Origin of the sequence: Vibrio sp. ZOR0018, from assembly GCF_963865925.1 — a bacterium.
Taxonomy (GTDB): Bacteria; Pseudomonadota; Gammaproteobacteria; order Enterobacterales; family Vibrionaceae; genus Vibrio; species Vibrio anguillarum.
Window position 1 is genome coordinate 1 of the sequence record NZ_CAWMCN010000107.1, and the last position, 57,671, is coordinate 57,671.

The 57,671-nt window shown below is 44.7% G+C and carries 47 protein-coding genes and 2 pseudogenes (1 of these 49 running past the window's edge); 18 read left to right on the top strand and 31 right to left on the bottom strand.

The annotated features are described in order from the left end of the window. From AACR75_RS08095 to AACR75_RS08135, 9 genes and pseudogenes are all read right to left on the bottom strand, one after another. Positions 1–3,494 (bottom strand): DUF6531 domain-containing protein (locus AACR75_RS08095; RefSeq protein ID WP_047687695.1); only part of this gene is annotated, 3,494 nt, incomplete at its 3' end. Then, on the bottom strand, positions 3,491–4,402 hold the full coding sequence (locus AACR75_RS08100; RefSeq protein ID WP_047687697.1) for a DUF4123 domain-containing protein: 912 nt from the start codon (positions 4,400–4,402) through the stop codon (positions 3,491–3,493). The genes AACR75_RS08100 and AACR75_RS08095, both read right to left, overlap by 4 nt. Beyond that, positions 4,399–5,361: a DUF4123 domain-containing protein gene (locus tag AACR75_RS08105; protein WP_047687699.1), complete on the bottom strand. Its 963-nt coding sequence runs from the start codon at positions 5,359–5,361 to the stop codon at positions 4,399–4,401. The genes AACR75_RS08100 and AACR75_RS08105 overlap by 4 nt, the downstream gene beginning before the upstream one ends. Before the next feature lie 26 nt (positions 5,362–5,387). Continuing rightward, positions 5,388–6,227 (bottom strand): ankyrin repeat domain-containing protein, encoded by an 840-nt coding sequence (locus AACR75_RS08110; RefSeq protein WP_081989611.1) that lies wholly within the window; start codon positions 6,225–6,227, stop codon positions 5,388–5,390. Positions 6,228–6,242: 15 nt separating this feature from the next. After that, positions 6,243–7,091 (bottom strand): ankyrin repeat domain-containing protein, encoded by an 849-nt coding sequence (locus AACR75_RS08115; protein WP_045609219.1) that lies wholly within the window; start codon positions 7,089–7,091, stop codon positions 6,243–6,245. A 1,326-nt stretch (positions 7,092–8,417) separates the two neighbouring features. Next, a pseudogene (locus AACR75_RS08120) lies at positions 8,418–8,714 on the bottom strand (PAAR domain-containing protein); the annotation flags it as partial. Positions 8,715–8,716: 2 nt separating this feature from the next. Beyond that, on the bottom strand, positions 8,717–10,780 hold the full coding sequence (locus tag AACR75_RS08125) for a type VI secretion system Vgr family protein (protein ID WP_047687704.1): 2,064 nt from the start codon (positions 10,778–10,780) through the stop codon (positions 8,717–8,719). A 90-nt stretch (positions 10,781–10,870) separates the two neighbouring features. Next, positions 10,871–11,389 (bottom strand): type VI secretion system effector Hcp-2, encoded by a 519-nt coding sequence (hcp-2, locus tag AACR75_RS08130; protein WP_001142950.1) that lies wholly within the window; start codon positions 11,387–11,389, stop codon positions 10,871–10,873. 233 nt (positions 11,390–11,622) lie between these two features. Then, a pseudogene (locus tag AACR75_RS08135) lies at positions 11,623–12,426 on the bottom strand (ATPase); the annotation flags it as partial. Positions 12,427–12,702: 276 nt separating this feature from the next. Here AACR75_RS08135 and AACR75_RS08140 point away from each other — a divergent pair. Both AACR75_RS08140 and AACR75_RS08145 read left to right on the top strand, forming a co-directional pair. Then, on the top strand, positions 12,703–13,056 hold the full coding sequence (locus tag AACR75_RS08140; protein WP_047687706.1) for a hypothetical protein: 354 nt from the start codon (positions 12,703–12,705) through the stop codon (positions 13,054–13,056). A gap of 326 nt (positions 13,057–13,382) precedes the next feature. After that, on the top strand, positions 13,383–13,937 hold the full coding sequence (locus AACR75_RS08145) for a hypothetical protein (RefSeq protein WP_047687708.1): 555 nt from the start codon (positions 13,383–13,385) through the stop codon (positions 13,935–13,937). A 335-nt stretch (positions 13,938–14,272) separates the two neighbouring features. Here AACR75_RS08145 and tdh read toward each other — a convergent pair whose 3' ends face one another. Next, positions 14,273–15,304 carry an L-threonine 3-dehydrogenase gene (gene tdh, locus AACR75_RS08150; RefSeq protein WP_019281861.1) on the bottom strand — a complete coding sequence of 344 codons (1,032 nt, stop codon included), beginning with the start codon at positions 15,302–15,304 and terminating at the stop codon, positions 14,273–14,275. Next, positions 15,301–16,497, bottom strand: coding sequence for a glycine C-acetyltransferase (locus AACR75_RS08155; protein ID WP_047687710.1), 1,197 nt, complete (start codon positions 16,495–16,497; stop codon positions 15,301–15,303). The genes tdh and AACR75_RS08155 overlap by 4 nt, the downstream gene beginning before the upstream one ends. 175 nt (positions 16,498–16,672) lie before the next feature. Here AACR75_RS08155 and AACR75_RS08160 point away from each other — a divergent pair, with 175 nt between their 5' ends. Then, positions 16,673–17,596, top strand: a complete 924-nt coding sequence (locus tag AACR75_RS08160; RefSeq protein ID WP_013868013.1) for a LysR family transcriptional regulator — start codon at positions 16,673–16,675, stop codon at positions 17,594–17,596. 9 nt (positions 17,597–17,605) lie between these two features. Next, complete coding sequence (gene gloA2 / locus AACR75_RS08165) at positions 17,606–17,989, top strand: SMU1112c/YaeR family gloxylase I-like metalloprotein (protein WP_017046047.1); 384 nt, start codon at positions 17,606–17,608, stop codon at positions 17,987–17,989. A gap of 29 nt (positions 17,990–18,018) precedes the next feature. On the opposite strand, the gene AACR75_RS08170 is transcribed toward gloA2, so the two are convergent. Next, entirely contained in the window at positions 18,019–18,384 is a 366-nt protein-coding gene (locus tag AACR75_RS08170; RefSeq protein WP_026028259.1) for a hypothetical protein, read from the bottom strand. Between the two features lie 344 nt (positions 18,385–18,728). Between AACR75_RS08170 and uhpT the strand changes: the two genes are divergently transcribed. From uhpT to AACR75_RS08190, 4 genes are all read left to right on the top strand, one after another. Beyond that, positions 18,729–20,123: a hexose-6-phosphate:phosphate antiporter gene (gene uhpT, locus AACR75_RS08175; RefSeq protein ID WP_017048964.1), complete on the top strand. Its 1,395-nt coding sequence runs from the start codon at positions 18,729–18,731 to the stop codon at positions 20,121–20,123. A 195-nt stretch (positions 20,124–20,318) separates the two neighbouring features. Then, positions 20,319–20,924 (top strand): transcriptional regulator UhpA, encoded by a 606-nt coding sequence (uhpA, locus tag AACR75_RS08180; RefSeq protein ID WP_026028260.1) that lies wholly within the window; start codon positions 20,319–20,321, stop codon positions 20,922–20,924. Beyond that, a complete protein-coding gene (gene uhpB / locus AACR75_RS08185; RefSeq protein WP_047687713.1) occupies positions 20,924–22,459 on the top strand; it encodes a signal transduction histidine-protein kinase/phosphatase UhpB in 1,536 nt (511 codons plus the stop codon). Before uhpA ends, uhpB begins: the two co-directional genes overlap by 1 nt. Before the next feature lie 24 nt (positions 22,460–22,483). Then, positions 22,484–23,818 carry an MFS transporter gene (locus tag AACR75_RS08190; protein ID WP_047687715.1) on the top strand — a complete coding sequence of 445 codons (1,335 nt, stop codon included), beginning with the start codon at positions 22,484–22,486 and terminating at the stop codon, positions 23,816–23,818. 46 nt (positions 23,819–23,864) lie between these two features. Here the strand turns inward: AACR75_RS08190 and AACR75_RS08195 are convergent, their stop codons facing one another. Both AACR75_RS08195 and AACR75_RS08200 read right to left on the bottom strand, forming a co-directional pair. Then, entirely contained in the window at positions 23,865–24,251 is a 387-nt protein-coding gene (locus AACR75_RS08195) for a cytochrome b562 (protein WP_013868020.1), read from the bottom strand. A gap of 98 nt (positions 24,252–24,349) precedes the next feature. After that, positions 24,350–25,093, bottom strand: a complete 744-nt coding sequence (locus tag AACR75_RS08200) for a phosphatase (RefSeq protein ID WP_013868021.1) — start codon at positions 25,091–25,093, stop codon at positions 24,350–24,352. Between the two features lie 189 nt (positions 25,094–25,282). On the opposite strand from AACR75_RS08200, the gene AACR75_RS08205 reads away from it, so the two are divergent. Beyond that, a complete protein-coding gene (locus AACR75_RS08205; RefSeq protein ID WP_047687718.1) occupies positions 25,283–28,159 on the top strand; it encodes an HD domain-containing phosphohydrolase in 2,877 nt (958 codons plus the stop codon). Here the strand turns inward: AACR75_RS08205 and trmY are convergent. From trmY to AACR75_RS08240, 7 genes are all read right to left on the bottom strand, one after another. Further along, positions 28,156–28,755 (bottom strand): tRNA (pseudouridine(54)-N(1))-methyltransferase TrmY, encoded by a 600-nt coding sequence (gene trmY / locus AACR75_RS08210; RefSeq protein ID WP_013868023.1) that lies wholly within the window; start codon positions 28,753–28,755, stop codon positions 28,156–28,158. The genes AACR75_RS08205 and trmY overlap by 4 nt on opposite strands. Before the next feature lie 79 nt (positions 28,756–28,834). Beyond that, on the bottom strand, positions 28,835–30,067 hold the full coding sequence (arsJ, locus tag AACR75_RS08215) for an organoarsenical effux MFS transporter ArsJ (protein WP_047687720.1): 1,233 nt from the start codon (positions 30,065–30,067) through the stop codon (positions 28,835–28,837). Positions 30,068–30,109: 42 nt separating this feature from the next. Further along, a complete protein-coding gene (locus AACR75_RS08220) occupies positions 30,110–30,607 on the bottom strand; it encodes a cyclin-dependent kinase inhibitor 3 family protein (protein ID WP_047687722.1) in 498 nt (165 codons plus the stop codon). Positions 30,608–30,619: 12 nt separating this feature from the next. Further along, positions 30,620–31,621 carry an ArsJ-associated glyceraldehyde-3-phosphate dehydrogenase gene (locus AACR75_RS08225; RefSeq protein ID WP_047687724.1) on the bottom strand — a complete coding sequence of 334 codons (1,002 nt, stop codon included), beginning with the start codon at positions 31,619–31,621 and terminating at the stop codon, positions 30,620–30,622. Between the two features lie 21 nt (positions 31,622–31,642). Continuing rightward, entirely contained in the window at positions 31,643–31,984 is a 342-nt protein-coding gene (locus AACR75_RS08230; RefSeq protein WP_017043720.1) for a metalloregulator ArsR/SmtB family transcription factor, read from the bottom strand. Positions 31,985–32,335: 351 nt separating this feature from the next. Continuing rightward, positions 32,336–33,394 (bottom strand): ACR3 family arsenite efflux transporter, encoded by a 1,059-nt coding sequence (arsB, locus tag AACR75_RS08235; RefSeq protein WP_017048957.1) that lies wholly within the window; start codon positions 33,392–33,394, stop codon positions 32,336–32,338. Positions 33,395–33,477: 83 nt separating this feature from the next. Then, the gene (locus AACR75_RS08240) at positions 33,478–33,807 is read right to left on the bottom strand and encodes a metalloregulator ArsR/SmtB family transcription factor (RefSeq protein WP_047687726.1); all 330 of its coding nucleotides are present in this window, start codon (positions 33,805–33,807) and stop codon (positions 33,478–33,480) included. A gap of 293 nt (positions 33,808–34,100) precedes the next feature. On the opposite strand from AACR75_RS08240, the gene AACR75_RS08245 reads away from it, so the two are divergent. From AACR75_RS08245 to luxN, 4 genes are all read left to right on the top strand, one after another. Next, positions 34,101–35,591, top strand: coding sequence for a SulP family inorganic anion transporter (locus AACR75_RS08245; protein WP_013868030.1), 1,491 nt, complete (start codon positions 34,101–34,103; stop codon positions 35,589–35,591). Between the two features lie 10 nt (positions 35,592–35,601). Further along, the gene (locus AACR75_RS08250; RefSeq protein WP_047687728.1) at positions 35,602–36,450 is read left to right on the top strand and encodes a universal stress protein; all 849 of its coding nucleotides are present in this window, start codon (positions 35,602–35,604) and stop codon (positions 36,448–36,450) included. Positions 36,451–36,712: 262 nt separating this feature from the next. Beyond that, positions 36,713–37,915 carry an acyl-homoserine-lactone synthase VanM gene (gene vanM, locus AACR75_RS08255; RefSeq protein WP_047687730.1) on the top strand — a complete coding sequence of 401 codons (1,203 nt, stop codon included), beginning with the start codon at positions 36,713–36,715 and terminating at the stop codon, positions 37,913–37,915. Next, positions 37,908–40,487 (top strand): quorum-sensing autoinducer 1 sensor kinase/phosphatase LuxN, encoded by a 2,580-nt coding sequence (gene luxN, locus AACR75_RS08260; protein ID WP_047687732.1) that lies wholly within the window; start codon positions 37,908–37,910, stop codon positions 40,485–40,487. Before vanM ends, luxN begins: the two co-directional genes overlap by 8 nt. Positions 40,488–40,948: 461 nt before the next feature. On the opposite strand, the gene AACR75_RS08265 is transcribed toward luxN, so the two are convergent. Continuing rightward, entirely contained in the window at positions 40,949–41,992 is a 1,044-nt protein-coding gene (locus AACR75_RS08265) for a GMP reductase (RefSeq protein WP_013868034.1), read from the bottom strand. A 565-nt stretch (positions 41,993–42,557) separates the two neighbouring features. Here AACR75_RS08265 and AACR75_RS08270 point away from each other — a divergent pair. Continuing rightward, positions 42,558–43,559 carry a 2-hydroxyacid dehydrogenase gene (locus AACR75_RS08270; RefSeq protein ID WP_017050322.1) on the top strand — a complete coding sequence of 334 codons (1,002 nt, stop codon included), beginning with the start codon at positions 42,558–42,560 and terminating at the stop codon, positions 43,557–43,559. A gap of 75 nt (positions 43,560–43,634) precedes the next feature. Here the strand turns inward: AACR75_RS08270 and AACR75_RS08275 are convergent, their stop codons facing one another. From AACR75_RS08275 to AACR75_RS08290, 4 genes are all read right to left on the bottom strand, one after another. Beyond that, the gene (locus AACR75_RS08275; RefSeq protein WP_017047143.1) at positions 43,635–44,075 is read right to left on the bottom strand and encodes a PAS domain-containing protein; all 441 of its coding nucleotides are present in this window, start codon (positions 44,073–44,075) and stop codon (positions 43,635–43,637) included. A 2-nt stretch (positions 44,076–44,077) separates the two neighbouring features. Continuing rightward, positions 44,078–45,082: a response regulator gene (locus tag AACR75_RS08280; protein ID WP_013868037.1), complete on the bottom strand. Its 1,005-nt coding sequence runs from the start codon at positions 45,080–45,082 to the stop codon at positions 44,078–44,080. Between the two features lie 164 nt (positions 45,083–45,246). Next, the gene (locus AACR75_RS08285; RefSeq protein ID WP_017050321.1) at positions 45,247–45,486 is read right to left on the bottom strand and encodes a hypothetical protein; all 240 of its coding nucleotides are present in this window, start codon (positions 45,484–45,486) and stop codon (positions 45,247–45,249) included. A gap of 209 nt (positions 45,487–45,695) precedes the next feature. Continuing rightward, positions 45,696–46,058, bottom strand: coding sequence for a hypothetical protein (locus tag AACR75_RS08290; RefSeq protein WP_026028668.1), 363 nt, complete (start codon positions 46,056–46,058; stop codon positions 45,696–45,698). A gap of 795 nt (positions 46,059–46,853) precedes the next feature. Between AACR75_RS08290 and AACR75_RS08295 the strand changes: the two genes are divergently transcribed. After that, positions 46,854–47,063 carry a cold-shock protein gene (locus tag AACR75_RS08295; RefSeq protein WP_010318975.1) on the top strand — a complete coding sequence of 70 codons (210 nt, stop codon included), beginning with the start codon at positions 46,854–46,856 and terminating at the stop codon, positions 47,061–47,063. A gap of 70 nt (positions 47,064–47,133) precedes the next feature. Next, on the top strand, positions 47,134–47,679 hold the full coding sequence (locus AACR75_RS08300; RefSeq protein ID WP_013868041.1) for a YaeQ family protein: 546 nt from the start codon (positions 47,134–47,136) through the stop codon (positions 47,677–47,679). Between the two features lie 177 nt (positions 47,680–47,856). Here AACR75_RS08300 and hmpA read toward each other — a convergent pair whose 3' ends face one another. After that, positions 47,857–49,044, bottom strand: a complete 1,188-nt coding sequence (hmpA, locus tag AACR75_RS08305) for an NO-inducible flavohemoprotein (protein ID WP_017046013.1) — start codon at positions 49,042–49,044, stop codon at positions 47,857–47,859. Between the two features lie 196 nt (positions 49,045–49,240). On the opposite strand from hmpA, the gene norR reads away from it, so the two are divergent. Further along, complete coding sequence (gene norR / locus AACR75_RS08310) at positions 49,241–50,827, top strand: nitric oxide reductase transcriptional regulator NorR (protein ID WP_026027850.1); 1,587 nt, start codon at positions 49,241–49,243, stop codon at positions 50,825–50,827. Between the two features lie 93 nt (positions 50,828–50,920). Here norR and AACR75_RS08315 read toward each other — a convergent pair whose 3' ends face one another. From AACR75_RS08315 to AACR75_RS08330, 4 genes are all read right to left on the bottom strand, one after another. Beyond that, complete coding sequence (locus tag AACR75_RS08315; protein WP_017047149.1) at positions 50,921–51,799, bottom strand: mechanosensitive ion channel family protein; 879 nt, start codon at positions 51,797–51,799, stop codon at positions 50,921–50,923. Positions 51,800–52,009: 210 nt separating this feature from the next. Then, entirely contained in the window at positions 52,010–53,242 is a 1,233-nt protein-coding gene (gene pepT / locus AACR75_RS08320) for a peptidase T (protein ID WP_047687735.1), read from the bottom strand. 198 nt (positions 53,243–53,440) lie between these two features. Beyond that, a complete protein-coding gene (locus AACR75_RS08325; RefSeq protein WP_047687737.1) occupies positions 53,441–54,649 on the bottom strand; it encodes a NupC/NupG family nucleoside CNT transporter in 1,209 nt (402 codons plus the stop codon). A gap of 587 nt (positions 54,650–55,236) precedes the next feature. Continuing rightward, positions 55,237–57,054, bottom strand: coding sequence for a hybrid-cluster NAD(P)-dependent oxidoreductase (locus AACR75_RS08330; RefSeq protein WP_047687738.1), 1,818 nt, complete (start codon positions 57,052–57,054; stop codon positions 55,237–55,239). Positions 57,055–57,262: 208 nt separating this feature from the next. Between AACR75_RS08330 and pyrC the strand changes: the two genes are divergently transcribed. Continuing rightward, on the top strand, positions 57,263–57,671 hold the 5' portion of the coding sequence (gene pyrC, locus AACR75_RS08335; protein WP_047687739.1) for a dihydroorotase. 620 nt of this gene lie beyond the right edge of the window; 409 of the gene's 1,029 nt are visible here — the first part of the coding sequence; its start codon is at positions 57,263–57,265; its stop codon lies beyond the right edge, outside the window.

Genomic DNA, 57,671 nt, shown 5'->3' on the forward strand with positions numbered 1-57,671 from the left:
GCATCGTTAATGCCTACGAGCCTGTCTAGGGCATCGTACTGATACTGGCGTAAGCTATCACCATTTCTACCAAGCTGTTGCTCTAGCAGTAACCCTGTTTCACTCCATTGGTGGTGAAGGCTAAACCCCTGCTCTGTAGCGCGAGTTTGCTCATGTCCACTCGGGTGATACGCAAATTGCAGCGGGGTATGCTCGCCTACAGACAGTTGCTGTAATTGGTGCTTCGTCCATTGATATTGTCGCGCGGTTTTGCTGCCTGATGAACCAATACGGCGGCCATGTTCGTCGTATTCATGAACGAGCGAGGTGCCGTTGAGGTTTTCTTCAAGGAGCAATCCTGATGGACTGTAAGCAAAGGAGACCCACGCATCACCATTTTCGGTGTAGGTTAAGCGAGAGGCGGCGTCGTACTCATACCAAGCTTTACCCAATTGTTGCTCGTTGTGGTCAAGCGTCACCGTATCGAGTAGTTTTCCTGAAGGGTCGTAACTGTGGCAATGTTGTACACCATCCGGTTTGATGTGACGATTCAGTCGACCTGCTGCATCGTACTGATAGTGGTCGACACGGGCATCATAGTGGTGCTCCGCACAAACTCGTCCACCTTGATCAAACTCATAGAACCATTTTTCACCCTGTCGATTGGTGACACCAGCAAATTCTGCCTCAGCGTTGTAATGATAGTGTGTGGTTGCCCCAAAAGGGTCCGTAACCTGCCTCAGCTTATCAAATGCTCCGTAATTAAAGTGCTGACTATGCCCAAGCGCATCCGTCACTTTAATTAAATTACCTTCTATATCGTATTCAAAATGCGCTTGCGTTCCATCTTCATACTGAATTCGACAAGGTTGCTTGCTGTTCTTCTCGTAAACCCATTCTCGCACTTGCTTATTGTCAGTCACGCGCTTTATCAAGCGCCCCTGCCCGTCGTAAAACAAGTCCATACCGTAACCGACAGGTGGCTCAACCCGAGCCAACAAGCCATTGCTATAGTACGAGTAATGGGTTATTGAACCGTCAGGCCCTGTCACGCTTGCACGTTGGCCAAACTCGGTATAGGTCATTTGGGTTTTACGGTTTTCTGGGTCGGTAATGGATGTCACATCACCAAACGGATTGTGCTCATAAAACCAAACTGCACCCATCGGGTTTGTATAACTTACCAGCCAACCTTGTTCGTTGTATTTATAGTGGTGCTCAGCGCCATTAGGTTCAATGACTCGGGTTACGTTACCCCAATTGTCATAGGTGTACTCTACCGTTTCTCCTAATGCATTTGTCTTGCTAAGCAGAAACTCGTCATGCCAAACACTTGTCGTTTGATTACCGAACTCATCCACAAATAAAAAGGGGCGATTACGTTCGTCCAAGTGCACTGCTTGAGTGCCACCAAATGGGTTACGGTAATAATGGATATGATTGTCATCATCGTAGTGCAGTTTGTCGTTCCAGTACCGACCAGAACAGCGCGTCGCAATGGCTCGGCCCTTATCGTCATAATCATGCTCTACCCAAGTTTGAGAAAGATCATTCCAGCGCGTTAAGTAACCTTCTTTACTGTATTGGTAGTCAAAGCTGCGCCCTGCTTCCGCACGGACAGATGTTAAGAATCCTTTTTTGTCATAACTGTACTGTGCGAGTCTATAAACTGGCGTTTTATCCGCTTTACAAAGCGTTAAAGTGTGGATTCGTCTTTTTTTAGTTTCAACTTGAACTAATCGACCATCACAAAGTACTATCCATTTCAGTGTGCCCCGGTCGTACAAAAACTGCGTCGCGTTTCCATAGGCGTCTTGTTGTTTTGTAAGACGTAAGGTTGTACCTACTGCATGTTCAAAATGATATTCCAGCCCGCTCTTATTTTTTAGGATCAACTCTCCACGCTCACCGCGATGTAAGCACCACTGTGGCATTAACTCCGAACGAGTCGGTGAACCTTGATAAGGTGCGTCAAAAAAGGCTATCGAGTAATCTTTATCAATAAATTTAACGGTAGAGCCTTCAGTCGTTAGGCTTATATCCCAATTACTGCGCCAAAGTTTACCAAGTAAACCGGTCTCTCGTTCTCCCGAAGATTGATAGTAGCGATTATGAACAAGCGATAGCCGAGATGAAACAACAAAATCCTCTCTAGTCTCGTAAGCTTTACCCGTCAATAAATCAACTGGCTCGCCGACCCCGCATGTCTCGTTAGTTTTTTTCCCGCCACTCCCAACACACGTCTCTGAATTTCCATCCCCTTTCTCAGATTGGTTTCTGTATGGGTCGGCCTTACCTGCGTTGGCATTTTGTGGGGTAACCGCGGTATTTTTTTTTGTCGTGGTACCGGGAATACGCGTGGAGACGAGCTTTGTAAACTCATCGATTTTGCCGCGCATCCAGTCAATGGACTCTTTGATCTTACTCTTTAGGTCTTTCAAGGCCTTAATGAAAAATGCAAATTCGTCTTTCATCATCAAGAAAATCCAACTGCTGCTCGCAGAATCCTTGAGGACTTTTGTCAAACCGTTAATGATTTTGTTGAGCAGGACATCAGCCTCAACAGCCACCTCATCGAGCTTGTCGCCAAAGCTCAATAAGTACTTAACAATGTTGCCGTTTGACAGGCTGCGAATTTTCTTTATCGCCAGTTGTATCACACCTGGGTCTGCTTTTTTCAGTGTATCTAGGATCGTTAAACCGATTTTTTTACCCGCATCACCCAAACCGGGGATGAAACCCAACGCAATAAGTGCGCCTTCAGCCCAATGCCACTCATCAAGGCTTTTGCCTTCATAGGTTTTCCAACCCCAACCACCAAGATCATAAAGATCCATTGCTTGACCGACTACCGGCACAAAGCCAAGCGCGACTTCGCAAAATAGGATCAGCGCTTCATTGTCTTTTCCTTGGCCTGCTACTTCACCCGCTAGGCCACAGTGTGCGCGGTTTACCGCTTCTTTTAAGGAAGTCGGCCCATCGTTTATCTGCTCATGTAACTCCCAGAACCGCTTATAGGCTTCTTCATATCCGTCTGGAGCAACACCAAACATTGACATGATACCAACACCATCAACGTCAACTTCATCTTTGTCGCTGCCGTCCGCATCGTAAGTCAGGTAGCCTTTTCGGTTTAAAATGACGTACAGGGCAAAGTATTCTCCGGTGATGGCGGCGTATTCTGGGTTGCTCTGAAACGCGGGGTTGTTCGCCAACACTTCCTTTGGCTCATAATCATCTGAACCTTCTTCCAGATACAACTCATAGCCACCACAAGGCATATTGATCACTTTCAGCAAGCCATTTTCATCTGTTTGCCCAGTCGTTTCACCTTTTTTACTGTCGACAATGGTGTATGGCGCTTCTTTTATCGGGCTACCGTCGTCGTAATGGCAACGTACAAAAACTTCACAACTGCACTCTTTACAGTTGCCTTCTTTGACATTGTCTGTAGAGAAATTAAGCTCAGCGGCTTGTGCACTACTCATTAGCTCCGTGTGCTTATTCTGGCTCATGACGTCGACGACTCCTCGTTTGTTTGTTTTAGTGCTTGAGCAAACAGCTGATCCATTTGACTTTTTTGACCCAGATGACGTGGCTTACTCAACGCTTCTTTCGCCCATGACGTCTCAATAAAGTCTTTGCCCATTACGACTGAGAGGCTTAAATAGCGCACCACATCGTTAGGTTGCTCAAACCCGTAATCTCTTGCTTGTTTGGTTTGCTGCGGCAAAAATGCTTTCCACTCATCCTCACTCCATACATGAGTGACCGGGTGATGCTGCTGAAGGTGCTCACGATATTTTTGGTGTTGATGTCGGTCCGCCCAGTTCGACAAAGCTAGGTATTGCTCATCCGTAAGTTGAATGGGCGTTTTTACCAGCACCTCTGGACGCATATCACCAATGAGAGCGCTGAAGGATACTGACCCATCTTCGGCCTCCCAATAGCAGAGCGATTGGATTGGCCCTTTTAACTCGGGCTGTTTCTCTGCGGCTGTCGCATTCCATAAAACATGGAAAATGCTCCAGTCAGTGCTCCGTAGTATCGCCACTTCCTGCTCGGGAGCTTGCGCCAATGACCAAGTTCGTAAATGACTGAGTAACATCTCTTGCTGTCTGTCTAACGTCTCACCATGAAAGGCTTCATTAATTTGAATGGCCATTCCCCAATTTGACTTATGGGTAATGTTTTCATCTAACCAGTCAATGGAATGCATTGGTATCAAGTAAGGTGAAATTGAAGCGTGAACCTCGCCCATTTCATCCCAGTACAATCGACTTTGAGGCTGAGGTGAAGGGATAAAATTCAACACGCCCGAGTTTATGGCTGAGTCGACTAAAAGCCACCAGCCTTTTTGTTTTGATCTCTCTTGCCACTCTTGGCGCGAGATTTGTGCAATATTTGGCCATTGATTCATCATGACTCGAAGCCTGCTTTTCCTTCCATGCCCAACCAACCCTCTGTTCGATAATTCATGAGTTCGTCTCTGCGGCCTTGGTATTTTTCGTTAAACTTACCAATTGCATTTCTCAACGAGTGATGGGCTAACAAATCATAAAAATCTGGGTGTTCATCGAACTTGTCCCCCAAATAAAACCGATACAAGGCAAAAGTTTCCCTTCCAAGAGCATCGGTATCTGGATACTTTTGTGCAGCAAGCTCTAGCCCTTCGTTGAATCGAATGGCGACGTTTTCTCTTGGTAGCAACCATGCATAATTCGGTGCGAGTTTGTTATGCAGAGAATCAATTAGTGAGTCCAACCTCTCCGGATAGAAAAACAGGCTGTACTGGCTAGGAGTCAACTTGACTGGGTAGGTCACCAATTGTTGGTTTAACTCTTCCATCGGCTCACCCGCCACTTCTCCACTCATAACTGCGCAGAGGTGTGGCTTGTCCTCGTTAAGACAAGGCGTGTAGATCTGGCAATGTTCACCTTTAAAGGCTTGTTTTGGGATATCTGTTAAAATCGAGTAAAAAGAGGTAATAACCATCGGATCATAGAAACGCAATAACGCTTCTTGTCCATCTGGATAAATCACAGACAACCAATTTCGCCAATGCTGATAAATTTGTTTTAAGCTGCCTTTATAGCGACCAACGACACCGAGTCTCTCATAATATTTGGTGTAATCATTCAACCAATACAATAGGCTTTCACCGGGGTTTCCATCAACAATGGTAATTAATACCGGGGATGCATCTTGATATTGCATGTACTTGCTATCTTGCCATAAGTAACACCACTCTACATCAGAGCGCAGCCTCATCGTTTTCCAAAACTCATTCGCTTCAGGGTGCTGCACTTGATCGAAAATGACATACAGGGTGCCCTCTTCCGTTTCGGATAGAACTTCAAAAATCGACTTTAAGTTATCCACTTACCAAACACCTTTTAAAAAACGTTTTACAGATGCACATCAATGCCATAGCGCTCTCTTAAGATTTTTTCATCAGCCAACTTGGATTCTTCAGATTGAGGCTTTAGAAATCTATTCACTCCTTCAACCTTACACTCTGAACGCGGCTCGATCATTTTCTGTTGGATGGTAAGCATTTTTTGGTACGCTTCCGACTTGCTATCCATGTTATTTAAGCGATTCTGTACTGCATAAGCCAAGGTCACACCAGACTTATCCATTACAAAGGGGTCAGCACCATTGTCCAAAAGGTAAATAGCTTCATCAAAACTTGTTAATACAAAGTTAAACATAGGAGTTTGACCCAAAGTATCTTTCGCATTTACGTCTGCACCGTACTCAACTAACAGCTTTAACGAGTCATTTCCTGCTAATTCAGGCACGTTAAAAATTAAGCTGTCTCCTTTATCTGATAAGTTCGGATCCATACCACTCTCTAACATAGCATTTAGAGCTTCAGTGGTTTTTCGCCACATAGCCAAGTAAGCAACAGAACCATTTTGTCCTCGAGAGCCTAATTTAGCTGAAGGGTCAGCTCCCAATGCCATCAACATTTTGATAGCTGGAATATTGGTATCTGCAACGGAAAAAGCGAGTAAGGTGTAGTTTTCCGTACCCGGAGCATCAATGTCCGGTAATTTTTCTGCCAACTGCTTAGCTTTTTCAATATCCTTTTTCTTAATGGCTTCGGCAACTGTTAGTAAATCACCTGAAAAAAACACTTCTGGATACGGTTTACTACGAAACATATTGAGCACTCCTGCTTTCGCGGTCAAAGGCAGCAGTAGTACAGTACCCAGTAATACAGCCACCACTTGGTTTAACATCCGCTGATGCTCCGTTTAAAGTTTCGCATCAATGCCATAACGCTCGCGTAGAATCTTTTCATCAGCCAACTTGGATTCTTCAGATTGAGGCTTTAGAAATCTATTCACTCCTTCAACCTTACACTCTGAACGCGGTCGATATCCCCTAGGCTCTTTGCAATAGACGATGTCGTTACGAAAACGCTCACCGTAAGGGGTTAGTGCCGGAAACTTCACACCAAGATCTATCATCTTCTGTTGGATGGTAAGCATTTTTTGGTAAGCCTCTGTAGACTTATCCATATTATTAAGCTCATCCTGAACAGAATAAGCCGTTGTCATTCCTGATCTATCCATTACAAAAGGATCCGCACCATGGTCCAGCAGATATAACGCCTCATCGAAACTAACATTAATAAAATCAAATAAAGGCGTTTGGCCTAAGCGATCTCTGGCATTTACATCAGCACCAAACTCAACGAGAAGCTTGAGCGAGTCATTGTCTCTAAGTTCAGGAACTTTATAAATCAATGTTCTATCAGTTTCTCTTTGATCAGGGTCCATCCCTGACTCAAGCAGAGCTCTTAGCGCTTCCGTGCTTCGATTCCACATTGAAAAGGAGCCAATTGTCCCCCTATCTTTATGTCTACCTATTTGATGGGCAGGGTCAGCCCCAAGCTCCATTAGCATATGGATCGCTGCAGCATTTGAATCCGCTACCGAAAATGCTAGAAGCGTAAAGTTTTCGAAACCAGTTTTATCGATGTTGTCTAGATTTTTGGAAAGTTCTTTAGCCCTATCAATATCGTTGCTCTTTATCGCTTGGGCAATGGGTAACAACTCTCCCGAAAAAAAAGTCTCAGGTTTAGGTTCTTTATTTGACATACTTCGTCCTCCAGACACAGCATTAAATGAACACAAAATAGCTACTAGAATTAAATAACTTAAACTACGAGCCATAGATTAGGCCTGCTTTGCAAGTGAATGTAAGTCATTCACTTTACGTTCTTCTATCGCCTCTCGCATCATATCCATCCCATGTAAGTCGAGCTTTTCTTTTCCTTTAACACCAGCGTAACCAATAGCGCTCCCAGCTAGGGCTCCAATCATGGCTCCTCGCGATCCCAAACCAGCGGCTATTGCCCCCCCAACCCCTGCTGCTGTCAAAGTCAGTGATTTAGGTTTCGGTAAGCTATGGGTTGTGTTTCCAATAGCACTTGGAGCCACGCGGTTAATCAAAAGGGCATCTTCCTGTAAGTAGGTCAGAAGTTCTCCGTCAATCCGATAACGAGTAATATTGTCATCACTCCCTTGATGTTCATCTCCAACACCATATCGTGCTACTGTCTTCTTGTGCAGTCCTGCACTGTTAAATGTTGTCGTGGAGAAATTACCCGCCTTAGAGGCTGCTGACGATAACCCACCTCCGAGAGAATGACCTGCGATTTCCACAGGTAGACCATTCTTTCTTAATATTTTACCGATCTTTACAGCTTGCTTGTAATAATCAGAATCATTCTCTCTGTTCAAACCTTGCCTTATATTGTTCAGCCAATCTTCTCCATTTTCAGTACCACGAAAGACCAAAACTGGTTTCGAGTTATCACCAAACACATCTGTATCTGGCATATATACTTCGGCTTTAAAATTAGTGTCTCCAACTCGTAGGTGTTCTTTAGATAATCCTAATTCATCCAAATCTTCATCACTCGCCAACGACCAGCCAGAGTCGTTATCAAAATCATCTGCTAGTTGCTTGCGCCTATCATCTAGTTCATCAACGGGCTTATCTAGTGTGTAGATGTGGTCACTAAGCATGGCTTTTTCAGCGGCATCCATATCTTTACTAAAGCGTTCTGCCTTCTCAGGGGCCTTAGCACTCGCTTGTTCTGTAATGGCTTCTCGTGCTTTACGTCGCATCGCCTTGGTGGTTTCACCTTCTAGCAGCGCCAACATCTCTTTTTTCGACGCACCGTTTTTTACCGAGTTAACAATCTCTTCAGCCAGAGGAGGCAAGGCGCCGGGTTGAACTTCTGTCAGTTGCGTTTTCACCTGCTGCTTTGCTAGCTCAGCAAATTGCTCGGGTATGAAAGGCGCTTTCGCCCAAAAAGCGGGCTTTGGTGTCGCCATCGGTAGGATACGCAAGAATGGAATTTTTTCCCCGCTTGCGCCTTCACCACATTCATGTGTTGGAGACTGATATGGCGTGTCCCCGATGAATACATTTCCCGAGCCTGATGCAACAGATCCACCACAATCAATAGCATCCCCGACACGAGCTGCTGGCTTTCCGTTTATTGAAACGTTTGACGAACCAGCAGATATGCTACGCCCATGGACACCATGTGGCTTATAAGGGCACGGACAAGCGTGGAGTAAAACCGCATCCCCTTTTCGAGCTGCTGGTTTACCATTAATAGATACATCACCACTGCCCGCTATAATCGGCGTGGCAGGGAAACATCCGTGACCACCGCCGCTGTCACCTAACCTTGCTGCACTCGGCATGATTACCCCCTCTCATCCGGACCATCAGGTTCTTGAGGTTTATCAGGGTCTTGCGGCTTGATCATAGCAGGAGCTGTACCAGTATCGGGTGAACCACCTTCGTTAATTTTGACCTTGGTTCCTGAAATAGTTACCCCACCGCCATCAATTTTAACGAACCCACCTGGTCCCTTAATTGTGAGGGAGTCTCCAGCTTCTAGTACAACTTTGGTTGCTTTTAAGTAACTTTCGTTTGCAACACTCACACGTTGGTTGGCACCAATCTCTTTTTCTTCAGATGCGCCAATTTGAGTGACTGTACTTCCATCAATCTTAGAGATAATTCCGCCTACAACGTGCTGACTTATCTTGCCTAAAATCTGCTTAATGACATCTCTGCCAATTTTGATCTGATGATCTTGACCAAATTCTTCAATCACATTTTTGCCAACCATTCGATTGACATTTTCAGTGATCATTTGCAGCCAGTTCCGACCCACTCTTAAGTGTCGATCTACACCGACCAGCTCTCGATGATTGTTCTCAGTAATGATGTCTTGGTCTTTCTGTGCGTGAATGAAGATTTGCTCAATACTAGCCTGATCTTCAAAACGGATTTCGTTAGAACCTTCTCCCTGATGGGTTTGTGTTTTTATAACAGTGCGAGTCTTATGGTTTGGCAGTATATAAGGTGTCACATTAGTCGCATGATAAGTCCGGCCAGTGATAATGGGCTGATCCGGGTCGCCATGCAGAAACGACACGATGACCTCGTGGCCAATACGTGGAATCGCCATAAAACCATATTGAGCCCCAGCCCAGCCTTGAGAAACACGAACCCAACATGAACTATGTTCGTTTTGCTTACTCTCTCTGTCCCATGGGAAATGAACTTTCACTCGACCATGTTCGTCACAGTAGATTTCTTCACCTGCTGGGCCAACCACCTTCGCTATCATTGGGCCATCAACCTGTGGCTTCGGCTGAGGTTTCGCACGCCACGTTTTATTAGCTGGTATAACGGTAAACTGGTTTGAATAGGTGGTGGCTCCATGGCCTCCATCCTCTTCTAGAGCTTGAGGTTGTGTACCTTGGTGAGTCACTTCAACCACGACCCAATCACGGTTGGCGCTCGCCTCTAGGTTGTCACTTAAATCAAACTTCGTACCAGCCCGAAGAGCGGGATGATTACTTTTTCCACTCCCCAAACTCGACTCTCGACGTAAGTACTCTAGACGAAGCTGGCTGAAAGCGCTCCCTGCACCATCATCCTTATATCGACCGGGGAAATCATAGTACTCATAACTGCTTTGTTGAAAGCTCAGATCGGAACCTGTTTTTTCTTGTAAGAAGCCATAATTGGGCTTCTTAAAACTGTAATCTTTAAATGTAAGATGGCTAGGCTCACTCTGATGTTCAATGAGAAACTGAGAAACAAAAGGATTGTCGGTTTGTCCCCCAGATAGACCGTTGTGAGGCACAAGCCCCGAATACTTAGAAATGAGTGTGTTGTCATCAAAAAAAATAACTGTGTGCTTTCCATCAGCCTGTTCAATGTAATAGGTGATACCTTCTTCTGCCGCTAAGCGATGAACAAATGCCAAGTCACTTTCTCGGTATTGCACACAAAACTCACGCTGGGAAAGGGTTCTTTTCAACGCAAAACTGAAGTCTATGACGCCCATTTCCTGCAAAATTTGGCTAATGATGTCTTGAACTGTTTTGAATTGGAAAATACGGCTATTGTGGCGAAGTGATAATCGCTCAAGGGCTGGTACTAAGACAAGTGAATACGAGGTATGGTGATGGCCGATATCACCTTGGGAGAATTGGCGAACAATTCCGTGGACATACTGCACTGCCTCGCCGTTACATTTCATGACCAGTTGGGCAGTTTTATCCACCACTTGTTGGGCTGTTATACTCGGTTGCCGACTGGCTAGCTCAATATTATAGCGAAAACCATAACAAGCTTGAGAAACATCAAAACGTGAATCCGAGAGAGATTCTTTGCCTTGGTAGCCTGTAACTACAAATGTTTCTTCCGGTAATCCATCAACGGTTAGGGTGAATGTTAACTTTGCCATCAACTGTGCCTTTTTTATATGGAAAATAAAGACCAGCTAGGCTGTTCCCAACCACGCTGGTCTGACCTAATCTTCACGCTGAGATGAGGATTACGCCTCGATTGGTTTACGCCAGTCGTCAGAGCCTGAGGTGCCCGCGTTAACGTGGTCCCAAGTGATTTTGCGGTAAGACAGAGACACAGTCACATTCTGAGTAAAGTCAGATTTGGCTGGGTCTTGGCAGTGTGGCATTTCACAGTGGATGTCGACGATAGACGCGTTTTCCAGCTTAGTAGTGAAGAAGTTTTCTTGTTTGCCTTCGATAGAGGTGCGATACCACTTTAGCTCAACAGACTTCAACTTTTCACCAGACGATAATGCGTTGTATAGAAGTGGAACAGATTTATTCAAGCACACTGTAAATTTAAACGGTTTATGTACACGTTGACCTGACGGCTGGCCAGATTGTGGGTCCGTCGGTACCGTCACTACGTGGTCAAACTGCTGAACCAGCATCTCATCTTCGTGGCCTTCAACGAATGAATCGCCGATAGAGTCAGCAGTACATGCACCTGCAGTGATAAGACCCTGAGTTTGGCCTTCGATAGAGATATAACATGGAGTTGGCATAGCTATTTCCTTTCTAAAAAATCATTAAATAAATGAAAGCGTTAACGCGCTCTGCGCACCGTCGCGATAGAAAGAGCAAGTGGGATGCCAACTTTCACACCATTCAAAATCAATAAGTTATAGAAACAACCCCATCAACAAAGCAAAAAGTTGCCCAACGCTGAGCAAGATCTTGCTTAGCAGGCAAAAAATCACTCGGTTAAGTGAGTAACTGAACCTGTTTTTACTGCAAATTACACAATCCACTTGAGTAGACTATGGTTACCATACATCATTGAATCACTACCATCAGTTGACTTAGCGGCACCTTAACCTCCTGAATCCTCGTAAATTCATTGAGATTTCTGGCTTTGGCGTAATCGTTCTAACTGTTGCTGCTTCTTCAATTCGGCTTCGTGATTCGCCTTTATTGTCAGAACTCGCTGATAGTTATGCTCCAACGCTTCGGGTGTCAGTTCTGCGAGATTCATGGATTGACTGAGCTCAGTGATGAATTGGTGCTTTTGTGGGTCTTCGCCTGCCCATCTCTACGCGGTATTTGATCCGGCCTCACGGTTGGATTGGTTATCACCTAATCATCCATACACTTGATTAATCATCGATTTTCTTTCATCAAAGCGCGCATTAACAACGGAAACTTGCTCTGGTGTCGGGTCCAATAAGTCATTCAGCGCTGCAGTACGGTCTTTTTCAAGCTCTGTCACCGCCTCTCGCTACTGCTTATCCATTTCAGTGCGTGATTTTGTCTCTGCCATACTGAAAAGGTTGGCATAGTGCTCGTTGGTAAAAAACTGCTTAGCCATATGGATTTGGCCTGTCACGTCTTTCATTAACGCATCGAGTGGTACCACCTTCACCGCCTCATTACCACTTGCCATACGAATTTCCGTCACTGGTACAGTTTTGGTCGTACCGTACTCATACGTCACTTTCAAACCGACCACCACACCCGGCTGATCGCCTTCACGGTTTGGGTCAATATCGGCAACAAAATCATGGCGCAGATACTCTTTATCCTTAATCACCTTACCCGATTCAGCTCTTGATTTTTTGTAAATTAAATCGGCAATATAGCTCTATTTTGGTTTGCAAAAGTTAGTATTAGATTAGGTATCTAATACAACCCACCTCCTTTGTGATTTTAATTCGGAAACAAAAAAATTCCTATTTAATCAACTAGAGGTGAATATATAAAATCAGTATATTAATTGCGATTTATATGTAGTGGCTAAATTATTCGCGATGAAGCCACTTGGATAGATAAGTGATGATATTCAAGCACCTTGAGGTTACTTGAGTATATAGAGGAAAAAATGAAAAAATTATCGCTGTTGTTATCGCTTTGTTCGCTGGGTTTCGTTACTAGTGGTTGTTTTGCTGGTGAATGGTTGAAAGGGGTTTATGTTAACCAAGATGGGTCATCTTTGATGGATGAGGCTATCTTCTGTGATAGCGGCAAAGTATACGCTGGCATGGCTCCAAGACTGTACCAAATTGAGGTAAAAGACGACGGTAACTACGTCGTGTTGAACTCGAACGGCAAGTTCACTTTTAAGATCTCAGACGACAGAACAGAGTTATTTCCTGCTGATGGATTTACCTCAAAGTGGTTCACTGAAACCAGCCTAAAGCTAGATCCAAAACGAAACGATACTTGTAACTGGTAATCGCGTTAACAGGTAAGTGCATCACGCTATGTTATTACTTACACTTGAGCCTATTGAAGGTAAAGAAGCAATTCAAAGAATGTTTGTAGAAGAGTTCGCCAAATGCAAAGATGGTTTGTATCGTGGAGAACATTTTTTAGGATGATCAATGGGCTATCTTAGAATGGAAAGACCCAATAGGTTTAATAGACTGTGGCTTTTTCAAAATTCAAAATGGCTTAATTCAATTTCAACGAGGTCACTGGGACAATTGCGCAATGCGCCTTCAGCATTTTCGCATTGCATAATTGCCCGTTAGCTTAGCGTTAAATCTATAAGGAGTATTAATGAAGATCGTGAAACGTCTCCTCAAGGAAGGAGAAAACAAGGTGTCTATTTTCGAGAAGGCTTTGGCCGAGGGACTTAATCCAAAAAAGGTTTCGAAATATCTAGCAATGTACCCCGATGCCGAAGAGTCTGAGAAATACAATAGAGCCAACAAAATCTTGATTGGCATGTATTCTGTTCTGGTTTTATTCGGTTTACTGGGTGCAGCGCCAATTCTCTCTGAGTTACCATATGGTGCAATACTTGGGGTTCTGGCCTTTGCGCTATTGATCCCTGGTGTAGTTATAAACTGTATTTATAAAAAACAGTCGATTGGGTATTTGATACTTTGCATTTTCCTCTTTAAGGGAATTCTTGATTCATTCAAAGGGTACGAAGCAGACCCTGTTGGGGTTTGGGTAGGAGTAGTCATTAATGCCTGCCTTATTGTTTATGTGGTTATATTGAAAAACAAGCTCTTCCCTCATCAAAATTTCTTTAACACAAAGAAGAACGATGAGGGTGTTTCTATCTTCACCAAAGATTTAACAAGTCAAGCAAGTGGGACTGCCTAACCGGCAGCCCCTTCTTGAGGCGTTAACCCATGGATATTTTTATCTGAAGCAGACGCGTTAGAGTTAAGGCTTTAACTCTAAATTATCCAAAAACGATTTTGAGCAACAAAAAACACCAACCATTAGCCTTTTGAAGAACAGATACCGCAAACCTTGATTCGAAATCTTGGGGCTAAACTGGCGACTAGCAGTGGAATTTTTGAAAGTGTTTAGGGCTAAATTGGGGCTTTTTGAAAGGTTGAATACGGTTTTATTTTCCACTTCACTGTTTATAAAAACAGTGTTAGCCAAAAACAAAGCGCCCCTTACGGAGCGCTCTGTGGAGAGATTTTCGGTTACTGCCAATCAAGGATAACTTTGCCAGAAAGCCCGCTGCGCATAGCATCGAAGCCCGTTTGGAAGTCATCAATTTTGTAATGGTGAGTGATGATAGGCGTTAGATCGAGACCAGATTGGATCAGGCTCGCCATCTTATACCAAGTTTCGAACATTTCACGGCCATAGATACCTTTGATCACCAAACCTTTGAAGATCACTTGGTTCCAATCGATCGCCATATCTGAAGGTGGGATACCTAATAAAGCAATACGACCACCGTGATTCATGGTTTTCAGCATAGAACTAAAGGCACTCGGTACGCCTGACATTTCAAGGCCGACGTCAAAACCTTCCGTCATGCCAAGTTCACTCATGACCTCTTCTAACTTTTGTTCCGCAACATTCACGGCGCGTGTCACGCCCATTTTGCGTGCAAGCTCAAGACGATATTCGTTGACATCAGTGATCACCACATGGCGCGCACCAACGTGTTTCGCCACTGCGGCCGCCATGATACCGATTGGACCAGCACCAGTGATCAGCACATCTTCGCCGACTAAATCAAATGACAATGCGGTATGTACCGCGTTACCAAATGGGTCAAAAATCGAGGCTAGATCATCGGAAATACCATCTGGGATCTTGAAAGCATTAAACGCAGGGATAACTAAGTATTCAGAAAATGCACCAGTGCGGTTCACACCAACACCCACAGTATTACGACATAAGTGAGTACGACCACCGCGGCAATTTCGACAATGGCCGCAAGTAATATGACCTTCGCCAGACACGCGATCACCTAATTCAAAACCGCGAACTTCTTGACCAATGCCAACCACTTCACCGACGTATTCATGGCCAACCACCATTGGCACTGGGATGGTTTTTTGTGACCACTCATCCCAGTTATAGATGTGAACATCGGTGCCACAAATCGCGGTTTTCTTAATTTTAATCAGCAGATCGTTGTGACCAAGCTCAGGCATTGGCACTTCGGTCATCCAAATACCTTGCTCTGGTTTAAGTTTGGATAATGCTTTAATTTTCATCTAATGAGCCCCATTTCTTGGCCAACAGCAATAAACGCATCAATGGCGTGGTCGAGTTGCTCGCGGCTATGCGCGGCTGACATTTGTGTTCTAATACGAGCTTGGCCTTTTGGCACGACAGGGAACGAGAAACCAACAACATAAATGCCCTTAGCTAGTGCTCGTTCTGCAAACTCTGCTGCAACGATAGCATCGCCGAGCATAATCGGGATGATGGCGTGATCCGCGCCACCCATAGTGAACCCCGCGCCTTCCATACGAGTACGGAAATGCGCGGCGTTATCCCAAAGTTGGTCGCGAAGCGCGGCGCTTTCTGCCAGTAAATCCAGCACGCGAATCGATGCTGCAACAATCGCTGGCGCAACCGAATTAGAGAATAAATAAGGACGTGAACGTTGACGAAGCCAATCAATTACCTCTTTTTTACCGGAAGTGTAGCCACCTGAGGCACCACCCATCGCTTTACCAAGGGTACCGGTGATGATATCAATACGGTCAATCACATCATGGTATTCATGCGTGCCACGGCCATTTGCACCCATAAATCCAACCGCGTGTGAATCATCCACCATGACGAGCGCGTTGTATTGATCGGCTAAATCACAAATCGCGGGCAAGTTTGCGACTACGCCATCCATTGAGAATACACCATCCGTTACGATGAGCTTATTACGAGCGCCCGCCGCATCGGCTGCGATCAACTGCTGTTCCAACTCTTGCATGTTATTGTTGGAGTAACGAAAACGCATCGCTTTACATAAACGCACACCATCAATGATTGAGGCATGGTTCAACGCGTCAGAGATAATCGCGTCTTCTTTATCTAAAATAGTTTCAAATAAACCGGTGTTTGCATCAAAACATGAGGTGTAAAGAATCGTATCTTCTTTACCTAAGAATTGAGAGAGCTTCTGTTCCAGTTGCTTATGAATATCTTGCGTACCACAGATGAAACGTACCGAAGCCATACCAAAGCCGTGACTGTCCATGCCTTGCTTCGCCGCTTCAACCAACGCAGGGTGATTAGCCAAACCAAGGTAGTTGTTGGCACAGAAGTTCAACACTTCTTCACCAGTAGAAATTTCGACCGCCGCTTGTTGCTGCGAGGTAATCACACGTTCAGATTTATACAGACCTTCCGCTTTGATTTCCTCAAGCTGGTTTTGGATCTGTTGATAAAATGCAGAAGACATTGCTACGTCCTTATTTTTATATAGCGCAATAGCTATGGTGTAGGGCAGCCTAAACGAAAAATAGACCCTTCATTTACACTGTAAAATCGCTTAATGGTATTTTAGTTGATCCCATTTACGACTATTATCCCATGACATGGAAAACCATTCGTGAACTTCAGGCACAAATACAATTATGATCACGCATCGTCTTATCGCCCTGCTGCCTGATTTAGCGGCTTTCATTCTCGTCGTCAATGAAGGTAGCTTTACGGCAGCCGCTCAAAAGCTGGGGGTAACACCTTCGGCATTAAGTAAATTGATTACCCGTTTAGAACAAGCGCTATCAGTGAAGTTATTTGAGCGAACCACGCGCCAGCTCTTAATCACTCAGGCAGGAAAGCGCGTTTATGATCAAAGTTTGTTGATGGTCAACGCTGCGCAGCAAGCGGTTGAGCTTTCAACCTCTGACCACACCGAACCTGCAGGTGCACTCACTGTTGCGGCACCTGAAGCATTTTTGAATTCAGTTCTGCAACCCCTTGTGCTTCCTTTTCTAACTCAATACCCTGAAATTCAACTTAAGCTGAGAGCTGCAGATGGTGCGATCGATTTATTCAAACACAATATTGATGTGGCGTTTAAACTGACTGATAAGCCAGATGAAAACTTGGTACTGCGTGAAATTGGCAAAACCCACTTAGTGTTGTGCGCCAGCCCAGAATATATAGCGGCCAGAGGCACGCCCACCCACCCTATCGAATTAACGGATCACGACTGCTTGTATCTTGCCGAAACCGAGCGTGACCATCTCTGGGATTTTCATAAAGAAGATGAGTTCCATACAGTGGCCGTCTCAGGCCGCTATGCAGTAAACCACTCACAAATGCGTTTGAACGGCGTGAAAAATGGCTTAGGTATCGGTATCTTCCATGATTTTGTCATTCAGCAAGCGCTCGTTGAAGGCAGCGTCGTCCGGCTATTAGCCGATTGGACGATCAAAAGTAATTACTACGGCTCAATTGCCATGCAATATCCGCAAACCAAGTACATGCCAGCAAGGCTGCGGGTGTTCATTGATTACGTCACTGAACATTTGGTCAGCCAGCTCAACAAATAAAGGTTAATCATGCTAAAACGAATCCACCACGCGGCGATTATTTGTTCAGACTACGCACGTTCCAAAGCGTTTTATACTCAGATCTTAGGGCTGCCTGTTATTGCTGAAAATTACCGCGCCGCTCGCGATTCATACAAGCTGGATCTTGCTCTGCCCGATGGCGGACAAATTGAGCTGTTCTCATTTCCAAATACACCACCAAGACCAAGCTTCCCTGAAGCTCAAGGGCTACGACATTTAGCGTTTGTGGTGGACAGTGTCAGTGAAGTCAAAGCGTATTTAGAGGAAAAAGGCGTCATCGTCGAACCCATCCGCGTTGATGAGTTCACTGGTCGAGAATACACATTTTTCGCCGACCCAGATGGTTTACCGTTAGAGCTTTATTCTGAATAGTGAATAGTGGAAGGAATCAAGGCTATTTTCTAACGCCAGTACAACAGATTAAATAATGGTGGCGCACGAGGAACTTGTTTTTCAAATCGTACACTTAGAGCCAAAAAAGTGTAGCTGTCTGAAACAAACAAGTTCAGTCGTGTCAGTAAAGGTGTCGTTGGAAGTGAATCTTGATGAAAGGTGGAGAAATGAGCAAAGGGACAGGGTTTCGTATGCTGTGTCTGTACTTTTCCCTCTTCAATTTGAACCAGCTCAAAACCATTAATGGTACACAGTGTGGCCCAAACCCCCGCCGTATTGCCATGCGCGTTTATTACAGGCATAAGCGACACCAACACCCAACTGAGCGCGCTGGTGAGCAACATTATTCTGTTAAAACGGTTTAGGCGAATCATAGCAACACTCAATTTTTTCTTGTTGACACTATATAACGCAATGATAAAAATAACAGTGCGGCAGCGCTAAAAACTTAACAAACACCCTCAAGTTCGCTACAAATCGTTAGCTTAAAGACGACGTTTCAAGATGCATATCAATGTGACTCCATTCACGCTTTGTCTATCAATCCACCCAAACTAGGAAATATTCCTAACTCAGTTAGGCCATGCCCTCAAGTCAATCGCCAAGCCGATTTTTACAATCACTCTATGATGCAGCCAGACGGTTGCTAGCCATTCGACTCTGGTGTGAATTGACTGACAGCAGAGATTTCTTTGACGTGATTTTCTAAGGATTTCACATGCTAAAACTTTTGCAACAGGTTCGGCTACCGACCCTCGATCTCCCCGCAGCAGAACGCCGTAAAATGTGGTTCAAACCATTTTTACAATCATACCTTGTGGTGTTTATTGGCTACATGGCGATGTATTTAGTGCGCAAAAACTTCAACGTTGCACAAAACGATATGATTTCAACCTACGGCTTGTCGATGACACAGCTAGGGCTGATTGGTCTTGGTTTCTCGATCACTTACGGGATTGGTAAGACAGTGGTCTCTTACTACGCCGATGGCAAGAACACGAAACAGTTCCTACCTTTTATGCTGATCCTTTCTGGTATTGCAATGCTTGGATTTAGCATGAGCATGGGCGGTTCAAGCGTCAGCATTTTCCTAATGGTTGCTTTTTATGCGCTAAGCGGTTTTTTCCAAAGTACTGGTGGGCCATCAAGCTACTCCACTATCACCAAATGGACGCCCAAAAATAAACGCGGCACCTACTTAGGTTTATGGAATATGTCGCACAATGTCGGCGGCGCAGGTGCGGCAGGCGTAGCACTGTTTGGTGCAAACTATCTCTTTAATGGTCACGTTGTGGGCATGTTTGTGTTCCCATCAATCATCGCATTAGTGGTGGGTTTCATTGGTTTGCGTTACGGTAGTGACTCTCCTGAAGCATACGGTTTAGGTACGGTCGAAGAGTTGTTTGATGAAGCGGTCAGTGAGGAAGATATTGCTGCGGAAGAAAACCAAATGACCAAACGTGAGATCTTTGTTGAATACATTTTGAAAAACAAAGTGATTTGGTTACTCTGCTTTGCCAACATCTTCCTCTACATCGTGCGTATCGGCATCGACCAGTGGTCTACTGTGTATGCCTATCAAGAACTTGGTTTGTCAAAAGAAGCGGCCATTTCAGGCTTCACTCTCTTTGAAGTGGGCGCATTAGTCGGCACTTTAATGTGGGGTTATCTGTCCGATCTTGCTAATGGCCGCCGAGCTTTGGTCGCCTGTGTCTCTCTGGGACTCATCATTGTTGCGCTCGAATTCTATCAGCACGCCACCAGCGAGTTTATGTATCTCGGGTCACTGTTTGTGCTAGGTTTCCTTGTTTTTGGCCCACAATTACTGATTGGTGTTGCTGCGGTTGGCTTTGTGCCGAAAAAAGCGATCAGTGTCGCCGATGGCGTTAAAGGCACCTTTGCTTACTTAATTGGTGATAGTTTTGCCAAACTTGGCCTAGGTATGATCGCCGACGGTACACCGATTTTTGGCCTCACTGGCTGGAAGGGCACCTTTGCTGCGCTCGACACTTCAGCGATGATCTGTATCGTACTGCTGATTTTTGTCGCGATCGCAGAAGAGCGTAAGATCCGCCATGAGAAAAGGCTAAAGCTGGCCGCAGCTGCCGCTTAGCTCCCAGCAAAATCAAACGCGATATTCTCTTTTATGAGTGTGTCGCGTTTTATTGTGCCACCCCTTCCTTTTTGACGCGCTAGACTCCTCTATAATGGCACCCATAGCAAAGGGATATATTGCTTGTTTAATTGTCTCTGTGGCGTTAGTTTAAGCTCCCTTTTTACTCAGGCAATATAAACAGCGGGGATTGTGATGATCAAAGTAGCACTAGTGGATGACCATATCGTGGTACGTTCAGGCTTTGCCCAACTCATGAACCTTGAAGACGATATCCAAGTGGTCGGCCAATTTAGCTCGGCGGCCGAAGCGCGCGCAGGGCTTCCCGGCACAGGGGCAAACGTCTGTATTCTTGATATTTCAATGCCTGATGAAAGCGGGCTGTCGCTGCTTCAAGATCTCCCCTCTGGGATAGCATGCATTATGCTGAGCGTTCACGATTCCGCGGCCATGGTCGAAAAAGCCTTGGAGGCTGGAGCAAGAGGCTACTTAAGTAAACGTTGTAGCCCCGATGAACTCATCCAAGCCGTACGAACCAGCGCCCACGGTGGTTGCTACTTAACACCCGATATTGCGCTTAAACTCACCTCTCCCAAGCGCGAGGCAAAGCTATTAGCACAGTTGACCAAACGTGAGCGGCAAATCAGTGAAATGCTGGCTGCCGGGCTGGATGTGAAAGCGGTCGCCAATGAGCTTGGACTTAGCCACAAAACCATTCATGTCCATCGCGCCAATGCCATGGATAAGTTAGGTGTGAGCAATAACGTGGCCTTAGCGAAATATTTTTCTGACTCATTCTAATGCCACGCTATTTTATTACGTCACTCTGCGCTTGGTTTCTGCTCTCTTGCAGTTGGTTTTGCTTGTGGGTTATCGCCTACTATTTTGTCAACGATCCGGAACTGGCGATCTTCTTCTTTCCTTTTGCTCTGCGTTTAGGCACTGCGCTGCACAGTCCACAACGTTACTGGCCCGCGATTTATGGTGCAGAATGGTGGCTGACGATTGCGCTCGCCATGCTAATGGAACAACCTCAATGGCTGACCGTACTCGCCGCCAGTATCGCAACGCTGCCCTTAAACCTGCTCGCCCAGCGCTACTACCACGGAAGTCAGTGGCGTCGCTTTATTGTGATGGGCGGGTTGATCCTCGCCAGCGCTATCATTAATACGCTGGCCACCACCTACCACGGCCATGCCGCGTCAATGGTGATGTTAGTCAGCATCACAGCTGGCTTAATGATTGTGCCAAGCTGCTATTTGATATGGAATTATCTTTTCCAAAGCACTTGGGTTCCACTGACGGCGAACTTAGTCTCTCGTCATATCGAATTTCGCACGCGTCACGTCTTACTCTACTCTTTACTATTTATTTTAAGCATTGCGCTGCAAATTGGTTTACCTGATGAACTTCGGCGTTTTGCGCCATTTTGTTTAGCCATCCCGATCATTTTGCTCGCTTTTCGCTACGGCTGGCAAGGTGCATTGCTCGGTACGCTGCTCAATAGCATTGCATTGATCGCGGCTCGTAGTGGTGTCTCTAATATGGAAGTCACTGATCTCCTGCTCTCTCTTTCAGCACAAAGTTTAACCGGCATTTTGCTGGGAATGGGTGTGCAGCGACAAAGAGATCTCAACACCAAGCTGCGCCAACAGCTTGATCGTAACCAAAATTTGTCCCGCCAATTAGTCAAAGCTGAAGAATCTGTTCGGCGCGATATTGCTCGCGAGCTGCACGATGAGATCGGTCAAAATATTACCGCTATCCGTACTCAAGCCAGCATTATTCAACGCGTCGAATCTCAACCCGTCACCAGCAATTGTGCTAAAACCATTGAATCTCTCTCTTTAAATGTTTACGACACAACTAAAAGTTTGCTAACCCGTTTACGCCCCAAAACCTTAGATGATTTAGGCCTAGTCGAAGCACTGGATCAACTGCTGCGTGACCTTGAATTTGAGACGCACGGCATTCAAACCCAAGTGGTTTGGACGGGGAATTCAACCACTCAACTGCAAAAGTTAAGTGATGCCACCAAGGTGACCCTTTATCGATTGTGCCAAGAGGCGCTCAATAATGCCTTGAAATACGCAGAAGCTAGCCACATTGTGATTGAGTTTTCGTTGGCAAGTGATGTCACACTGCGCATTCACGATGATGGCATCGGTTTCAAAGCACAAGCGCAGCTGAACGGCTTTGGTTTACGGGGGATGCGTGAGCGAGTCGAGGCATTGGGTGGCCACTTTCAGATTATTAGCCACTGTCAGTCTACAACAGCCAACCACGATCTAAGCGAGAATGGCACTCAGCTTACCGTCACACTGCCCCACTTATAATCGTGGAATATAAAATAAAGCACTATGATAAATTTTCTACGCTCTCAACCACCGCAACCGCTTCTTGCATCAGCGCAGGAGGTTAACCAGCAGTACCGTTATTGGCGCTTTCACATCATGATGGCGATGTATGTCGGTTATGCGCTTTTCTACTTCACGCGTAAAAGTTTGAATTACGCCATGCCCGCGATGATTGCTGACCTCGGTTTAGATAAGAGTGATATTGGCATCATGGGCACGTTGTTTTACATCACCTATGGTATCTCAAAATTTCTGTCCGGGATTTTGTCGGACCGCTCCAATCCGCGCTATTTTATGGGCCTAGGGTTAATGGCAACGGGTTTTATCAATATTCTGTTTGGCTTTTCAAGCTCAATCAGTATGTTCATCTTACTCTGGGTGCTCAATGCTTGGTTCCAAGGTTGGGGATGGCCTTCTTGCTCTAAACTCCTGACAACTTGGTATTCGCGCTCTGAACGTGGTTTTTGGTGGGCGTTATGGAATACCGCTCATAACGTGGGGGGCGCGTTGATCCCATTACTGGTTGGCTTTCTCACTTTCCATTTTAGTTGGCGCGAAGGTTTTATTGTACCGGGCTGTTTAGCCGTTATTGGTGGGGTTTTCTTATGTTGGCGATTGCGTGATAAACCAATGACCCAAGGTTTACCCAGTGTTGGTCAATGGCGTAATGACGCCCTTGAACTGGCGCAAGAAAATGAAGGCCTCGGCCTTAGCACTAAACAGATCTTGCACAAATATGTGTTAGGAAATAAGTACATTTGGTTACTCGCCTTGAGCTATGTACTGGTCTACATAGTGCGTACTGCCATCAATGATTGGGGAAATATCTACCTTACCGAGCAACAAGGCTATGATTTGATCACGGCTAATGGCGCGCTTTCGCTGTTTGAAGTCGGTGGGTTTATTGGATCGTTAGTCGCAGGCTGGGGCTCAGACAAACTGTTTGGCGGCAACCGTGGGCCAATGAACCTGATTTTTTCAATGGGCATTTTTCTTTCGGTGGCAGCGCTGTGGCTGATGCCGTTAACGGGGTTTGTATTCCAAGCCGCTGGCTTTTTTACGATTGGCTTTTTTGTCTTTGGCCCACAAATGTTAGTTGGTATGGCCGCCGCGGAGTGTTCTCACAAAGATTCGGCTGGCGCAGCAACTGGGTTTGTGGGGTTATTTGCGTATATGGGCGCAGCGCTCGCCGGTTACCCGTTAGCCATTATTGTCGAGCAATTCGAATGGCGAGGTTTTTTTGTCACCATTTCTGTTTGCGCCGCTGTGATCGGCTTACTACTGCTGCCTTTCTTACAAGCTCAGTTTTCAGGCAGTGACCACCCCACGAACAATTGAACGTTATATCCAATCCAACGTTATCGTGAGAGGGCCACAAAGCTAATTAACCAAATAAGCGCTTCCAGATACTTGGGTTACGCTGCTCGTGGTATTCAACACGCAGTTCGTCTACCGTCCGCAGCGTTTGTTGAGCTTGTTCTAAATTTCCTTGCTCAAGATCCACTTCGATTTTGTCTAATGCCACGGAAAGCTTATTAAACCCTTCTAAATAGAGATCTTGCTTCTCCGGTGGATAATTTCCCCGTTTTGACTCTTCAACCAACTGACTTAATCTCTCAATGGGTGCTTGCATTGTTTCAACGCTGGTCGCTTCTGCCGCTTGTTTAAATTCAAGCTTCATTTGTTTCATGTTCTGTTTTAAGTCAACATTAGCCGCCGACACGCTAGCCGCAAATAATGCGCAAGCTGTTAGTATCATTATTTTTTTCATAATTATTTCTTTTTATTCTGGCAAGAAGTGCCAAGTTTAATGGATCTCAAGATAAAAGAGGGACAAATTTTTGTCATTTTTTATGACCTCTTTACGGCTTATAGTGTTTGATATTCTGCGATCGCTTTTCGCCCGCGCAGTGCTAAAAAGGCCAGAAACTGCTCGACACTGTGCGTAATCACTTTCTCAGCAGCAATACCAACGTTCTCAAGCAGTTCACTGGCCAGTTGAAGTTGGCCGATATCTTGACAAAAATGGGCATCGCTGCCAGTGGTAACATAAGCACCATGCGCTTTCGCCACCTTAGCAATTTCATAACAGCGATCGACACTCCCTACCCTGCTGTGTCCTTTTAAGGTGCTGTTATTAATTTCTATCGCAACGTGATGCTGGGCGGCGCAGGCGATCACCTCATCAAAATCAAAATCGAAATTAGGGTTACCTAAGTGCCCTAGCGCATCCACTCGTCCACCTTTAATCACATTGATTAACGCTTCGGTATGCGCCGCTTTATCGGCAGGCTGAAATACGGGCTCATGAAAACTGGCGATAACCCAATCTAAGTTTTGATCAACAGAAGGGTGAACATCAATCTCGCCAGCACGATTCATGATGTTGGACTCAATGCCTCGGATAATGGCAACACCGTCTAAAAAGCGCGGCAAAATACGTTGATTGGAGAAGAACCAATAATGCGGCGCTCCAGGCATCGACTGCGCATGATCGGTTGTGCAAAACATTGCTAATCCATTTTCTTTAGCTGAACGCGCGTTTTCAATAAGCGTGCTGTATGCGTGACCACTTGCATAAGTGTGAGTATGAGTATCAACGACAAGATTCATTTTAATTATTCCATTCCAACAGCGATGCTTCAGTGTAACAGCCTCGCTGATGGCACTTCAATCTAAGGGCGATATATTCACCATATCGACACTTTCTGACCGGATAAACACACACCGATGTGAAATGGTTTTTTGCAACTTACCCACATTGAACAATACTTAGCAATGTCATCCAATTCGGAGTTGGTTATGAAACGACGTCGTTACTCACTGAGCATTCACATTACGAGTCTCTTTTTAGTGCTCGCCATGGTGATCGGCATTGTATTGATTGGCATAAGTTATCACCATAGTCAGCAACTACTGACGGTAAGTGCACAAGGATTAAGTAGCGAAAACAGCAAAAAACTGGAATCAGCATTTAAACAAAGTGCCGCACCTATCTTGACTACCCTCGATTTTTTAGCTTTTAGTAACGTAATTGATCAACCGGATAAAGTCATCTCGGACCCACGCCAACTCGCCACCGTTTGGCTGACCTTCCAACGTAATCCACAGTTGGTCGCGCTCTATTATTGTGACGAAGCTGGAGCTTGTACTACATTTCGCTCGCTGAGCTTTGATAAAGCCAAACAGCGTTTTGATGCCCCCGCACAAGCTCAGCTATTGGCCCATTACACTCAAGTTGATGGCACTAACCGCTTTATCTATTTAGACCAGAACCTTAAAAGCCTGCTCGACAAACAAGATAACAACAATAAATTTGATCCTCGCGTGCGTCCTTGGTTTACCTCGGCAAGTCAAGATGGCGCGATACGCTTAACGGAACCTTATTTCTTTTTCTTCCTACAAACGAGCGGCGTCACACTGTCACGTAGATCGGCCGATGGAAAGAGTGTGCTTGGCGCCGATTTCACGCTTGACTCACTGTCAAAACAGATGAGTACGATGGGTTTTTCTGACAGTGCTCAGCTCATTTTGTTCGATAATCAATTTAGACCACTCGCCCAACACAATACTAAGTTCGAGCTACAACAAGATCCCTCACAGATTGCACAGCAGCTACAGCAAAGTACTTTTGCACCAATATTGAATCGGGTCAGCAGCCAAACTTTGTATGAAACGGTCAATATGAATGGCACAACGTGGTCGGTGACGTTAACGCCGGTACTTTTAAACGACAATGTACGCTTGTTGCTGGCAGAAGCGGTACCGCAAGACGATTTGATCGCAGATTTGCTCTCGATGCGAGATCAGCAGATTTTTGTCGCGTTAATCATGCTCGCTATCGCTTTTGCAGTGGTTGGTTTTGTGGCGCAAAGGCTCGCCAGCCCTTTAGGTAACCTAGTGCAATTGACCGACAACATCACGCGCTTTGAATTTAAAAAGACACGCTACCCAAAAAGCCGGATCCGCGAAGTTGCCAATTTAACCCAATCGATAGAGCTCATGGAGCATACACTGCACGACTTGCTGCGACTATTACGCGAAACCGCCAGCAATCAAGAATTCAGTGTGTTAGCCAAAACGATTACCCATCAAAGCTATTTGATCACTCGAGCTGAAACTATTTTGCTCTACACTTACGCCAACGAAAATAACCAATTTATCACCGCAGCAAACCACGCCATCATTCCCTTTAAGCTTGATATCAACCAGTTGTCTCAAGAGATGCCGTGGCTACTTTCTGAACTGCGCAAAGGCCAAACGGTTCATTTATCTAAAACCGATAATTCGATGCGTAAGCATAAAGATGAGCTGTATAATTCTGATCTTTATCTTTTCCCACTGCTCAACCGAGACAAGCAGTTAGTTGGCGTATTAAACCTAGGCTACGAACGGGCCATCACTCCCGATCAGCAAGACAAACATGCATTTTTACGAGAGCTGCTCAGTTTTGCCGAAATCGCTAAAGACAATATCGACAAAATGCAGCGGCAAAAGGAGATGCTCAACTCGTTTATTGAATTGATCGCATCAGCCATTGATACCAAATCCCCTTACACGGGCGGCCATTGTCAGCGAGTTCCTGAATTAACCAAAATGATCACTAAAGCGGCGGAAAACGATCGCACCTATTTCCCACAATTTTCCATGACCAATGAAGAGTGGGAAGAGCTCACTCTCGCCGCTTGGTTGCATGATTGTGGAAAAGTGACCACGCCTGAATATGTGATTGATAAAGCGACCAAATTAGAAACGATCTACGACAGAATTCACGAAATTAGAATGCGTTTTGAGCTGCTCAAATGTCAAGCTGAAACGGACTACTGGCAAGGTGTTGCGCAGGGCAAGAACGAGCCAGATCTCAAGCAGCAGTTGCTGACGAACCAACAAATCCTCGATGAGGAATTTGCTTTCGTCGCGCAGTGTAATATTGGCAGTGAGTTTATGAGCGATGATGACCTTTCCCGCTTAGAGCGAATTGCGCAAAGAGAGTGGAAACGGACCTTAGATGATCAACTCGGTACTTCTTGGATAGAGAACCAACGTGCAGGAGAGTCAAAACCATTGCCCACTATGGAGCGCTTGCTTGATGATAAACCCGTACACCAGTTGCACTGGGTGAACGGTTGCCGTCCACAAGATCTGTGGCAAGAAAACTTTATTTTACAACCGGGAGAACTGCGCTATAACCGAGGTGAGCTCTATAATTTGTCTATTCGTCGTGGCACGCTCACTAACGAAGAACGCTTTATGATTAATGATCACATTGTGCAAACCATCATGATGCTCAAGCGGCTACCTTATCCTGAACATATGAAAAATGTTCCTGATATTGCGGGAAGCCATCATGAACGAATGGATGGCGCGGGCTATCCAAGAGGTTTAAATGAAGAGCAGCTTTCGATCCCCGCTCGAGTGATGGCAATAGCCGATGTGTTTGAAGCACTGACCTCTAGCGATCGCCCCTATAAAAAGGCCAAAACGCTCAGCGAATCGATCGCGATCATGACCACCATGGCCACCACAGGCCATATTGATCCGAAGCTTTACTTACTCTTTTTAGAAAAAGAGATTTATCAAGACTATGCGGATCGGTTTTTACACTCCGATCAGCACAGCCCAATTGATAAAGAAGCACAGATAAAAAAAGTAAAAATGAGTTTGAAGAAGACTTTTTAAAGACCGCGAATATCTAACTCATTCTGGATCAGCACAATGCACTGCGAGGCAAACAGCATTCGAGGCCCAAGGCTGATTTTCTGTGTATTAAGGCGCTTTAAACTGTTCCAACTTTTTTTCGGCATCGGGATGTGGTCAGTAAGTAAAAAGCAGCTGTCGTCAGAAAATTGATGCTCACGGACACTTTCGCCTTTTTTATCCAGTAAATACAAGTGGTAACTTTCAGAAAGGCGTTGCACCAACTTTTCAAAACTGATGGTTTCAACCGTGAGCCCTTGCTCGACCTCTCGGGTTTGCTCTTTGCCCATACCCACGGAAACGTCTAAAGCGTGGCCTATTTTGGTCAGCAAGGCTTGCTCGTGAAAGCCACCGATATTGTGCAACTGGCTCGACTCAAAGCATAAAGTCCGCGAGAAATCTTGCGTACTTTCCAGCACTAAGTAGACCACCACGTCATCACGATGCGACTGCGCAGTAAAAATAGCGTTCATGAGTACGTGGGCCAAAATTTCGGTGTGGGCTTCTTGCCCAACAGAGGCTAAAAAAGTCTGTTTATCCGTGGAAGCGGCGCGGGCCCTTACAACAAAAGCTCTCATGTGACTGACTCAATTCATTCAATAAAGCACGGACTCTATCACAATCTCCATCCACTGGAATAGTGATCTGCTGGTGAAGCTACGGTTCGCTCGTCAACACAGCTTTGCTTTTCGGGAGCCCCAATGAAATGAGAGTGGTCAGCAGCAAAAAACCAAACGAAACCCACAAACATGCCTCTAATCCCCAAAGTTGGAAAACCCACCCGGAAAGTACGGTACCGATTAAACGCCCCATCGCGTTTGCCATGTAGTAAAAACCAACATCAAGCGATACACCATCCCCCTTGGCATAGCTCACGATCAAATAGGAATGCAGCGATGAGTTAATCGCAAAGACCGCGCCGAAAAGCAGTAACCCCGCGATGATCACGACTTCCGGATGCCACTGCGCTTGAATGCTGTAGGCGATCAAACCGGTAATCAGCGCCAGTAACGCCGCCCAACCGAGCGCAGATCGCCCATCTGGCACTTGGTCTGAAGCACTGCCCGTTATTTTAGGAGCAAACCCTTGGATCACGCCGTAGCCAATCACCCAGAGCGCTAAAAAGCCGCCCACGGCACTGTGATCCCAACCAAAAACGCTGCCCAGATAAATGGGTAAGGCAATCACAAACCAAACGTCTCGCGCGCCAAATAAAAATAGGCGAGCCGCCGATAAAATATTCACGCTGCGCGATTTGGAGAAAATCTCTGAAAATTTCGGTTTGGTTTTGGCTTTGCCAATATCGGCTTGCAAGCTAAGCAAACTGCCGATAAAAACCAACAGCAATACCGCCGCCATAGCCGCTACCGCATATTGAAAGCCGATCCAAGAGAGCAAGACACCACCGAGAAAAAAGCCGGCCCCTTTTAGAGCGTTTTTTGAACCCGTAAGAATGGCTATCCACTTGTAGAGTGCGCCTTGTGCATTTTCAGGGACTAACGTTTTGATCGCACTTTTTGCACTCATTTTATTGAGATCTTTTGCGATGCCCGATAACGCCTGCGCCGCCATTACCCAAGGAATGGTTAACCATGCCGCAGGTACAGCAAGCATCAAGAGCGCGAATATTTGCATACCAAGGCCAATATTCATGGTGCGATTCAGTCCTAAACGCGCACCAAGCCAACCGCCAATCAGGTTCGTCACCACGCCAAAAAATTCATAAAAGAGAAACAAAGACGCAATCGCTAAGGTCGAATAACCCAAATCATAAAAATACAACACCACTAACATGCGCAGCGCGCCGTCAGTGACGGTAAAATTCCAATAATTAAAAGTCACTAGCATGTACTGGCGAACGTTTTGGTTGAGTTGAGACAGCATAATCACTCTCTTTGCAAAAGAGCCGCCTAAGGCAGCTCTTTGGGACTGTTATTGATTAACAAATTGTTTGATGTACTCAACTTGTACATCTTTGGTAAACGCACCCGGTCTTAATGATTGAACGTGAGTAATAATGTTTTGCAGTTCCCAACCTTTCTCCAGCAATAAATGAGCAGCAAGTAAACCAGTACGACCCGATCCACCCATGCAATGCATGGCAATCTTATCTCCCTTGGCAAGCGCCTGATGAAGTGACGGGGAGATACTTTGCCAATGCGTTTGAAACTGGTGGTCGGGTGCGCAATCATCTTCAATTGGGGCGTGAAACCATTGCAGCCCCGCTTGTTCAACCACTTTAGGCAAGTCACCAACACCTTTCTCTTGCATCTCTTCATGACTTAGAGCCGTCACCACAACGGTAACACCTTGAGATTTCAGTTGTTCAATACTCTCAACCAGAGGAAGATCTTTTGTACCCGGGCAAGGCGTCAATACCAAACCAGCGCTGTTTTCTGCAACGGACAGTTCCCATGTAGGATGTGTCATTTCTTTGCTCCTTTATGCCAAACCGACTTTGCGTACTAATTCTGCGGTACGGGTTGCGTAACCCATTTCGTTATCGTACCAAGCGTAAATTTTCACCATGCGCTTGCCCACCACCATGGTCGAGAGTGCATCGACAATCGTTGAGCGTTGATCGCCTTTATAATCAATCGATACCAATGGCCGCGCTTCAAAACCGAGAATGCCTTTGAGCTCATTTTCTGAAGCCGCTTTCAGTAGCGCGTTAACTTCTTCCGCGCTGGTATCGCGTTTCACATCAAAAATAATGTCGGTTAACGAGGCATTGGCCAGCGGCACACGCACCGCGTGACCGTTAATTTTGTCTTTCAGATCGGGGAAGATTTCCACAATCGCTGTCGCAGAACCTGTAGTTGTTGGGATCAAACTCATACCACAAGCACGCGCACGACGTAGATCTTTATGCGGTGCATCCAAAATGGTTTGCGTGTTGGTCAAGTCGTGAATGGTCGTAAACGAGGAATGTTCAATACCCAGTTGCTCGTGAATCACTTTGACGATAGGCGCAATGCAGTTGGTTGTGCAAGAAGCGGCCGTAACAATCTGATGTATTTGTGGATCAAAGATGTGGTCATTGACCCCAACCACGATATTGGCAATCCCCGCTTCTTTCACAGGAGCCGATACCACCACGCGTTTGACACCTTGTACTAAATACTGATTCAAAAACTCAGACTTGCGGTGTTTTCCCGTAGCTTCGATGACCACATCACAACCAGACCAATCGACGTCACTGATCGCTTTTTGTTGTGAGGTACGAATAACCTGACCGTTGGCAATGATCGCATTACCGTCGCTTGTCACTTGGTGATGCCAACGGCCTTGTATTGAATCAAATTCGAGCAAATGAGCCAAGGTCGCCGCGTCTCCCGCAACGTCGTTAATCTGCACAAATTCGATCTCAGGCCAATCAAATGAGGCTCTTAATGCTAAACGACCAATGCGGCCAAATCCGTTAATTCCGACTTTAATCGACATTTTTATTTCCTTTTATCCCTTCTAAACACAGCATTCTGGGCGAGATTTCATCTCTGCCAGCCTTTGCATATCTTGTTGGTATTCTTTTTTCAGGCAGTTGGATTCCACCAGCCCTTGAATTTGTTTTTTCATCCATCCGGGTAACTGCTCTGATAGCCGATAAAACACCCATTGTCCTTGCCTTGTATCAACCACCACGCCACTGGAACGAAGTAGAGCCAGATGGCGAGAAATTTTCGGTTGGCTTTCATTTAACGCTTGCGTCAACTCGCCGACACACACTCGTTGCTCACGTGCAATCATGAGTAAACAGCGCACCCGCGTTTCATCGGACAGCAATTTAAAAAACTGATGAGGTAGCATTTTACTTATCTCTACATATGCGGATGTGCATATGTATCATATAAAAAGAAATCGCTGTCAATAGAAAAGTTACCGCTGACTTCAGAGAACAATGCTAAAGCGAGCAGTAAAATAGCTGATGGTATGTTGCAGGGCTTTTGTGGCATTTTGATTACAATCGATTTCCCAATAGATCTATTTTTGATACGCCGATCATACCCCGATGCATCGCAACATTGGGATCAAGAGTTCGTGCGTAGCAGAACATAGATGACGTTTCTAACTCATTCACAAACATTTCACATTTTTAAAACAGTCTACGGTTATGAAATTTAATGAGAAAAATATCCTGAAGTTCGGACTCAGAGAGCGCTAGTATTTCTTTTTCATACGCAGCGCGACGTTGACCAAGGCAATCAACACCGGCACTTCAACCAAGGGCCCAATCACACCCGCAAATGCTTGATCGGAATTTAAACCGAACACGGCAATGGAGACCGCAATCGCCAGTTCAAAGTTGTTGCCTGATGAGGTAAAAGCAATTGAGGCATTTTGATCGTAAGGAATGCCCAGTTTTTTACCAATGAAAAAGCTGACAAAAAACATCACTAAGAAGTAAATCACTAAAGGGATGGCAACGCGTATCACGTCCATCGGCAGTTCAATGATCATCTCGCCTTTCAGGCTAAACATCAAAACTATCGTCGCTAGTAGTGCCACCAGCGTAATCGGTGAAATACGCGGAATAAACTCCTCGTTGTACCATTGCTCACCTTTCGCGGCCACCAACCATTTGCGGCTCAAAAAGCCAGCTAAAAATGGGATACCGAGATAAATCAGCACACTTTCGGCGATATCGAGAATGGTAATATCAACTACAAAACTCTCTAGCCCAAAATATGGCGGCAAAACAGTAATAAATAGCCACGCCATAAAACTGTAGGTGACGATTTGGAATGCGCTATTTAGCGCCACCAGCGCTGCGCCGTACTCTTTATTACCGCCACTAATATCATTCCATACCAGCACCATTGCGATGCAACGCGCCAGACCAATTAAGATCAGTCCGACCATATAACCGGGATAATCGCGTAAGAAAATGATCGCCAATGCAAACATCAAGATAGGCCCGACAATCCAGTTCATCACTAAAGAGAGTGTGATGGCGCGTTTATCACGAGTCACTTCACCTAGCAGGCTGTAATTCACTTTTGCCAGCGGTGGATACATCATCAAAATCAAACCGATCGCCAGCGGAATATTGGTCGAACCGACCGACATATTTTCATTCCATTGCGCTACTTGCGGAAAGAAGACACCGATCGCTACCCCTAACCCCATCGCAAGGAAAATCCACAAGGTTAGATAGCGATCGAGAAAACTCATTTTTTCGGCTGCAGAGGCTTCTGCGCAGACAGGTAATTCACTCATACATCACATCTCTCGGTAAGTCTAAAAGGGAGCCGCGCACAACTTTATACTTACAGCCATGGCGAAATAGCAACGCTAAAATTTCATTCATTTTGACAAGATGGGTGAGCAATGCGCGTTAGCTCTTGCGCAATCAATGCAGCATTGTGGCTCAGCGTGATGTCCAATATCTGCACCATCCAACTTTCCAGCTCAGGATTAATTTGGTAGTACACCCACTTGCCGCGCCGCTCATCAATCACTAATTCATTTTTTCTCAGTTCTGCTAAATGGCGTGACACCTTAGGCTGACTAAATTGCAACGCATTCATTAAATCACACACACACAACTGCCCTTTGTGCTTCATCAACAGCAAGGATTTAAGCCTCGTCTCTTCAGACAAGGATTTATAAAAAGATAAACTGCGGCACATAAACAATACATATGGAATATCGAATGTGTTTAAGTGTAAGGAGCAAAAAAATAAAAGTCAAACCAGAACTATACTCGCGTACGACCGGCAGCGCTTGAAAAGCAGCGTGATAACGGGAGAAATCGACGACTGCAATACAAATAGTGATCGTTTGGTTGACCTATACCACATCAATGATTAGGATCACATTCTTAAAATCAACCAAGAGATGTTGCGAATGCTGCTTACGCCGCCCTAGATTGATCTTTACCTCTCACAACTCACCTTTTTATTTCATTTTTTAGAGATTAAGTATGCTACAAAATATTAAGCGCGATTGGTTTTCCAATGTGCGAGGGGATGTTCTAGCTGGCACTGTCGTTGCGTTAGCATTAGTTCCTGAGGCAATAGCCTTTTCTATCATCGCAGGTGTAGACCCTAAAATCGGCCTTTACGCTTCATTCAGTATTGCCGTGATCATTTCAATTGTCGGTGGACGACCCGGCATGATCTCAGCAGCCACTGGTGCAATGGCGCTGTTGATGGTCACTTTAGTCAAAGAGCATGGCTTGCAATATCTACTGGCAGCCACTGTTTTGACCGGGGTTCTACAAATACTGGCCGGTTACCTCAAACTGGGCGATTTGATGCGTTTTGTATCACGTTCGGTCGTGACGGGGTTTGTTAACGCGCTGGCGATTCTGATTTTTATGGCGCAATTACCAGAGCTGACCAATGTAACATGGCACGTTTACGCCATGACACTCGGTGGGCTGGCGATTATCTATCTATTCCCCTACGTTCCTGTGATTGGCAAATTGCTACCTTCGCCATTAGTGTGCATTATCGCCTTAACTCTGATTGCTATCAGCTTTGGCATTGATATTCGCACTGTGGGCGATATGGGTGAATTACCAGATACTTTGCCGATATTTTTATGGCCAGATGTTCCGCTCAACCTTGAAACCTTATGGATTATATTTCCTTATTCAGCCGGATTGGCCGTTGTCGGTTTATTAGAATCAATGATGACAGCAACCATTGTTGACGATTTAACCGATACCAGCAGTGATAAAAATCGTGAATGTAAAGGCCAAGGTATCGCCAACATTGCCACCGGCTTTCTTGGCGGCATGGCCGGTTGTGCGATGATTGGTCAATCGATCATCAACATTAAATCCGGCGGACGCGGCAGGCTCTCTACTTTTTGCGCCGGTATTCTACTGATCATCATGGTGGTGTTTTTAAGTGATTGGCTCAAGCTCATCCCGATGGCGGCTTTAGTGGCGGTAATGATCATGGTTTCCATTGGGACCTTCTCTTGGAGTTCGGTAAAGGATCTCAAAACTCACCCACTTTCTACCAGCATCGTGATGATCGCGACCGTCGTTGTTGTGGTTGCAACCCATAACTTAGCGATCGGTGTCGGTGTCGGCGTGCTGCTTGCTTCTCTTTTCTTTGCTAACAAAATTGGCCGCTTCATGGTGGTTAAAAGTGAACTCTCTGAAAATGGAGAAGAGCGTACCTATCGTGTTGTTGGGCAAGTCTTCTTTGCTTCGTCAGATCAATTTATGAACGCGTTTGACTTCAAAGAGGTCTTAGAGCGTGTCACTATCGACCTCTCTGCAGCGCACTTTTGGGATATTACTTCGGTTTCTTCGCTAGATCGTGCTGTTATCAAATTCCGACGCGAAGGGACCGATGTAAACATCATCGGTATGAATGAAGCAACAGCAACGATTGTCGATAAATTCGGCGTGCATGGTAAGCCAGAAGAAGTTGAAAAGCTGATGGGCGGACATTAAGGAACAGATTATGACCAATATTATTGCTTGCATCGATGGATCGATTTATTCACAGTCGGTCGCCAATTTAAGCGTGTGGGCCGCCAAAAGCTTACAAGCACCGTTAACCTTACTGCACGTACTTAATAAAGCGGCCAATCAAACCGAAAGTGAGCTGTCTGGTAACATCGGTTTAGGCAGCCGAGAACAGCTACTGAAAGAGCTTATTGAACTAGACGAAAAGCGTTCTAAACTGGCCTTAAGGCACGGTAAAGCGTTACTCAATGAGCTAGAAACCAAAGCTCATGAACAAGGTTTACAAGATGTGCATAAACTGCAAAAGCACGGCAACCTGCTGGAGACTTTGCTTGATCTTGAAAACGAAATTCGTGTATTGGTGGTCGGTAAATCAGGTGAAGTGCACCAAAACGACGCCATGGCTGTTGGATCTCAATTAGAGAGTATCGTGCGTACAATGAAGTCGCACACCTTAGTGGCAACGGGTGATTTTACGCCACCACAAAGCTATCTATTAGCCTTTGATGGCAGTGAAATTAGCCAAAAACTAGTGGATAAAGCCATTAAAACACCGCTGCTAAAAGGGCTGGAGTGCCATTTGGTGATGGTGGAAGATAACCACGATAAAGCGATCGCGTTTAAAGCTGCCGCCGAAAAATTGTGTGAACACGGTATTCACGTTGTGGAAGCGTGCTTATCTGGCGAAGTTCATAAGGCGATTCTTCAGTACCAACAACAAAACCAACTTGGCATGATCGTCATGGGCGCGTTTGGACACTCTAAACTTCGTCAGTTTTTTGTTGGCAGTAACACCACTCGGCTCTTAGCCGAATCAAGCGTACCGATGCTATTGATACGATAATAATTGATACATTAACCATATAGATAAAGCCTTCTTCGGAAGGCTTTTATTATAAAACTCTGTTGTGGAGGGTAAGTGCAAGTAGTAAACTTGCTGCGGATATGCAACTGGTACTTAGGATGTTAGGTACAAATAAAATCGCGGTTACTGGCACTAACTGACGTGACGCCAAATACTCTCCTAAATCAAAGTCTCATTTACTGGAGCCTATCTAATAAAACTAATAAAAAATAATTAAATAAACCTAGGCTAGGTTAACTCTATGAAAATAATATCATCTTTAGGCTCACGGCTGACAAACAGTCTGCCTATTGAAAAAAAACAGCGGGCTCTGGTAGAGTTCGTCATCAATACTTATCAACCACAGCAACGAGCTGATCTTTTCCGCGCCCTTACAGAGCACCGCAAAAACCAATTACTCAACCTATTTCCTGAACATCACAATAAAAGCTTCTCAATACTGTTTGAATTGATGGACTACCGAGAGCTCATCCGGCGCTATCCGAATACATTCGGTGAAGAGATAGCACATCTTGAGCAAGCCGTCAGCGAGTGTTATTCGCATTGGCTAGATTTCTGGTGTGAATGCGAAATTGCGGCTATAAAAACACTATTCCCTATCGAAGCGGATGCTCCTCCTCGTATCGAACTGCCACTTAAAGACTGTGCCTACCGTGGTTTTTTGATCGACCAGATAGAGGATTCTGAACTTTGGGTCACAATGCCCAGTCACCCGCAAAAAATGCCTATCAAAGATGCGATCACCTTGAGCAATCTTGAGCTATTTATTAAAGGCGAAAAGTGGTACGAGATGCTGCCTTTATTGTCCTTATCACAAAAAGGGAAGCACTTTGTTTTACTCAAGCATCCTGATAACGAAGCATCTCCTACACTGGTCGCTTCAATGTTGGTACAAGATTGGTCAGTAAATCAGACTTGGCTTAGTTACGCACAGCAATTCAGTAACGAACAGTGGCAATTCTGTTTACCCGATCATAGTTACGATGTTTTGATGGAATTACAGCTTTTCAAACCAGCATTGTCGAAATGCGACTCTCTCCCAGAATTCGATCATCAATTTCGGCGACAATTGACTGGTACGCAAGCGGTCTGTGAAGTGCTGCGTTTAACCGTCAGTGGTAACGCTCAACAAAAGCTCTATTTTCTCTACCTTGCTCAAAAAAAACTCATCCAAATACTAAATCAAATGGGGTATAAAATTGGTTTCACCATTATCGAACAACCTTTCATACTCAATTTTTATCAAACTATCGAACCAAAATCGTATTTCCGTTCTGGATATAACGACTTAAATAATAACGGAAAACAAAGTTATCGTGGATTCTGGATGATTGAAAGGATGGATAAGGTTTTCAGTGATACCAATTTTCGTGACTATCGACATGCAGTTTCTCAGCGTAGGAAGTACGATTTAACCAAAAGGAAAGAGAAAGAGTATGCTTAACCTCAACTTAGATCCAATTCTCTATCCCAAAGCGATAACGCTTATCGCAGCAGTAGCCATGGTGCTCGTTTGGTTAACTTACTATTGCTATCGTCTTAAACAAAAAAATGAAGTGATTTTTGGCACACACCACGCCTCCTACATCGCTTATTCCTCGTGTATCATCGCTTGGATAGGAAGTAATGCATATTTCCATACTGATTGGCTAGTTGAGCTTGGTGTAAATAGAGCAATCTTTATGGCAGAAATTGCCAATATTTCTGCATCCCTTGCATTTGTTTTTGCCTACTATTTCTCATGTCAGCTCTCTGCCGAACAAAGAAAAGGCAAAGTACACCTTTGGCAACGGCTGATATTTATTACTATAGCGGCCTACTCCGTACTTATTAACTTGCAATCTAACCTCACGGTGAAACATGTTGATATTGTCGGACCGAGCGAGTTTGTCATTGAATTTGGGCCCCATACGCCTTACTTCTTTAATGCCATGCTATGTTCAGTGATACTGACGTTATTCAACTTGGTCGTGATGCGAACCAATAGTAGTAAGTTAGCACTGGCCAAAACCAATTATATTATTGCAGGTATATTGGTATACATGCTTTCAACACTAGTTATCCACATAGGAATCACCTTTTTCTTTCAAGATTTCTCACTCTCTTGGCTACCTCCGGCACTCTCCATCAGCGAAATGATGTTTGTTGGCTATGCTCTCATCACTTCACGCTTCTACAGTGTGAAATACCTTGCTTACCTGTGTCTCAATACTGCGTTAGTATGTGGGGTTTTATTCATACCGATCGGCGCGATCTTCATCCCTCTCACCGACAGCAACCAATGGCTGATTGCAATACCACTCTGTGCGCTTATTGGTATTGCTTGGAATCCACTCTACAAACGCTTGAGTCGTTACGCCTCTTTACTCATTTACGGCAATCAGCAGACTCCTGTAGAGCAAATTCTCGCTTTGGAAGACGATTTCAAGCGGTCAATTGATGATGCGATGCGCCGTTTAGGCCAGTTATTATACATCGCCGATGATAAGCTGCAGTTCGTTAATAGTAACTATAACGAAACCGTCTACGAACGTTACCTTTCATCCAAACAAACCGCACTAGTGTTTGATGAATTGTTTGAAAAATTAGACAACAAAACCGCGGCAAAAAACTCGATCAAAGCCCTTTATGACAAAATGAGCTCAAACAATACTGCGTTGGTTATGCCACTGTTTGGCCACAGCAAATTGGTCACACATTTATTAATCTCACCACACAAAATCAATAATCAGATGTTTTCTAATGAAGAAATCGCTGCACTTCAAACCTTGCTAACCCGAATACAAAGTATTATTGAAGCGGATAGACGTGTCTGCCAAAGTCGCGCATTAGCGAATTCAATTGCGCATGAAATGCGTAACCCGCTCGCTCAAGTACAATTACATTTTGAAATTTTAAAGCAACATATTGATAGTCAAGCGCCCGCACAACAAATTAAACAGGATATTGAGAACGGCCAAGCGGCTATTCAACGTGGGCGGCAGTTGATTGATATTATCTTGCGCGAGGTCAGCGATAGTTCACCTGAACACGAACCGATTACGATGACGTCGATCCACAAAGCCGTTGATCAGGCGGTCAGTCAATATGGCTTTGAGAACGAGAAAGTAATTGAGCGAATTCACTTACCACAACAAGATGACTTCGTAGCAAAACTTAATGAAACCTTATTCAACTTTGTTATTTTCAACTTGATTCGTAACGCAATTTATTATTTTGATTCCTACCCAAATAGCCAAATTGAGATCACAACTCAAATCGGTACTTATGAAAATATTTTAATCTTCAGAGATACAGGCCCGGGGATTGACGACGCCATTTCTTATAAGATTTTCGATGACTTTTTCTCTTATCAAAAAAGCGGAGGCAGCGGTCTGGGGCTCGGCTATTGCCAGCGTGTCATGCGCTCTTTTGGCGGCCGAGTTGAATGCAAATCGAAACTGGGGGAGTTTACAGAATTCCACTTATACTTTCCTATGGTACCCAATGCCCCCCAAGCCGACTCGCTTCGTACTCCTGATTTCAAAAGTTGGCAACAACCTAAACCTAATACCGAGCAAAGAACCGTTGACAATATACAACCAATCGATAAGCCATTTCTAATAAATAACAAAGCCCCCACGGTGCTCATCGTTGACGATAAAGAAGTACAACGCTCACTAGTTCAAATGTATCTGAACCAACTTGGTGTTAACAACTTGCAGGCAAACAACGGTGAAAATGCAGTAGAAATCTTTAAAGCGAATTCCATCGATTTGATCTTGATGGATATTCAAATGCCAGTTATGAATGGTTTTGAAGCCAGCCAAATCATTAAGGCGCATTCTCCGCAGGTTCCGATCATTGCGCTGTCAGGTGAATCTGGCGAACGTGAGCTAGAAATGATTAGCAAGCTGATGGACGGTCGTTTAGAGAAACCGACGTCATTAAATGCGTTACAGCAAGTAATCAGCCATTGGTTAAATAAAGACGTTGTACCCAATGCTCATACAGCAAAGAGTGGAACGGTTATTTGACGTAATTGAAGATACCAACATCTAGATAAAACTCAGCCAGTACCAAAACCATTTCAGTGCTGGCTGACATTTTAAAACCGCATAATCTATTATAAACCGTTTACTACCTACACTCGCCAAGCCTTGACCTCAGGGACCCCAAGTGGTTCTAGCTGAATATCTAATGAACCCATGCAAGTTATACATGCAATAATTACATATTCACCTTGTTTCACATCTCATTTCATGAACGACAGGGTTGAGCACCTCACCTTTTCAGTCTATTGTTTGTAGCGAAAGACAGGTTCGACTTAAACAACACCTTTGCTTGCACACTTTTAGCCGCCTATTTTTGGCGGCTTTTTTCTTGCTAGGCAATTATTTTCTTTTTAACAGCGCGATACACTCTTCGTAGTGAGGGGCATAATTAATCAGAGCCGCAAAAGCGGCTCTGATTAATTATGGTTGTTAAAACTATTGATTTACTCGCGGCCAAACACGTTATTTTCTTGCTCTTGTACGCGGATAAATGTGGTGCGCTTAGTTAACTCTTTTAACTTAGCTGCACCGACATAAGTACAAGTTGAACGCACACCACCAAGAATGTCAGAGATGGTGTCGTGAACGCTGCCACGGAAAGGTAGCAATACGGTTTTGCCTTCCGCTGCGCGGTATTTTGCAACGCCGCCAGAGTGCTTCGCCATTGCAGACTGTGACGACATGCCGTAAAACTTCATGTAGCTCACGCCATCTTTTTCAAACACTTCGCCGCCAGATTCTTCATGGCCTGCAAGCATGCCACCAAGCATGACAAAATCAGCGCCACCACCAAAGGCTTTAGAAACGTCACCTGCGCATGTGCAGCCACCATCACCAATGATACACCCGCCTAATCCGTGCGCCGCATCGGCACATTCAATAATGGCTGAAAGCTGAGGATAACCAACACCTGTTTTCACGCGCGTGGTACAAACCGAACCAGGGCCGATACCAACTTTTACGATATCCGCACCCGCAAGGATGAGCTCTTCACACATGTCACCGGTGACAACGTTACCTGCCGAGATCACTTTATCTGGAAATTGTGCACGCACGCGTTGTACGTAATCAACCAAGTGCTCAGAGTAGCCGTTAGCAATATCAATACAGATGAAAATCAGATCGTCACTAAGCGCCATGATGTCTTTGGTTTTTTGAAAATCAGCATCAGATGTACCAGTAGAAACCATCACATGCTTAAGTGTTGATGTATCGGCGTTTTTAACAAACTCAGCCCAATCAGCTACTGAGTAATGTTTATGAACCGCTGTCATTACATCATGTTCAGCAAGTGACTTCGCCATAGCAAAACTGCCTACCGAGTCCATATTCGCCGCAATAACAGGCACGCCGGACCATTGACGCCCACTATGCTTGAATGTAAAATCGCGGGTTAAATTTACTTGAGAACGGCTTTTTAGTGTTGAACGCTTAGGGCGAAACAGGACATCTTTAAAACCTAACTTAAGTTCTTGTTCGATACGCATTATGTAATTCCTTGATTAATTGACCATTTGTGTCTCTTTTGCAGAGTGCGTAGTACCTTCGTTGGCAGACGTCAGTACATTTTGGACACAAAAAAACCGGAGCGTTGGCAGACGCTCCGGTTTTCAGCATTATAGGCCCGGATTTCTTATCGGCAAGTCTGATATTTGCATTTTTTTTGTGGTACTATCTCGAAACTTTCATATCCGACACTTCTCAAGTTCATCTCTCTCAAATACTCATCGTATAAATTTTTATTTTTCAATACGTTATTAAAGAACGCATCATTTTAGCGAAAGCTTTCATACAATAAGCAAACGTTACCTTGTTCAGCATTGCGCCGAAAATGTGATAAAAATCACACTCACAGAAGATGTGACTCAGACATTTCTATCGGCGATTTTTACAGATTGTGGTGAATGTTTATCATTAATCCGTCCGTTTTCGATTTTAGTGACATCCCCCCGCAACTCCTACCATCCCAAAGACATAGTTATTTTGTGGTTTATTTTCTGTGATATTAGGCGTATTTATAGTGAAAATTATAAGTCTAATTAGGAAGAGAACATGATCAACATTGCATTTTTCAGCGCAAAATCTTATGACGCGAGTTCTTTCTCAGAGGTCAGTGATACAAAGATCTTCTCGCTGCACTTTCACGATTTTCGACTCACCCCAGCCACAGCTAAAATGGCCCAAGGATGCACTGTGGTGTGTGCCTTTGTGAATGACGACTTAAGTCGCCCAGTATTGAGCCAATTGTATGAAAATGGGACGAGGCTTATCGCAATGCGCTGTGCTGGATTTGATAAAGTCGATCTCGATGCCGCAAAAGAGCTGGGTATTCAAGTGGTGCGAGTGCCCGCATATTCACCAGAATCGGTGGCAGAGCACACGGTAGGAATGATGATGTGTTTGAATCGCCGCTTTCACAAGGCGTACCAACGTACCCGAGACGCTAACTTCTCATTAGAGGGGTTGGTCGGGTTTAACTTCTTCGGTAAAACCGCGGGAGTTGTTGGCACAGGAAAAATTGGTATTGCCACAATGCGCATTTTGAAAGGGTTGGGAATGAAGGTACTGTGCTTCGACCCTTATCAGAACTCTCTGGCGATTGAACTCGGTGCAACTTACTGCAGCCTTGAGGAAATCTACCAACAAAGTGATGTGATTACGCTTCACTGCCCAATGTCTCCAGAGAACTACCATTTACTCAACAGCCACGCATTTTCCCAAATGAAAGATGGCGTGATGATTGTAAACACCAGCCGAGGTGAATTACTCGATTCAGTTGCAGCAATTGAAGCACTGAAACAAGGTCGTATCGGCGCTCTTGGTTTAGATGTTTACGACAATGAAAAGGATCTTTTCTTTCAAGATAAGTCGAATGATGTGATTGTCGATGATGTATTCAGACGCCTATCGGCTTGCCACAATGTACTATTTACGGGACATCAAGCCTTTTTGACTGAAGATGCACTACACAATATCGCTCAGACAACTTTGGATAACATTCGTTCCTTTGCAAACAATCAACGTTGCGGAAATGAGCTTATAACGCTTGATTAATTAAACCCATCACTAATATGAAGCCTCCTTGATGAAACACCAAAAGGAGGCTTCGAAATCATTAACACCCTGATTCTATGAACGTATTTGTAAAGAGGCTAACGCTTCAGATGTAGCATCCTGTATTGATAAAAACAATGAATTAATTTTACCCGTCGTGGTTCGCATCGGGTTTAAAGTAATGCTTTGGTACATATAATCAGCTTGCTGAGTGACAGGGCGAACATTACGACATTTGAAGAGATATGGGCGCTGCTGCCAAGTAATAAAACTACGACAACCTAAGTCATACACAGGTTTAGTTTTGAGCTTAAACCACTCTTGGGGGATTTCAGGAAACAGTTCAAAAATGGTTTTACCAATCGCATCGTGCCCTTGAATACCACTGTGATGTGTCATGAATCCATTCCACACTTGCACTTCGTAATCACGATTAATCACGATCAGCCCCATATCGACATTCTGCACCATATCCACCATCCAGTGGAACTGTTCAAATTCTGCAGGGAGATTCATCGTTAAAAATCCTCCATCAAGTACGCTAATTTACTGTCTAGCAACGGAAGAGACTCATCGACAAACATAAAGAGCAAGTCACAGCGGATCGTCGTTTGATCAATGTTGTAGCTCACTTCAAACGTCATCGTTTTTTTAAATGATCCAGCGGTTGAATTGATCACAGAGTCAATGGAGATGTGTTGCCCAAGCAATACTGGAGAGCTTTGAAAAAAACGCACCTCCGATTGCTCACCTAATCCATTCAGAAAAGAACCAACTAATATGTTTGATACATCCATTAACAGTTCTAATTCTTCAAGCTCTTCACTGTCTGCTGGCACTTTCATTAATTTTTTCAGATCAGAAACACTGGAATCACTCAAGAGCACCAGTGCTTCACCTGCAATGCCTTCACCGCTAAAGCCTTGACATACACCAGAAACTTGATCATTTTCCGCCAAGTCACGAAGTGCCATATGTAGCTCACTCACTTCAAAAATATTGACGTTTGGTAGCGGTAAATGAACAAATACATCAAAGTGTCGCGCCAGAGCATCAGCTGCTCGACCAATCGAAACGTTCGCAACTTCCATATAGATGTCACGACGTTTCAAGATAGGTAGTTCAACAGAGATAGGCGTAACGATACGAGGCTGTGTTGGCGGTTCGACTAACTCTCGTAGTACGCTATTTAACACGTCCTTATCAATCGGCTTTTGAATAAAAGCACGCGCCCCTAACGCCAATACTCGGTCTTTCGCTTTCGGCTGTATATCACCAGAAACAACAACAACAGGCGTTGTCATCCCTCTGCGTTGCATCTCTTCTAGCGTTCCGTAGCCGTCCAGTTCAGGCATAGTTAAATCGAGGAACATTAATTTAAAATCATGCTCTTCAAGATTTTTGATGCCATCTAAACCATGGACTGCGAAAGTAATATCGGCGTTTAGAGAGGCGGGAAGTGAACGAGCCATCTGCTTCCGAGCCAGTGCAGAGTCATCACAGATGAGTACGGGGAAAGACATGTAATCACCTTCTATTTATTAATTCGATAAATAGAGTGTATACCTAAACCTCGCGTAGATGCGAGTTGCGCAAAAAATTAATTAAAAAGTTTTAGGGGTTATAAAAGGCTACACACTCAAGCGAAACATCGGTTAGCAAACAACAATGCTCGCTCATTTCAACCTCATAGTGAGGGCCAGAAGGTCAGTACAGCAATCCGCAACACAATAGCGGTAACAATGAATACCACTCCCAAGCGGTACCACTTATATTCCTCAATTGACATGGGAATGCGACGATAAAACATCGTGATGACACCTTTCCAGTCATGGCTACGTTTACCATACCGCACAATACTCGTCAGAATAAAAATGATGCCCAGTATTAAGATAACTTTCTCTGCCCAAAATAATCCAATGCCCATAGTACTTCCTTGTTCAGGAGATAAATAATCATAGCCAACAGTGTATATCGAAAAGATGAGCGCCACTCTTGGACAAAAGTCTAAAGTGCAAAAGCACCAAAAGGGCCCAGTGAGGAAGCCCTTTTGCATTAACAGAAATAATTGAGTTCACTATCACATTAATCATCTTGCGCGTAAGTTACGCATAAAGACGCTATGCATTAAGTGCGCTACGCGTGATGCGCCGTTGTTTTAGAGATTGCAGAGGTTAATTTATCTCGATAACTGAACCAGAGGTATGTCACGACAATAGAGAAGAAGAGATACGACAAAGCAAAGATAAAAGGCGATGTGATCAATTGCGCCGATATTCCCCACGCAACACCGATAATGGTCACTGTCAATTTAGCAAGAAGCCCACAGATGAGAAGAAAAAGGGCAAACTCCGGCACTTTAGTACTTCGAAACGCAAACCAGTAACAGCTGCCTACTGCGAGTGACGCGATGTAAAGCCCAAACAAAAATGAATGAAAGTGATCAGCAGAGGCCACACCCGCCGAGACAGACGCCATTAAAATCAGTATTAGTTTCATGTTGTAAACCTCTCTTTTTATGAGAAAGTATCCATTCATTTTCGAAAACTCAGTTTACATACATTTTCCTCCATTAAATAAGAATTTCAAGTTCAAAAAATAAGCAACTTTTCCTTATTGGCTTAGAATAAAATAATTGTTAATCAGTGGTTAACAACAAAAAACCCAAAAATTAGATGGGACAAGGCATTACCCAAAAAAACACTTCAAAATGGAACTAATTGTAACAATTATTTAACCGAGTAAATATTTCATTGAAAGTACAAATTTGTGATGCGTACAGCGCAACGTTCCGAGTTGTCGCCAAAACAACTTAAAGATGCTATTTGATAGGGAAAAATTGCCTCAGTTTTGAGGAGAGTCATTCAGCCAAAAAAGAGAGCCATTAAATAGGAAAGTAAACCTAACCCTTCTCCTCACTCAATGAACGTTGGCCAGTAATAAGCGGCTTCAACCAGCGAACTCATCTGACCACTAACTCTGGCTAAAACTTCAACTATGTCAATGGGTAATAGAATAGTAATGTTAATTTCAAGCCTCATCATAAGAAAATGCAACATAGAGCATAAAACCTAACAATTTTAAGAAAGTTTTTCGAGTTTTATCGAGTTATGATTGACAAGATAAAAGTTTGAACTAGACTTTGCACTAGCTAGAAAGCAGTTCTTTGTATACACATACGTCTCGTTGGATTACTTGTAACTCCCCCGTCGTGTCGTACGCAATAGCAATCTACTTTTCCACGCTATCCGCGCCGTATTCGGCTGTAAAATTTTTTTGATTTTGGGTATAAAAATGGCTAACACAGTTACTGGTACAGTAAAATGGTTCAACGAAACTAAAGGTTTCGGTTTCATTCAACAAGAAAACGGTCCAGACGTATTCGCACACTTCAGCCAAATTAAAGGTGACGGTTTCCGTACTCTTGCTGAAGGTCAAAAGGTAGAGTTTGAAGTAGCTCAAGGTCAAAAAGGCCCTCAAGCTGAAAACATCCGCCTAGTATAATTTTTACTAAGTATTCTAATAGCCAGCAATTTGCTGGCTATTTTCGTTTTTACCTCTTGGCATTCTTCCAATGGCTCTTAAACCGACAATCTATAAGTTCCGTATTGCGCTGACGGATACTAATCGCGATCATTATGACTCTTTAAATCTCACCATTGCTCAGCATCCTTCAGAAAGCAACGAACGAATGATGGCGCGCATTTTGGCGTTTTGTCTTAATGCTTCACCCGAGCTAACATTTACTAGAGGACTTTCTTCCATTGAAGAACCTGATCTCTGGCTAAAATCATTAGATGACCAAATTCAGCTCTGGATTGAAGTCGGAGAACCCGATGCTGATCGCATTAAAAAAGCCACACGGCTTGCAAAACAGGTGAAAGTCTACAGCTTTAACACGAAATCACAGGTTTGGTGGGAGCAGAACAAGGGAAAGTTCTCTCACCTCAATGTCGATCTATTTCGCTTTGATGCTGCAGCGATTGAAAAACTCTCTACTTCCTTGAACCGAGGTATGGATATTTCAGTGATGATTAGTGGGTCTTCTATCTTTATTGATAGCGATAGCCATTCCGATGAAATTACTTGGCAAGCACTACAAATAAAAAGTGAGCATTAATTCCCAGCTCACTTTTCAGTATCTATACCCAAACAACTTGAAGTTGCAGGTAGACGGCAAGTGAGCTCATCCCCATGAGCATAGATAAACTATGTGATTGGGGTAAGCGAACGTAACCAACACCGCAGCAGCTTTAAATGGGAAGGGTATAGGCCCTTAGAGATAGAGCTTTATACTTTATAAATAGGCGTGTGGACCAAAGACTTCGTAATGGATACGCTCTCTTGCTACGCCAAGCAATTCAAGCTGTTCAACAATGAACTGCATAAAACCAACGGGGCCACAGATATAAAAATCCCCCTGTGTTAGCGGCAGTTGCTCGCAAACTTCATGCAAGATCATAGAACCTTGCTTGGCTGGTGTTTGCTCACTTTCCAGATACCAGACCACTTGCTGCCATGATGGATGCACCGCCATTAATGTCGCGGTTTCATCAATAAAGGAGTGTTGTGATAAATTGTTGCAAGCATGCAGATACGTCACCTCTTTTTTTCCTACTGACGCAAGCTGTTGAAGTATGGCTTGCATTGGTGTTGCCCCGACACCTGCAGAGATAAGTACAACGGGAGCGAGCTTCTCAACATAGAAAAAATCACCCGCTGGCGCATAAAGTTTCACTCGACTGCCTTTTTCAACGTAATCATGTAAATAGTTAGAGACTGTCCCAGGATGTTCAGTATCCACGCCTTCACGCTTCACAGAAATGCGGTAGTTTTTTCCATTGGGTTTTTGTGACAAGGAATATTGACGAATTTCACTGTATGACGCACCTTCCGGCTTAAGTTCAATCCCAATATACTGACCAACCTGATAATCTAATACTGCTTTGCCATCAGCAGGCTCAAAGATAAAGCTAGTGACGAATTCAGACTCTTTCACTTTATCTTGCAACACAAACTCACGCGCATTCTCCCAACCACCGATCGCCTGCTTACGCTGTAAATACAACTCCCCTTCTCTATCAATAAAGACTTGCGCTAAAAAGAGATAAGCCGCCGTCCATGCTGCTTCAACGTCAGGAGTAAAGGCATCGGCAGCAAGCTCTCGCAACGTTTCAATAAGGTGATGACCGACGATTTGATAGTGCTCTGGCTGAATGTTAAAGCTAGTGTGCTTTTGGGCAATACGTTCTACTGCACTGGTTAATGCGGCGAGATTTTCAATATTTTTCGCATACGCGGCAATCGCCTCAAACAGTGCAACGCCCTGACGGCCAGTATGTTGATGGGTCATATTAAAAATATCTTTTAGCTCAGGATTGTGAGTAAACATTCTCTGATAGAAATGAGCCGTAAGCGCTGACCCGGCAGATTCAAGCAAAGGAATGGTACTTTTGACAATGGCGATGTGTTGATTATTGAGCATATTGAGCTTTCTCCTCAGATTTTATAAATGGCGAATTAGATTCGCTCTGATACTGAAGCTTGTATAGCACAAAGCATACCAACATTAATCTATTGATTTTTAAATAAAAAATCATTAAATAATCAGGTCAAAATAACACTTCAAAAAATGTCATAATGACACTACAATATCTAAAAACATCACCTGAGTGCTTACCATGCAAGATTTTTCCATCTCTACCTTGATTGAAATGACCATAGGACTCGCAAGTGGTTTGAATGATCAAGATAGATTCAATCGCCTGCTTGATGCGATTCGTAAAACCATTCAATGCGACTGTGTGATGCTGCTTTCACGCCAAGGTGATTTGTTAATCCCCCTTGCGATGCAAGGTTTGACTCGCGATACCTTAGGCCGACGCTTTTTAATTGATGAACATCCGCGCTTTAGTGAGATTTGCCACGCTGATGGGCCGGTTATTTTCGATGCGAATTCATCACTACCCGATCCTTTCGATGGTTTATTAATGGATCATGATGGCGACCTTCCCATGCACTCTTGTATGGGCCTGCCCCTTTTGTTTGGTGACAAACTGCTCGGTATATTGACGCTTGATAGCCTTAATCCCAACATGTTTGAGCATATTCCCAAACGCAGCCTAGAAGCGTTGTCGGCAATCGCGGCCTCTACCTTGAAAATGGCACTGACCTTTTCTCAACTTGAAGCACAAGCCAAACAATCACAGCAACGCTTAGAAGAGCTGAATGAAGAAGCATGGGACAGAGAAGGTGGAGAGATCATCGGTTCAAGTGCATCGATGCTGGCCATGAAAGCCGATTTGGAAGTGGTTGCCCCTTCTAATTTCAACATTTTAATCCATGGTGAAACGGGTGTCGGTAAAGAGCTGGTCGCACGAACACTGCACCAACTATCAGCGCGTAAACGCCAACCCCTTATTTATGTCAACTGCGCCGCAATTCCAGAAAACTTGGTCGAAAGTGAACTATTTGGCCACGTCAAAGGAGCTTTTACTGGAGCAGAACGACATCGCTTAGGCAAGTTTGCATTAGCCGACGGTGGAACCTTATTTCTCGATGAAATCGGTGAACTGCCATTGGCTGCCCAAAGCAAGATTTTACGTGCATTGCAGAACAATGAAATTCAGCCCGTAGGACAAGATCATGTCCAAACTATTGATGTACGGATATTGGCAGCGACAAATCGAGATTTAAAGCAAGAGGTGGAAGCGGGAAGATTCCGAGCCGATCTTTACCATCGACTCAGCGTATACCCTGTTCATATCCCTCCGCTAAGAGAGCGAAATGGTGACGTTACCTTGTTGGCAGGTTATTTTTTAGAGCAAGCGCGTCGCAAGCTCGGTATCACACAGCTCAAAATCGATCCCAACGCACTGGCTGGGTTACTCAACTACTCATGGCCCGGTAATGTTCGCGAATTAGAACACGTGATCAACCGCGCAGCGCTGAAAGCACGAGCCAGACAAGGCTTACAAGCGTTGATCACCGTCAACAGCTACGACATAGGTGAGTTAGATTTCAGCCTACCTCTGGTTAACACGCAAAGTACGTTGAGCGACAAAGAGGTCACAGCGAAGGTGTGGCAACGTGGGCTGCGAGAAGCAACGGATGAATATCAGCGTAAATTGATCAGTGAAGCATTGACCCAATCCGATTTCAATTGGGCAAAAGCGGGAAGATTATTGCAAGTGGATCGCGCGAATCTCACTCGGCTTTCAAAACGCTTGGGGATTTCGGTGAAAAAAACACACGCAATTGAGCGTTAATCTCACTTTCATCACTAATATATCTTTTCTCACCCAAACAGTAATTGCAGGTAAGACGCTCACCATACTGTGTGAGCGCTCATTATTCGGCAGTTAGCTACCCACTTCACTCGGCAACACTTCTGTTGCAACTAAAGCACGTGGAAATGCGTTTTCATATGCTTGCATAAAGTCTTGGCGGATCAGTTGCTCTAAATGGTTGGCCCGCTCTGTTGGGCAAAAAATCATGAAATGCACGATCTGTTCTCCTGCGGCTGCGCTGCTGATCTGAATGTGCGGCTCAGCACTGGGCAAATCTACACCCGCATGTTTTTCAATCATGCTGTTATAGCGCCTTGCAACATCAATAAAGTGGGCAAAGTGGCTCTCAATCTTTTCATGCATAATCGGCAATAAAGGGTACAAATTTACAAATTCAGGCACTACTATCGAAAAGTTATGAAACACATAACGCTTCATAAAATTAAGGTTTTTTACCGGAAACGAGAAGAACATACTGTTTGGCAAGGTCGCAGTTTTTCCAGTGTAGTGGTATTGACCATGATTCAAGTCGATTTCTTGGATCACGGTTGCCATCAAGTTGTGTTCGATCACTTCACCGCTCAGTTTTCCGACTTCAATCCAATCCCCGATACGAAATGAGCGAGAGCTCGCTCGCTGAATTGAGCCCGTAAAACACAAGATGATCTCTTTTGATGCGACTACAATGGCGACCGCTATCGCAGTCACTGACAGTGCAAATTCGTTGATCTCTGATTGCCACAATACGAAGAGGATGACCAAAGTAAACGCAAAGGTGCCATTCTTGGTGCGTGACATCCATTTACGCTGCTTTTCGGTAATCAGTGCAACATCGCCACGAATTTGAGAAAGCACAACTCGCCGTGTCAAAATAATCAACGTCATGATTAAAATACTAAACACCAATTTATGAGTGATAAGAAAGTCCCACACTGCGACCACTTTCTCCATATCAATCCCCTTCTTTTATTTTTATGCATAATGAGCAGCAACACATCTACAGCGACTAGAGAGCAGTTGATTGAGATTGTGTTAGAATTTTCGAAAGGTATTGTAACTGAGTGAATAGTTAACGTCGGCATAAGGCGCAATTATTATGCGCCCTGTCATAGCTTTGGAAGAGAAACTCCCCTTTAGATTGGCGAAAGGAAAGGTTTGTTATCAGTGTTGGTTCGCCAACGCTGTCTTTTCAGCCAGTTTTACAATCACGTTTACCGCTTGTTCCATCCCTTCAATGGTAATGAACTCATGAATACCATGGAAATTATAACCGCCAGTGAAAATATTAGGGCATGGCAGGCCCATGAATGAGAGCCTCGCACCATCCGTACCACCTCGAATAGGTTTGATCAGCGGTTCAACATCACAAGCAATCATGGCTTGTTTAGCCAGTTCAATGACTTGTGGATGAGGCTCGACCATCTCTTTCATATTGAAATAGCTGTCCGTCACAACCAACTCAACTCGTCCTTTCTCAAGACGGGCATTTAACTGGTCCACTTGCTGCTGCATAAACGCTTTACGAGCTTCCAAGCCTTCTCGTTCAAAGTCTCTAATAATGTAACCCAAGGTTGAGCGAGCCACACTCATCTCTGCGGATTTTAAATGGTAAAAACCTTGATAGCCCTGCGTGGTCTCTGGGGTTTGATCGGCTGGCATCATAAGCTGAAATTGTGCGGCGATGTTGATGGCATTCACCATTTTATCTTTCGCGGTCCCAGGGTGAACATTCACGCCATAGCAAATAACATCAGCGCTCGCCGCATTGAAATTCTCATACTCCAACTCACCCACCGGGCCACCATCAATGGTATAAGCCCACTGTGCGCCAAACTTCTCCACATCAAATAAGTCCGCGCCCCGGCCGATCTCTTCATCGGGAGTGAAACCGATACAAATATCACCATGTGCGATGCTTGGGTCGGCAATTAACCTCTCAATGGCCGTCATAATTTCAGCGATGCCTGCCTTATTATCGGCACCAAGCAGTGTGGTGCCGTCAGTCGTGATCAGATTGTAACCATGCAGTTGATGCAAATCCGGGTATTGAATAGGTGAGAGCACCTCATCTCCTTTACCTAAAGCAATGTCTCCACCTTGATAATTCTCCACAATTTGCGGCTTAACGTGTTTGCCTGACGCGTCTGGCGCGGTATCCATATGTGCAATAAAACCAATCGCAGAAACAGGGTAATCAACATTCGATTGCAACTTCGCCATAACATAGCCGTGTTCATCAACCGTAGCATCGGTTAAGCCTAATGCGATTAATTCTTCATGCAGTGTATGGGCAAACGTCATTTGCCCTACTGAACTCGGGCAACGGCGGCTGGCGGAGTGAGATTGAGTATCAAAAGAGACATAACGCAAAAAGCGTTCAACAAGATTTTCCATAGCAAGCACTCAATAAGTTAGCATGTCAGCGTATCGCCTATGTTGGGATACGCAGTTAATTGCAAGCTATACTACGCGCTCATCAGAAACGGAATTTGCTATAAATCAGCTTTTCAGCAATTACTGAGGTGTCAATCATTCAAAAAAGGGATCAAAAATGCCCACCGCAGTGAGCATTGAGAGAAGCAAACAGTGCGTTTAAAGCAGAATGAAAATGCCCGCTAGACATGCACTCATTAAGTTAGCTAGCGTACCTGCAATCACCGCTTTAATACCTAAATTCGCGACTTCTGCACGGCGTTCAGGAGCGATAACTCCGATAGAGCCTAATTGGATCGCGATAGAACCAATATTGGCAAAGCCGCACAGAGCAAAAGTAATAATAACTTGGGTGTGTTCCGACAACAGCGCTTTGTGGTCAACAAAATCAATGAAAGCCACAAATTCGTTCATCACCACTTTTTGCCCAATGTAAGAGCCCGCCATCAAGACTTCATGGCTTGGTACACCAATCAACCAAGCTAGTGGTGAAAATAGATAACCGAACAGCAGTTGTAAGGTAATGCCGTTCAAACCCAATAACTCACCGAAACTTTCAAGCCCAGTGTTAACCATCGCAATCACGCTCACAAATGCAACCAGCATTGTACCGACGGCCACCGCCACTTTCATGCCATTCATCGCCCCGCTCGCCAGTGCGTCAATCACATTACTTTCTTGCGCTTTATCCATCTCAATATTGGTTTGATCAAGTGGAACATCGCGCTCTGGTACGATGATTTTTGCCATCATCAAACTACCGGGGGCCGCCATAAAACTGGCTGCTATAAGGTATTTAAGCTCAACACCTAGACCGACATAGCCACCCAACACGCTACCTGCGACAGAGGCCATACCTCCGGCCATGACGGCAAACAGTTCTGAACGTGTCATGCGCGACAAAAAGGGACGCACAAGCAGTGGTGATTCGCCTTGTGAAAGGAAAATGTTACCCGTAGCAACCAGAGATTCTGCTTTGCTCGTACCTAAAAATTTTTGAATACCACCACCGATAAACTCGATGACTTTTTGCATGATACCAAGGTAATAAAGGGCAGAGATAAGAGCGCTGAAGAAAATGATGATAGGCAGAACACGAACAGCAAAAATAAATCCGGAATCGGCTAAATCACCGAATAGAAAGCGGATTCCTGCATCGGCGAAACCTAGCAAACTAGACACACCGCCACTGATGCTGGCTAGTGCGCTTTGTCCCCATGGGAAGTAGAGCACCAGCGCGGCAAAACCAACTTGCAGCAATAAAGCACGTGATACGGTTTTCCAATTGATGAAAGATCGATTTTCAGAGAGCAGGTAGGCGCAAGCGAGCAGCGCTAAAATGCCGACGAGGCCAAAAAGAATATTCATTGTATTTACCTAGTTTGAAATTTGGAAATAAGGGTAGAACCAAAAAACTTGGCAAAGGAGGAATCATTGTCCTTTTGCACAACAAAAGCATGACAAAAAGAGGGGTATGCGAACATATTGTTCATCTAAGATCACCTTATACAAGCAGAGGAACTTAGCTGGTCCAGTCCTTGGGGTCATTCACATTTCCGTGTGACGGCTTGTATGGGTTGAGCACCGGCTCATAACCGGGCGGAAAGTATAGCGAACAAAATGAGAGTTTCATCACATATTTTTACGCAAACGTTCAAGCGCTCATTTATTCGACAGTTATTCTAAAAAAACATCAAACACAGGCAAGATTGGATGGAAAACAAACAAAAAAAATATGGAATTTTCATCACAAATTTAAACTAATTTAACTATATAAAAACGAATAATTGGTATTTCTGCATTTTGCCAACTAGCTTTAAGAGAGTCACTTTCAAGAGACTGAAACGGTTTCGAATAAAAATCACTAGCAACGTCACGCCTCTTGCGGTCAACACTGACCCAAGAGGCATTTTTATTGGACAAAGTCACTGTAGTGCAACAGCGTGAGGCGAAAACTAGTTTACAACCTCAATATCGGTTTCAGGAATACAACAACACGCTAAAGCGAAACCAAGATGACGTTCATGCTCAGGCAGTGCTGGCACGTCAGGTTGATGCACTTTGCCCGACTGCACAGTCACCTTGCACGCGCCACAAAACCCTGCTCGGCAACTGTTGGCAATCGCAATGCCAGCGGCTTCGGCTTGATCTAATAAGGTCGTTTGGTTATTACCCTCAAATACCTGGCCATTGACGCTCAGTTGTAACGTTTTCAGCTCAGCTGCGACAGTGTGCGCCACACCAAACGCTTCTTGGTGGTAAGATTCTTCCGCAAGCCCTTTTTTCAACAATAAGCTTTTTGCTTTCTGCATAAAACCATCAGGCCCACACACAAACACTTGGCGAGCAGTCACATGTTGGATTTGCTTAAGATGGGATAAAGAGAGCCGACCTTTCAGCCCCAACCAATCGATGGGAGCTTGAGTAAGCGAAATGAAGACTTTCAACCCCGAATGTCGCTGCTTAAGCGCTTCAAGTTCAACACGGCAAGGAATATCCTCAACGCTGCGGCATTGATGATAAAAGACCACATCTTGAATTTGTTGATTATCGGCAAGATAGCGCAACATCGATAACATAGGCGTCACGCCACTTCCAGCCGACAACAGTAACAACGGTTGTTGGTGCTGAGTCGACAGATGAAACGAGCCATCCGGTGATTGCGTGGTCAATGTACTTCCTACCTGCAAGTGATCAAGCAACCAGTTAGAAACTCTACCGCCATCAATACGTTTGACTGAAATCGCTAACCGACCCGGGCGCGATGGGCTAGATGACAAAGTGTAGCGGCGCGCCACGTTCTCGCCATCGATCACAACTTCGATTGGTAGGTGCTGCCCAGGTTGATAATTTGGCATCTCACCCTTTTTCGGCTCTAGCCAGAACGTGACAAAATCACGCGCAATCGCTTCACGCTCAACACAAGTCATCACATGGTGACTCATGCCCAAATCTCGATAAAACTCTTTCTCTTTGTACTCAAGCACCTCAACGCTGTCGCCAACTCGAATCATCCCCTCATTTTTTGCGACTAAATTTTGCCCAAAAAACACCCCACCTCTTTCGTTAGCACGAAATTGTGACAAGGTTCTTAGCGGCTCTTTGGTTGGACGAAAAGCCCCTTTATTCACATCAACAGTAGTGAGAATACAGCGTTCGCAAGGTTTTACCGCTTCAAATTCTACCTCACCAATTCGGATCCGCTTCCAGCTATCTTCAGCGAAAGGCTCATCGGTTCGTACCACTAGATTGGTACGAAATTGATCCATGCTGTGCACTTCAGGGCTGCGGCGATTAAGTTCATCAAGTGAAGCTTGGCTGATGACCAGCACTGGATAGCCATCAGCAAAACTGACATTGTGACCCACTTTTTCACGCATTCGGTTTGATTGCTCTCCGGTAAACAGCAACTCAACACGCTGGCCTAACACTTGGCTAAACCAATCATCCGCTTCATCGGTTGTGGTGTAAGCGGTAAAGTTATCGTCCCACACTTGCGCTGGAGAAGGTTGCATTTTGAAATCTGCATAACGCAGTTTTAATGGAGATTGGTTCACCGCCGTGAAGATCAAACCATCCGCAACCAGTATTGAATTCACCTTAACCATATTTGGATACTTACGTGCAGTGACCATTGAACCATCAGCTAACGCGATCATAAAGCGTCGATCAAAAGCCAGCCCCTGTTTTTCAACCCAAGCGGTGGACTGCGAGAGGCCACCTATCGATTTGACTGGGTAGACGTTAATTTGTGAGAGTTGAGCTGACGACATGGCCTATCCTTATGCTTTTTTGAAGGTATTTTTATAACGCGATGATAATGGAAATCGCCAAAGCTGGCTAACCCTATGGAAAATAAAAGGATGAAATTCACCCCTGTTTCCTCTATCATCCTGTCGCTTAAACGTAAGCGATTGCGCGCACATTAAAAGCGAAGCCCGTTTAAGCTCCAATCAATTTATTTTCCGGTGGGAGCAACCAATGAAAACATTAACGATTACTCGTCCAGACGACTGGCATGTTCACTTACGTGATGGTGATGTGTTGGCCGATACAGTACGAGACATCAGTCGCTACAACGGCCGCGCACTGATCATGCCCAATACGGTCCCGCCGATCACCACCACAGAATTAGCATTAGCGTACCAACAGCGCATCATGGCGCAAAAACCACGTGATTCTTTCAAGCCACTCATGGCGCTTTATCTCACCGATAACACAGCACCTGATGAGATCCGCAAAGCCAAAGCTTCTGGCGCTGTCGTGGCAGCCAAACTTTATCCGGCTGGGGCGACCACCAATTCAGATTCTGGCGTAACCTGCGCTCAAAATATTTACCCTGTATTGGAAGCGATGCAAGACGTTGGTATGCTGCTGCTGATTCATGGCG

What these genes read in the sequence shown, in the direction of transcription:
- AACR75_RS08155 (WP_047687710.1), bottom strand. Translation starts at nt 16,497, where the DNA reads ATGTCTTCTGCATTTTATCAACAGATCCAAAACCAGCTTGAGGAAATC.
- trmY (WP_013868023.1), bottom strand. Translation starts at nt 28,755, where the DNA reads ATGAGAGCTTTTGTTGTAAGGGCCCGCGCCGCTTCCACGGATAAACAG.
- hcp-2 (WP_001142950.1), bottom strand. Translation starts at nt 11,389, where the DNA reads ATGCCAACTCCATGTTATATCTCTATCGAAGGCCAAACTCAGGGTCTT.
- AACR75_RS08205 (WP_047687718.1), top strand. Translation starts at nt 25,283, where the DNA reads ATGAAACGACGTCGTTACTCACTGAGCATTCACATTACGAGTCTCTTT.
- pepT (WP_047687735.1), bottom strand. Translation starts at nt 53,242, where the DNA reads ATGGAAAATCTTGTTGAACGCTTTTTGCGTTATGTCTCTTTTGATACT.
- AACR75_RS08250 (WP_047687728.1), top strand. Translation starts at nt 35,602, where the DNA reads ATGACCAATATTATTGCTTGCATCGATGGATCGATTTATTCACAGTCG.
- AACR75_RS08290 (WP_026028668.1), bottom strand. Translation starts at nt 46,058, where the DNA reads ATGAAACTAATACTGATTTTAATGGCGTCTGTCTCGGCGGGTGTGGCC.
- AACR75_RS08200 (WP_013868021.1), bottom strand. Translation starts at nt 25,093, where the DNA reads ATGAATCTTGTCGTTGATACTCATACTCACACTTATGCAAGTGGTCAC.
- hmpA (WP_017046013.1), bottom strand. Translation starts at nt 49,044, where the DNA reads ATGCTCAATAATCAACACATCGCCATTGTCAAAAGTACCATTCCTTTG.
- tdh (WP_019281861.1), bottom strand. Translation starts at nt 15,304, where the DNA reads ATGAAAATTAAAGCATTATCCAAACTTAAACCAGAGCAAGGTATTTGG.
- AACR75_RS08230 (WP_017043720.1), bottom strand. Translation starts at nt 31,984, where the DNA reads ATGCTACCTCATCAGTTTTTTAAATTGCTGTCCGATGAAACGCGGGTG.
- AACR75_RS08275 (WP_017047143.1), bottom strand. Translation starts at nt 44,075, where the DNA reads ATGAATCTCCCTGCAGAATTTGAACAGTTCCACTGGATGGTGGATATG.
- AACR75_RS08160 (WP_013868013.1), top strand. Translation starts at nt 16,673, where the DNA reads ATGATCACGCATCGTCTTATCGCCCTGCTGCCTGATTTAGCGGCTTTC.
- AACR75_RS08245 (WP_013868030.1), top strand. Translation starts at nt 34,101, where the DNA reads ATGCTACAAAATATTAAGCGCGATTGGTTTTCCAATGTGCGAGGGGAT.
- AACR75_RS08115 (WP_045609219.1), bottom strand. Translation starts at nt 7,091, where the DNA reads ATGTCAAATAAAGAACCTAAACCTGAGACTTTTTTTTCGGGAGAGTTG.
- AACR75_RS08225 (WP_047687724.1), bottom strand. Translation starts at nt 31,621, where the DNA reads ATGTCGATTAAAGTCGGAATTAACGGATTTGGCCGCATTGGTCGTTTA.
- AACR75_RS08170 (WP_026028259.1), bottom strand. Translation starts at nt 18,384, where the DNA reads ATGATTCGCCTAAACCGTTTTAACAGAATAATGTTGCTCACCAGCGCG.
- AACR75_RS08145 (WP_047687708.1), top strand. Translation starts at nt 13,383, where the DNA reads ATGAAGATCGTGAAACGTCTCCTCAAGGAAGGAGAAAACAAGGTGTCT.
- uhpB (WP_047687713.1), top strand. Translation starts at nt 20,924, where the DNA reads ATGCCACGCTATTTTATTACGTCACTCTGCGCTTGGTTTCTGCTCTCT.
- AACR75_RS08220 (WP_047687722.1), bottom strand. Translation starts at nt 30,607, where the DNA reads ATGACACATCCTACATGGGAACTGTCCGTTGCAGAAAACAGCGCTGGT.
- AACR75_RS08265 (WP_013868034.1), bottom strand. Translation starts at nt 41,992, where the DNA reads ATGCGTATCGAACAAGAACTTAAGTTAGGTTTTAAAGATGTCCTGTTT.
- AACR75_RS08125 (WP_047687704.1), bottom strand. Translation starts at nt 10,780, where the DNA reads ATGGCAAAGTTAACATTCACCCTAACCGTTGATGGATTACCGGAAGAA.
- luxN (WP_047687732.1), top strand. Translation starts at nt 37,908, where the DNA reads ATGCTTAACCTCAACTTAGATCCAATTCTCTATCCCAAAGCGATAACG.
- AACR75_RS08315 (WP_017047149.1), bottom strand. Translation starts at nt 51,799, where the DNA reads ATGGAGAAAGTGGTCGCAGTGTGGGACTTTCTTATCACTCATAAATTG.
- arsB (WP_017048957.1), bottom strand. Translation starts at nt 33,394, where the DNA reads ATGAGTGAATTACCTGTCTGCGCAGAAGCCTCTGCAGCCGAAAAAATG.
- AACR75_RS08240 (WP_047687726.1), bottom strand. Translation starts at nt 33,807, where the DNA reads ATGTGCCGCAGTTTATCTTTTTATAAATCCTTGTCTGAAGAGACGAGG.
- AACR75_RS08325 (WP_047687737.1), bottom strand. Translation starts at nt 54,649, where the DNA reads ATGAATATTCTTTTTGGCCTCGTCGGCATTTTAGCGCTGCTCGCTTGC.
- norR (WP_026027850.1), top strand. Translation starts at nt 49,241, where the DNA reads ATGCAAGATTTTTCCATCTCTACCTTGATTGAAATGACCATAGGACTC.
- AACR75_RS08330 (WP_047687738.1), bottom strand. Translation starts at nt 57,054, where the DNA reads ATGTCGTCAGCTCAACTCTCACAAATTAACGTCTACCCAGTCAAATCG.
- AACR75_RS08100 (WP_047687697.1), bottom strand. Translation starts at nt 4,402, where the DNA reads ATGATGAATCAATGGCCAAATATTGCACAAATCTCGCGCCAAGAGTGG.
- uhpA (WP_026028260.1), top strand. Translation starts at nt 20,319, where the DNA reads ATGATCAAAGTAGCACTAGTGGATGACCATATCGTGGTACGTTCAGGC.
- AACR75_RS08110 (WP_081989611.1), bottom strand. Translation starts at nt 6,227, where the DNA reads ATGTTAAACCAAGTGGTGGCTGTATTACTGGGTACTGTACTACTGCTG.
- AACR75_RS08195 (WP_013868020.1), bottom strand. Translation starts at nt 24,251, where the DNA reads ATGAAAAAAATAATGATACTAACAGCTTGCGCATTATTTGCGGCTAGC.
- AACR75_RS08300 (WP_013868041.1), top strand. Translation starts at nt 47,134, where the DNA reads ATGGCTCTTAAACCGACAATCTATAAGTTCCGTATTGCGCTGACGGAT.
- AACR75_RS08285 (WP_017050321.1), bottom strand. Translation starts at nt 45,486, where the DNA reads ATGGGCATTGGATTATTTTGGGCAGAGAAAGTTATCTTAATACTGGGC.
- AACR75_RS08295 (WP_010318975.1), top strand. Translation starts at nt 46,854, where the DNA reads ATGGCTAACACAGTTACTGGTACAGTAAAATGGTTCAACGAAACTAAA.
- AACR75_RS08270 (WP_017050322.1), top strand. Translation starts at nt 42,558, where the DNA reads ATGATCAACATTGCATTTTTCAGCGCAAAATCTTATGACGCGAGTTCT.
- AACR75_RS08190 (WP_047687715.1), top strand. Translation starts at nt 22,484, where the DNA reads ATGATAAATTTTCTACGCTCTCAACCACCGCAACCGCTTCTTGCATCA.
- vanM (WP_047687730.1), top strand. Translation starts at nt 36,713, where the DNA reads ATGAAAATAATATCATCTTTAGGCTCACGGCTGACAAACAGTCTGCCT.
- AACR75_RS08140 (WP_047687706.1), top strand. Translation starts at nt 12,703, where the DNA reads ATGAAAAAATTATCGCTGTTGTTATCGCTTTGTTCGCTGGGTTTCGTT.
- AACR75_RS08280 (WP_013868037.1), bottom strand. Translation starts at nt 45,082, where the DNA reads ATGTCTTTCCCCGTACTCATCTGTGATGACTCTGCACTGGCTCGGAAG.
- gloA2 (WP_017046047.1), top strand. Translation starts at nt 17,606, where the DNA reads ATGCTAAAACGAATCCACCACGCGGCGATTATTTGTTCAGACTACGCA.
- uhpT (WP_017048964.1), top strand. Translation starts at nt 18,729, where the DNA reads ATGCTAAAACTTTTGCAACAGGTTCGGCTACCGACCCTCGATCTCCCC.